Origin of the sequence: Acidihalobacter sp., from assembly GCF_037381185.1 — a bacterium.
Lineage (GTDB): Bacteria > Pseudomonadota > Gammaproteobacteria > DSM-5130 > Acidihalobacteraceae > Acidihalobacter_A.
Genome location: NZ_JARRQY010000037.1, coordinates 1 through 49,236, shown reverse-complemented (window position 1 = coordinate 49,236; position 49,236 = coordinate 1). Strand labels below are relative to the sequence as shown.

Sequence of the window (49,236 nt, the reverse complement as noted above, 5' to 3'; positions counted from 1 at the left end):
GCGTAGAGCATGCCGGTGGAGCCGAAGCTGGGCAGCACGGTCTTGCCGGTGTCCTTCTTGAAGTCGGCGATGATGGCCTTGGCCGGTGCGGTGAAGTTGGCGGCTACCGCGATGTGCAGCGGTCCGGCTGCAAAAGCGGGCAGAGCGGTGGTGGCCGCGAGCCCAGCCAGGAGAACGGAGAGGTGGCGTAATAGTCGTTTGTACATAACGGTAGGTCCTTTCGTGGGTTGAGGGTAGGGTAAATGCTGTTTCAGCGGGTAACGGCGAGAATGACGCTGGAGGCCTTGAAGGCCGCGCAGGCGTCTGCGCCTTCATGCAGGCCGAGGCGTTCGGCGCTTTCGGAGGTGATGACTGCAACTACCGTTTTGCCGCCTTTGAGTTCGATGGCGACCTCGGCGTTGACCGGCCCGGTCTGAAGCCGTGAGACCGCGCCGCAAAGACGGTTGCGGGTGCTCAGACGCAGCGAGTCGTCCGCGCGCGTGACGATGACCGACGGCGCCTTGATCAGGGCGTAAGCCTCGACGCCTTCTTCGAGACCGAGCGTTTCCAGACTGTGATAGGTGATGACGGCGGTGACGCGGTCGTTGCCGCCGATGTCGAGCACGACCTCGGCGTTGACCGGCCCCGGCGTGATGCCGACGACGTGGCCCAGGAAGTGGTTGCGGGCGCTGGTGACCATGTTGAGGTTCCTTATCCATTGCAGGTGCTCGCCAAGCTCGTCCCCGGCCGCTTCGATGCGTTCCAGCATCCGGCGGTATTCCCTTTCGAGAATTCCGAACAGTTCTATCTGCCGCAGGCCGTGGTCGGTGACTTGGCTTCCCCCGCCGTGTTTGCCGCCGGCGCCGCTGACTACCAGCGGGCGGTCGGCGAGGTTGTTCATGGCATCCACGGCGTCCCACGCGGCTTTGTAGCTCATGCCGATGGTGCGGGCGGCGGCGCTGATCGAACCGCTTTCGGCGATGCCTCGCAGCAGGGTGATCCGCCGCGTGCCGAGGAAATCGCTGCCGTCGCGCTCGAGCGTGAGTCTGCCGGTCAGGTGTTTGTCGAGGTTCATGTTCATGGCGGTTCGATATATATACAGGAATATAACGATTCTCGTCGAGCATGACGGACCGGGATGGTCCGCCATACGGTGTTTCGAAACAGCCTCTGCCTCAGGCGTAAGTGGGAGCGAAAGCCTTTTCCGGCTCGGTCACCGGGCCATCCGCACCCCAGTAGGGCGAGAGGCGGCGTAGATTGGCCATGATCGGCGGCACGGCCTCGATCACGCGTTCGATCTCCTCGGCCGTGTTGTAGCGCGACAGCGAGAAACGCACGGTGCCGTGCGCCGCGGTGTACGGAATGCCCATGGCGCGCATCACGTGCGAGGGCTCCAGCGAGCCGGAGGTGCAGGCCGAGCCGCTGGAGGCGGCGATACCGGCCTTGTTCAGCAGCAGCAGGATGGCCTCGCCTTCGATGTATTCGAATGCGATGCTGGCGGTGTTGGGCAGACGGCTGTCGAGGTCGCCGGTGACGAAGGCGTATGGCACCTGCGCCAGAATGCCGTCTTCGAGCCGGTCGCGCAGCGCACGCACGCGGGTGTTCTCTTCGTCCATGTGTTCCATGGCGAGTTCGGCGGCCTTGCCCAGGGCGACGATCGCGGCGGTGTTCTCGGTGCCGGCGCGGCGTCCGCGCTCCTGATGGCCGCCACGCAGCAGCGGGCGGAAGCGCGTGCCGCGGCGCAGGTAGAGCACGCCGACGCCCTTGGGCGCGTGCAGCTTGTGGCCGGACAGCGAGAGCATGTCGATGGCGGTCTCGCGCAGCTTGATCGGCAGCCTGCCGACCGCTTGCACCGCGTCGGTGTGGAACATTACGCCCGCTTCGGCGGCCATCTGCGCCATGCGTTCGACCGGGAAGATCGTGCCGCTTTCGTTGTTGGCCCACATCACCGAGACGATCGCCGTGCGCTCGGACAACAGCGCGCGGTAGGCATCCAGGTTCAGCCGCCCGCGCGAATCGACCTCGAGCCGGTGCACGGTGTAGCCGTCCTTCTCCAACTGCTCGCACAGCGTCAGCACTGCGGGATGCTCGACCACGGTGGTGATGATCTCGCGCCGCTCGGGCTGCGCGCGCAGCGCGGAGAGAATCGCCGTGCTGTCGGATTCGGTGCCGCAGGAGGTGAAGATGATCTCGGAGTCGTGCTCGGCGCCGAGCAGCGCCTGCACCTGCGCGCGCGCCTGTTTGATCGCACGGCCCACGCGGTCGCCGAAGCTGTGCATGGACGACGGGTTGCCGAACTGTTCGGTGAAGAACGGCAGCATCGTGTCCACGACTTGCGGGTCGACCTGGGTGGTCGCGTTGTTGTCGAGATAGATCGGTTCCATGGTTCAGCTCCTCGTCGCGTAGGCCTGGGCGGGCGTGGCCGGCACGACGCGCACGAACTCGCCGAGCACCTCGACCAGACGCTGCTGCACGCCGCCGAGCGTGGCGCCGGCCAGCTGGCAGCCGTTGCAGGCGCCGATCATGCGCACGTAGATGGTCTTGCCGTCGATGTCGACCAGCTCGATGTCGCCGTGATCGGCCTGCAGCTGCGGGCGCAGCTCCTCGATGGTCTTTTCGATCAGGCGTATGCGCTCGAGGTTGGTCATGCCGGCCGGTTTGCCCGGTTTGGCTGCCGCCTTGCCGGCGGGGACGAAGGCCTCGCCGCGCTCGGCCATGACGCGCGTGAGAATGTCCTCGATGCCTTCGTGGCAGGCGCCGCAGCTACCGCCGGCCTTGGTGTAGTTGGTCACTTCCTCGACGCTGGACAGGCGGTTCTCGCGCACCACGTTCTCGATCATCACGGCGTCCACGGCGAAGCACTTGCACACCAGATCGCCTTCCTCGTGGTCGTCCTCCCAGACTTCTCCGCGGTAGTTGGCGACGGCTGCGGCCAGCGCCTCGCGGCCCATCACCGAGCAGTGCATCTTCTCCGGCGGCAGGCCTTCGAGGAAGTCGGCGATGTCCTGGTTGCTGACCTTGAGCGCCTCGTCCAGCGTCAAGCCGCGCACGATCTCGGTCAGTGCGGAGCTGGAGGCGATCGCCGAGCCGCAGCCGAAGGTCTGGAAACCGGCCTCCGTGATGCGCTCGCTGTCGGGATCGACCTTCAGGGTCAGGCGCAGCGCGTCGCCGCAGGAAATCGAGCCGACTTCGCCCACGGCGTTGGCGTCGGCCACGGCGCCGGCGTTGCGCGGGTTATAGAAGTGCTCCTTGACCTTCTCGGAGTATTCCCACATGGCGGTGTCCTCCCGGGCGGGGCCGGTTCAGGCGGAAAAGGAGCTGCCGCAGGCGCAGCTCGACTGGGCGTTGGGGTTCTCGAACTTGAAGCCGGAACCATCGAGGCTGTCGACGAAGTCCACGGTGACGCCTTCGAGCAGCGGGGCGCTCAGCGGGTCGACGTAGACCGACAGGCCGTTGCAGTCGATGACGGCGTCGTCGCTCGCCGGGCTTTCCTCCAGGCGCATGCCGTACTGAAAGCCGGAGCAGCCGCCGCCGGTGATGGTGACGCGCAGCCCGGAGACGGGCTCGCTGCTCGACTTGATGAAGCGCTGCACGGCGCTGATGGCTTGTTCGGTCAGGGTCAGCATGACGTCTTCCTCGAAGCGTGGTAACTGGGTTCGAGAGTGTTTCAAGCAATAGAGGTGCCAAAGCCCGAAATTGCGCTGCAGACCCCGCCAGCGCTGGAGTTCGGGCTATGTTGGCGTGTGTGGCAAACGAGACCACGAAGCGATGCCGTGTGGCGGTTTTGTCGGTTTTGCTACACGGCGATGACCGTGTTCGCGAGGCATGGAATCGCCCCTGGAATGCAGTGTCGACAGGCCTGCCGGGCGATCGGCCGGCGTTTCCCGATCGCTGGTACGGCTTTTGCTGACGCTACAGGCACAAGCCACCGCTCGGCATTCTGGAGCACAAGCCATGCATATCGTCGTCTGTATCAAGCAGGTTCCGGACAGCGCGCAGATCCGCATTCATCCGGTGACCAACACCATCATGCGCCAGGGCGTTCCCGCGATCGTCAACCCTTATGACATGTTCGCGCTGGAAGAAGCGCTGCGTGTGCGCGACCGCCTCGGCGGCGGCAAGGTCACGGTGCTGACCATGGGGCCGCCCACGGCGGAGGCGGCGCTGCGCAAGTCACTGTCGCTCGGCGCCGATGACGCGGTGCTGCTGACCGACCGGCTGTTCGCCGGCTCGGACACGCTGGCGACCTCTTTCGCGCTATCGCAGGCCATCCTGCGTCTGAGCGAGCAGGAGCCGGTGGACATCGTCTTCACCGGCAAGCAGACCATCGACGGCGATACCGCCCAGGTCGGCCCGGGTATCGCTACGCGGTTGAATCTAAATCTGCTCACCTATGTGGCGAAGATCGAAAAGGTCGATCCGGAAGCCGGGAGCATCCGCGTGCACCGGCGCGCGGAAGGCGGCGTGCAGGTGCTCGAAGCGCCCATGCCCTGTCTGATCACCCTGCTCGAAGGCGTCAACACTCTGCGCCACGGTAGCATGCCCGACATGTTCCGCGCCGCGCGTACGCAGATCACGCGCTGGGGGCGCGAGGATGCCGGCATCGACGATCCGACGCGCATCGGCCTCAAGGGCTCGCCGACGGTGGTGACCAAGGTGTTCGCGCCCAAGCCCACTGCGGAGCCGGCAACGCAGCTCGAAGTCGCCGGACGCAGCCCCGCCGACGTCGCCGCAGACCTGGTCGAGCGGCTGTTCGACGACTCCGGCGATCTGGAGCGCTTGCTGCTGCGCCAGGCCGGGTGAACACGGAAGTAATGCGTCACATAACGAGGTAACGCGATGAACGCCAATACAGAAAACGCGCGGCCCAAAGGGCGGCGCTTCCAGCTCGACCCGAAGTTCGAGGCGTACAAGGGCGTCTGGGTCTTCGTCGAGCAGGAGCGCGGCGAGGTGCATCCGGTGTCCTGGGAACTGCTCGGCGAGGGGCGCAAGCTGGCCGACCAGCTCGGCGCCGTGCTCGGCGCGGTGATCCTGGGCGGAGGCGAGGAAGAGGCGCTGGCCGACGCGTTGGAAAAGGCCTGCGAGGAAGCCATCGGCTTCGGCGCGGATCTAGTCTACCTCGCCACTGGCGAAGTGCTCGCTGACTATCGCAACGAAACTTACACCAGCGCGCTGACCGATCTGGTCAACACGCACAAGCCGGAAATACTCATGCTCGGCGCCACCACCCTCGGCCGCGACCTGGCCGGCAGCGTGGCGACCACGCTGGGCACCGGGCTCACCGCGGACTGCACCGAACTCGACATCGACCCCGAGACGCGCAGCCTGATGGCCACGCGCCCGACCTTCGGCGGCAGCCTGCTGTGCACGATTCAGACGCTCAACTACCGCCCGCAGATGGCCACGGTGCGACCGCGCGTGATGGCCATGCCCGCGGTGGACCCGGCCCGCAGCGGCGAGATCGTGCGCAGCGGCTTCGGCATGAGCGAGGACGACGTGCTGGCCAAGGTGCTGGAGTTCATTCCCGACGAGGCTCGCGAGGGCGCGCAGTTGCCCTATGCCGAGATTATCGTCTCGGGCGGGCTGGGCATGGGCAAGCCGGAGAACTTCAAGCTGCTGTTCGATCTGGCCGGAGTGCTCGGCGCCGAGGTCGGCGCCAGCCGGCCGGTGATCCAGGCCGGCTGGGTCGAGGCCGACCGCCAGGTCGGGCAGACCGGCAAGACGGTGCGCCCGCGGCTGTACATCGCCGCTGGCATCTCCGGCGCGGTGCAGCACCGCGTCGGCATGGAGGGCTCCGACGTCATCGTCGCGATCAACAGCGATCCGCAGGCGCCCATTTTCGATTTCGCCACCTACGGCATCGTGGGCGACGCGGTGCAGATCGTGCCCGCGCTGACCGAGGCCTTCCGCAAACGGCTTGCGGTCACTCGCGCGGCGAGCTGACCGGGATCACTGGAGGATCATCGCAATGAGCGAATATTTCGACGCCATCGTGGTCGGCGCCGGTCCGGCGGGCAACGCTGCCGCCTACACGCTGGCCAAGGGCGGCCTGAGCGTGCTGCAGATCGAGCGCGGCGAGACGCCCGGATCGAAGAACGTGCAGGGCGCCATTCTCTACTCCGACGCGCTGGAGCGGATCATTCCCGATTTCCGCGAGGACGCGCCGCTGGAGCGGCCGATTCTGGAGCAGCGCCTGTGGGTGCTGGACGACGCCTCGTACATCGGCAGCACCTACCGCTCCGAGGAGTTCAAGAAGGGGCCGCCCAACCGCTATACCATCATCCGCGCGGAGTTCGACCGCTGGTTCTCCTCCAAGGTGCAGGAGGCCGGTGCGCTGGTCATCTGCGAGACCACGGTCACGCAGCTGCTGCGGGATCCGGCGGGCAAGGTCGTGGGGGTGCGCACCGACCGCACGGACGGCGACATCCATGCCGACGTGGTGGTGCTGGCCGACGGGGTGAACTCGCTGCTGGCGCAGCGCGCCGGCTTTCACGGCGAGCTGCAGCCCAAGGACGTCGCCCTGGCGGTCAAGGAGGTACTGTTCCTGTCGCCGCAGGTCATCGAGGACCGCTTCAACGTGGGCGAGGACGAGGGCGTGGTAATCGAGATGATGGGCAAGATCACCCAGGGCATGATCGGCACCGGCTTCCTCTACACCAATCGCGAATCGCTGACCATCGGTGTGGGCTGCATGGTGTCGAGCTTCAAGGAAGGCGGCATTCCGCCCTATCAGTTGCTCGAGGACATGAAGAACCACCCGGCGATCCGCCCGCTGCTGCGCGACTCGGAGGCCAAGGAGTATGCCGCCCACCTCATCCCCGAGGGCGGCTACAAGTCCGTGCCGCAGCTCTACGGCGACGGCTGGGTGATGGTCGGCGACGCCGCCGGTTTGGTCAACGCGGTGCATCGCGAGGGTTCCAACCTGGCGATGACCAGCGGTCGCCTGGCGGCCGAGACCATCATCGAACTCAAGAGCGAATCCTGTCCCATGGATGCGCGCTACCTGACCGAGTACAAGCGACGCCTGGACGGCAGCTTCGTCATGGCCGACCTGAAGAAGTACAAGGACGTGCCCGACACCCTGCACGCCCGCCCGCAGCTGTTCACCACCTATCCCGAGCTGATGAGCCGCGCGGCCATGCACATGCTGCATGTCGACGGTACGGACAAGAAGTCCAAGCAACGCCAGATCTTCCGCGAGTTCCGCGAGCAGCGGGGCTTGCTGGGAGCCGCTTCCGACGCCTATAAAATGTGGAGGGCGCTGAGATGACGACGACGCAGGTCAAGATCGAGGAAAAGCTGTTCCAGAACCGCTACCGGGTCGACGAAGGGCGACCGCACGTCAGCCTGCGCAAGGCCGAGGTGTGTCGTGACGAGTGCACCGACAAGGTATGCACCCACTGCTGCCCGGCCGGCTGCTACACGCTCGATGCCGACGGCGGCGTGACGCTCACCACCGACGGCTGCCTCGAATGCGGCACCTGCCGGATCATCTGTTCGGATCATCAGAACGTCGAATGGTGGTATCCGCGCGGCGGCTACGGCATTCTGTTCAAGTTCGGGTGAATGCCGTGATGTTTTTGCTGACGGGCTTGGAGAGCGCGCATGACGGGCAAAAAACCGGGTAGCGGGCAGCGCATGCTGAAGAACGGCGCACGGGCGGAGGCGGATCCGCCGCGCCCGGCCGCGGACGAGGCCAGCGCCGTTCCTTCGCTGCTGCCTAGCCTGTTCATGGCCGCGGTCGAGCAGGCGCCGGTGGCGATCTCCATCACCGACGACAGGGCGAACATCCTCTACACCAACGCGGCGTTCACTCGCGTCACCGGCTATCAGCGCAAGGACATCATCGGGCGCAACGAATCGGTGCTGTCGCACAAGGTCACGCCGCGCGCGTTGTATGAAGAGTTGTGGCGCCACCTGAGCGAACGCCAGCCGTGGACAGGCACGCTGCTCAACCGCAGTCGCGACGGCGCCCCTTATCTAGCTGAGGTCACCATCGCGCCGGTGGTCGATGCCGACGGTCGCGCCACGCATTTCATCGGCATGCATCGCGACATCACCGAGATGCATCGTCTGGAGCGCGGACTGCGCGACCACATGGCGCTGGTCGAATCGGTGTTTACCCTGGCGCCGGTCGCCATCGTCCTGATCGACTCTGACGGTGAACTCATCCGCGAGAACGCCGCCTATCTGCGGCTGCGCAGCGAACTCGGCTGCGATCCTGCGGAACGCGTGTTCACCACGCTCGGGCTGTCGCTGACCGGCTGGACAGAAGCCGGCGCGCTGGCACAGTTCAAGGACCGCGAAGTGGGCGTCGGCGGCGAGGAGGGCGGTCGCCCGACGCGCTGGCTGAGCTGTTCCACCACGCGCGTGGACGGTGTCGAGAGCCGGCCCGACGCTTTCTTCGAACCCGAGTCCAAGGGTTACCTGTTGCTGGCGGTCAATGACGTGAGCACCCAGCGCCGGCGCCAGGAGGAACTGCGCATCAGCGCGCTGCGCGCCGTGCTGACCGAACATGAACTCACCGAGGGCGTGCGCGAGACCGTCAACGGTGCGCGCTTCCAGCTCGACGGCCTGATCAGCAGAATCGAGGCCCTGCAGGGCCTGCTCGAACGCCGTGCCCAGCCCGAGGATGCGGGCATCCAGCAGGCGCTGACACTGGCCCGCGAAGCCGGCGAAGAAGCGACGCGACGGTTGTCCGATGCGCTGCCGCCCGAGCATCGCGGTCATCGCTCCACGGTCAATCTGAACGAGCTTCTGCGCGACGTGCTGGCCATGAACACGCCGCTCATGCTGGCTGCGGGCGTGGTCGTCGACTGGCAGCCGGAGCGCTCGCTGCCGCCGTACTGGGGCGATTCCGTCGCGCTGCAGGACCTGTTCAAGCAGCTCGTGGAGAACGCTCTGGACGCGCTGCACGAGGTGCCGTCCGACGCCCGTTCGCTGCTGATCCGCAGTGAGCTGCGCAATGGTGAGATCGAGATCGTGATCGAGGACACGGGGCCGGGCATCGCTCCCGAGCGCCAGTTCAAGGTGTTCGAGCCCTTCTACACCACCAAGGCCGGCAACGGCCGGGCGGGCATGGGGCTGTCCATCGTGCAGAACGTGATTAATGCGCACGACGCGCTGATCTGGATTGATCCCGAGCATACGCCCGGCACTAGTATCCACGTCGTATTTCCCCTCTCGTCGCGCTCGCAGCGACACGCCGCGGATTCATGAGCGCGGGCGGCGACACGGACAACCGCCTGCAGTTGCTGCAAAGCCAGCTGCAGACGCTCTACCGGCTGGGCCTGGTGTTCAGCCGTGCCGAATCCTTGCGCCCGACGCTCGAAGCCGTGCTCGCGATCCTGCATGACGAGGCCGGCCTGCTGCACGGCATGGTGGCTCTGCGCGAGCCCGATGGTGCGGCCCTGTCGGTCTATGCCGTGCATGCCGAGATCGCCGACCGCGAGGCTCTGCGCTACCGTAGCGGCGAGGGCGTGGTCGGCTGGGTGCTGGCGCAGCGCGAGCCGGTGATGGCCGTGCGCCTGTCCGAAGAGCCCCGCTTCCTGGATCGCATGGGCCTGTACGACCGCGAGCGGCCGTTCCTGGCCGTGCCGATCCCCATTGGCGATGCGGTGTCGGGCGTAATTGCGGTACAGCCTTCGACTCCGGCGGTATTGTCCGAGCAGGCCGCTTTCCTGGAGATGATCGCCGACTTCATCGGCAGCAGCGTCCAGCGCGTCTGGGAGGCCGAGCGCGGCCAGCGGGCGCTGCAGGAAGAGCGCGATTCCCTGCGCCGCCAGTTGCGCGGCGAATACGGCTTCGACACGCTGGTCGGCCATGCGCCGGCCATGCGCCGCGTGTTCGAGCAAGTGCGGCAAGTGTCGAAGTGGAACACCACCGTGTTGATTCGCGGCGAATCCGGCACCGGCAAGGAACTGATCGCCAACGCCGTGCATTACAACTCCCCGCGCGCCAGCACCGCGTTCGTCAAACTCAATTGCGCGGCGCTGCCCGACAACCTGCTCGAATCCGAACTGTTCGGTCACGAGAAGGGCGCCTTCACCGGCGCCGTGGCGAGCCGGCGCGGCCGTTTCGAACAGGCCGCCGGCGGCACCATCTTCCTCGACGAGATCGGCGAGATCACCCCTGCCTTCCAGGCCAAGCTGCTGCGCGTGCTGCAGGAAGGCGAGTTCGAACGCCTGGGCGGCACGCGCACGCTGCGCGTCGACGTGCGCGTGATCGCCGCTACCAACCGCAACCTCGAGGATGCGGTGGTCAAGGGCGAGTTCCGCGAGGATCTCTACTACCGCCTCAACGTCATGCCGATTTTCTTGCCGCCGCTGCGCGAACGCCTGGGCGATCTACCCGAACTGACGCGGTTTCTGCTCGATCAGATCGGCCAGCGCCAGGGCCGGACCCTGAGCATCACCGAGGGCGCGTTGCGCGCCCTGGCCGCGCACGACTGGCCGGGTAACGTGCGCGAATTGGAGAACTGCCTGGAACGGGCTGCCGTCATGAGCGAAGAGGGCGTGGTCGACAGCGACTTGGTGACGCTGCCCGGCCTGACCCAGCGCGCCCAGGCCGAAGAGATTGCCGCCCCCCCGCCGGCGGCGGATCTGCACGATCCCGAACTCAGCGAACGCGAACGCGTGGTCGCCGCCCTGGAACAGGCCGGCTGGGTGCAGGCCAAGGCGGCGCGTTTGCTGGGCATGACGCCGCGGCAGATTGCGTATCGGATTCAGACCTTGAAGATACAGGTGCGGCAGATTTGAGGGGGATGTTCGGGGCTGTGTTATGTCATGGTAGCTAGAACTCATGCCCAATCTTTAGGTTGTTAAATTGTTTTGACCCTATAGCGATCAGCAGCCTCGTTTCCCTGTATGGCGGCTCGTTTGCATGGCGATCAACTCAACTGTAACGATGGCTCATTATCCCAGACTCACGATCAGCACAGACGCCTCGGGCGAATAAATCAGCGCTTCCCCAATGGTTTGGGGCTTGTTGCCAGATGAAACAGTTCGACGAACCAGCGTTGAAGGAATTCTATTCGGAACTCTCAAGCGATCATGGCATCTCGGTAAAGAGATTCCTTCAGATCGAGCGCGAATTATTTGGGCGATCTCGATCAGATGGCGATGTTGCAGCTTATCGTCTTGGAAAGGGTGTTTGGAAAAAGTTGCGGGATGAGGTTGTTCCCGTGGCTACCTTTCTGAGGAGCCTTGAACAGGCGCACCCGACGTTTACCATTCACTAGGTAATCAGCAATACGATCCTGTGGAGGCATGGTCCTTCCTCAATAGGACCCTTGGCGAAGCTTCATACCCAGATTGGTGGTTTATTCTTTTCCTAACCGGTGGAGGTTGCATGCGGAAGAAGGCGAATCACCTGAAGAAATGATGAGGCGAGCAGGAGTCATTCAAGAGGGTGAGAACATGGGTAGAGACTTAAGCCAGTGGCGGGTCGGCTGGGGTCGCTACAGTTCCAATCAATTCAAGCAGATATACGAGAAGATTCAGCAAATATCGCAGTGGCGTTAAAGAGGCCAACAAGTGATTTTGCAATTACGGCGACACCTTACTATTTTCGTTATTTTTTGAAGATGCTCGACATGAGCATAAATTGGTGTAATTGGTAAGGTGTCACCGTAATCACGTCCAGGCCCGGGCCGCCGGGCGGGGCGGCCAGTGACCTACAGCTTCGGCGAAGACTGGTCCGGCGACCATTGCCAGAAGGTGGCGCCATAGGCGCTGCCCTCGATGGCGGGCAAGACATCGTCTTTCTTGAAATGGCGACGCGAGTCCGCCTTGGCGGGCGTGAACCACCAGCCGGCACGCGGGCAGGGCTGGCCGGCTTCGACGCTGGGCGGCGTGTCCGGCGCTGTGGCTGACGGCAGGCCGCGGGCGAAGTCGATCAGGTCCTTCGGATAGTACTCGTGGTCGCGGTAGCTGCTGTCGTCGATGTCCCAGAGGTAGGTGACCAGTTCGCCAGCGAACGGAAGGCATCCGGGTGCATCAGGACGCGTTCGGATTCGACGTTCTTGCCGGTGATGGCTTTGACGACGAACTCGAACAGCCCGTCACGGCCGCGGTTCGGGAAGCCGGCGTCTTCGTAGCGGTCGATCCAGCTGACGATGGTATCGACGCCTTCGCGGTAGCCAAGCAGTACTGCCAGGGATATTAGCCAGAAGATCCGAACATAGCCTTCAATGTACGTAAGATCGAGGTACGGAACGTAGTCACCGTCCACGTCCGGGAGAAGTTCGTTCTTGATGGCGTCGTCGTACTCTTCGATGATTTGGGGTATGTCGGCGGCCAGCGCCGGAACGGATACGCCGGCGGTGTATTTGAGGATCAAATATTCAAAATCGTCGCGTGCGATGGCCCGGCGGTGGCTGCTCGCGACCTTAGGTCTCGGGTTCTTGCTTAATGACTCGCGTGCGAGTTTTGGGCCTAAGAGGTAGCCTTCTTCCAAGCCCATAGAGTTACCTGGATCGAGCAGCTGTTGCCGGCGACTTTTCAGTATCGTGTCCTTGTCGAGCATTGCTTAGAACCCCGTGTCGGCCGATGGTGACTGAGTTTCTCCACCGCGGGGTTTGCGTGGCTTCGGCCTGGTCTGATCGATTTTCTTCATGATGTCCGAGCTTCCGATGTCGATGAAGACATAAGTCCGCGCGCCATTTGCCGCGCCCGGTTGACAGACAAACACCCAGCGGGCGTATTCAGCGTCTCTGATTTCGGTCTCCTTGCTTTTCACTTTGGCATCAGTCGTGCCATTCCTTTTCAAGGCTGGTTTCAATCTCCGGGTCCATGGGCCGTCCGATGTGCTTGGCCTCGAGCACCACGAACTTCGGATACGTGGCGGTCTTGGGCTCGCCGGCATAGTCGTAGATGGCCTTGGGCGGTGCGCTGCCCGGGGGCAGGAACAACAGCTTGCCGGGTCTGGGGGTTTGCACGAAGCCGGGGAACGGGGCCGGCAGGTTCATGGGCGCACGCTTCTCGAACAGTCCGTCCAGGCCCGGGCCGCCGGGCGGGGCGGCCAGTGTGGCATAGGCGAGTGCGGCTTCCATAATGCCGTGGGCGTTTTCCTCGCAGTGGCGCCCGTTGCTACAGCTTCGGCGAAGACTGGTCCGGCGACCATTGCCAGAAGATGGCGCCAAAGTCGCTGCCCTCAATGGTCGGGAAAACATCGCCTTTCTTGAAATGGCGACGGGAGTTCGCCTTTGCGGGCGTGAACCACCAGCCGGCACGCGGGCAGGGCTGGCCGGCTTCGACGCTGGGCGGCGTCTTCGGTACGGTGGCCGACGGCAGGCCGCGGGCGAAGTCGATCAGGTCCTTCGGATAGTACTCGTGGTCCCGGTAGCTGCTGTCGTCGATGTCCCAGAGGTAGGTGACCAGGGCAGCTTCGAACGCCCAATAGCCGAAGAAGGACGAACGGCCAGGCGGGTCCTTGTGGAAGCCCCACCAGTAATTGCCCTTCATGGCCTTGTACCAGTTGTCGAGGTAGGTGGCGACGAAGGCGGGCTTTTCGGCGTCGTCCACGACCGTGGCCTTCGCCAGAGAACGGAAGGCGTTCGGGTGCATCAGGACGCGTTCGGATTCGATGTTGTGTCCCGTGGCGGCCTTGACGATGGATTCGAACAGGCCGTCACGGCCACGATTCGGGAAGCCGGCGTCTTCGTAGCGGTCGATCCAACTGACCACGATGGCGGCCCCCTCGCGATAGCCGAGCAGTACCGACAAGGCCATCAGCCACAGGATGCGAACGTAACCTTCGATGTAGGTTAGATCTAGGTAAGGGACGTAGTCGCCGTCTACGTCCGGAAGCACTTCGTTTTGGATCGCTTCATCGAACTCATTGATGATGCGGGTGATGTCGCGAGTCAGTTCGGCGACAGGTACGCCTGCCGTGTATTTTAGGATCAGGTATTCAAAGTCTTTGCGAGCGATAGCACGGCGTTCTCTATTTGCGACTTTTAGGCGTGGATTTTCACTCAAGGAGTCTTTAGCTAATTTTATGCCCAGCAGGTAGCCCTGTTCCTTGCCGACGGAATTACCAGGATCAAGCATTATCTGTCGCCGGATTTTGAGAATGATGTCCTTGTCGAGCATGCTCTAGTACCCCGTATCCGTCGATGGCGCCTGCGTCTGACCGCCGTGCGGCTTACGCACTTTCGGTTTGGTTTGGTCGATTTTCTTCATGATGTCCGAACTGCCAATGTCGATGAACACGAAGGTGCGAGCGCTCTCTGTTGCGCCGGGCTGGCAGACGAAGACCCAGCGAGCAAAACCGGTCTTTCTTATCTCGGATTCTTTACTTTCGATTTTGGCTCCAGACATGCCGTTTTTTTCTAACGCTGGGGCTATTCGGTCTTCAACCCACGCTTCACTCATTTGCCGCCCGCCACAGGTATTCTTCAGCCTATGCCGGGCGCCTCTCTGGAACCCGTCCGGATTGCCCTCCGGGTCCATGGGCCGTCCGATGTGCTTGGCCTCGAGCACCACGAACTTCGGATACGTGGCGGTCTTTGGCTCGCCGGCATAGTCGTAGATGGCCTTGGGCGGTGCGCTGCCCGGGGGCAGGAACAACAGCTTGCCGGGTCTGGGGGTCTGCACGAAGCTGGGGAACGGGGCCGGCAGGTTCATGGGCGCACGCTTCTCGAACAGTCCGTCCAGGCCCGGGCCGCCGGGCGGGGCGGCCAGTGTGGCATAGGCGAGCGCGGTTTCCATAATGCCGTGGGCGTTTTCCTCGCAGTGGCGCCCGTTACGGTTATTGTCCTCCTGCTGGGGCTGGCATTCGGGGTTGGTCGCATTGGTGGTGATTTCGGTCTGTACGTCGGTCCACGGAACCACCAGCGTGTCGTTCTTCTCGGCCTGTTCGAGCCGCATCCGTCGAAGTTCTTCGTCCTCGCCTTCGTTCAGGGGCGAGGAATACAGCATCAGCGAGAGGGCCACGAGCCAGGGCGAGAAGCGAACCGTACCGCCGAGCAAACGCTCCAGAGCACCGGCCGCCGGGGCGGCCTCGGGCAGTGGAGCGGGTGCTACGGCAGGCGGTGCGGTCGGCGTCGGCGTCGGCGATCCGGGATACGGTCCGACAAAGCCCATGAGCGCCTGATTCTTTCGGTGCTGTGCGGTTTCGACCTGATGGGCTTCGGCGCGCAGGATGTCGATCCATTGCGTGACCTCGGCGCGGGCCTTCTTTCTGGCGCCGGCCCAGTCGAACTGCTCGACGTAAGTGCGCGCGGCGCCGTAGCTCAGGCTGTGCATAAAGGCCTGTATCCGGGGCCAGGGCTCGCCGTCGAACAGCAAGGAGACGAAGGTGAACGCTGCGCCGTAGGTGGGCATGAAACCGCCGAAGAAATAGCCCAGGGCCAGGTTCTCGCGGCTCTTGACCTGCGGGGCCCAGAGATAGCCGGTGAAGGCCTGCACTAGCTGTGTGAAATCCTGTTCGTCGTGAAAGCCCTGCACGCGCGAGAGCCACTGTCCGACAATACGTTCGGCGGCCTGTCGCTCGTCGACGACCTCGCCGGTGTAGAAGGAGTGCAGGAAGGTGCGCACGTCTTCGACGGCCTGGCGAACGGCCGCGGCAAGAGCGGTCCGATTCGGCTGACGGGCCGAGCCGGCTGATGGAGTGCTCATGAGCGCACCACCGTGTTCACCAGAGCGAGGCCCGCATCAGCGTCGGAGGCACTGCCCGCATGTGGGTTGTCGGCGTTGCCCTGAGCCGCCCAGGGCCGCGCATCCTCGCCGAGGCTCATGCGGCCGCCTCCGAGCGGCACGCCTTCCAGACGGGCGAAGCCCTGTGCATCCAGCGTGCCGCTGCGTGAAGTGCCGTTCTGGAAAGTGACCTTGAAGGGGGCGCCCTTAATCGCTTCGGTGTCGTCATACTTGGCGATAATCTCAGTGTGACCCCGTATCTCTCCCAACCGGCCGCTCGGCAACGCCTCCAGCGCCGCCGGCTTGCTGGCCGGCCCCATGAATGCATGCGAGGCGCTCTTGACCGTGAAGCTGCCGGGGCAGGACAGGGTGACGCCGCCGCCTTTGAGGCTCACCGTGCACTGACCGGCCTTGAGCACGACGGCCTGCTTGGCCAGCACCTTGAGCTGCCCGCCGGCGGAGGCGAGCGTGACGCTCTTGTCGGCCAGCACCTGCAGCGCGTCGGCGTGGGCCTCGATGCTGAGGGGGCCGTGGTTGGCGATCGTCTTGAGTCCGCCGGCGACGGCGTAGAGGCCCACGCCGTCGCCGGCCGCGGCGCCGAGGGCGGCGCCAGCGGCCAGATGGGCGTCGCGCTGGGCGGTCAGGTGCAGGTGGCGCCCGGCGAAGACCGCGGCGCTCTCGGGCGTGGTGAACGCCAGCCGCTCGGGGCTTTCGATCAGCACGGCCGGTTCGGCGAAGCGTTCCACCGGTGCGCCGCCGTTGCGCTTGGCGCCTGCGGGTTTGGTCGCGCTCTGACCATTGACGGGGCCGGCGTACTTGCCGTCCTGCGCGGGGTCGAGTGCGCGGTGGAGATCGCTCTGCGCGGTGTTCGCATCGAGACCCGTGGCCTTGGCCTGGGCCGCCGCTGTGTCGAGGCGCCGGGCGGTGGCGCCGGCGGCGGCGAGCTGGCCGTTGGCGCCGGCGGCGTCCATCTGAGTGGATTGGCCCTGCGGGCGCGCGCTGGCCGAGAGCAGCAGGCCTTCGCCGGCGCGCACCACGGTCCAGCCGCGGCTGCCCAGCTCGAAGCCCTCGCCGCGGTAGCCGAAGCGCCGGTTGTCCTGCTGAGCGATGAGATAGCCGAGGTCGAGGCGGCTGTCGCTCAGCGTGTGGGACAGACTGTGGCGCAGCTGCCCGCTGGCGTCGTCGAGTACCCAACGGCTGGCGTTGCGGCCGTCGAGGCCTTGCGTCCGTACGCCGCTGAGCGTGCCGGGGTGGTTGGCATCGCTGTTCTCGCCTGCGGCGAACGGCGGTGCGGCGCGGCCGTTGTAGAGCTGACCGACGACGACGGGCTGGTCGATGTCGCCGTGGGTGTATTCGACCAGAACCTCCGATCCGATGCGCGGCACGAAGCTGTGACCGTGGTGCGCGCCGGCAGCGGTTTCGGCCACGCGCACCCAGGTGCCCGAGCGGTCGTCGTCGGGCGCGTGGCCCTGCGGGTTGGCGCTGCTGGCCGCGTCGGCGAGTCCGCCGGGCAGGGGAGCGGTGCCGCGCTGCCAGGGGAATTGCAGGCGGACCTGGTGGTCGCGGGTGCCGGTGAGCGCCTCGCCCGGCACGCCGACCACGACGGCGCTGCTGCCGCCGGGGGCGAGCGGGCGGTCGCGGTGCGCCGGCGCGATCGGGGTGCCGGCCGCGATGGCGTCGAAGTGCTGGCGGTAGCTGCCTGCGCCCAGTTCGGCGTCGGCCTGCGTGCCGTGCAGGTGCGCCAGACCGGTGCCGACGTTGTTGGTGGCCCGGTGGTTGACCGACAGCGGTACGAAGTCCGCAGCGGAGATGTCCGGGTGCTGGGTGAGCGTATAGCGCTTGCCTGCCTCGAGGGTGCGTACCGCACCCTGGCCGTAGAACGTACGAGCGGGCAAACGCAGTGCGTCGAGGTGATGAGCCGCGTATTGCCTGGCCTGGGCCGCGGTGTCGAAACGGGTGCTGCGGTCGGCCTCGAAAACGTCCAGGCCGGGCAGTTCCGGGGCGTTTGCATCGGCTGGCGCCTGCGCGTTGCCGGCTACGCTGAGGACTTGTGCGGGCTCCCAACTGGCGGTCTCGACGCGGTCGGAGGCCCACTGGCGATGCTCGCTGAATCGGGTGACGGCGTCGGTGGTCTCGGTGGCGTCGACGCGGTGGAAGCGCAGCAGTGGGGGGGTGCCCTCGGGTGGCGACTGGCTGGCTTGGGTATCGAAAATGACCAGGGTGTGGCCGGGATCGTCCTGATCGTCCGCCGTGGCGCCTTGATCGTGCTCGAAGCGGAAGGGGTCTTGTCCTGGAAGATGAGTGCGTTGCGGCGCGTGCGCAGGAAGGCCAGGCCGGACTCCATCACCAGGCGGTAGCGGGCCAGTCCGCCGTCGGCTCCGAGCGCGGCGGCGTGGGTGAGGTAGCCGTGCCAGAGCCGTCGGCCGCCGTCGGCGCGGGCCAGCCCCAGGCTTGCCGGCTGGCCTAGCAGCGCTTGCAGGTCTAGGAAGGCGGAGGCGCTGACGCAGTCGAGTTCGAAGCGAAAGTCTTCGTTGACGGCTTCGCGGCCCTGGAACTGCTCGACCAGCAGGCCGTCGGCGGCAGGGGTCTCGAGCGTGATGAAGCGCGTGGTTTGCGAAAGCAGATCAAGCCAGGCGGAGAGGTTTGTTGCTTCCATAAACTGTGACCTCGATGGGTGGTCTTTCGGGCGCAACAGCGCACCGCGCAGTGGTGCTAGTTCTTGAGAATCCGGAAGTCGATGCGGCGGTTGCGCGCGCGCCCGGCGGCGGTGTCGTTGCTGGCGATGGGGTTGTCGGGACCCATGCCGCTGATGGACAGCCGGGCTGCGGGAATGCCTTTGCCGACGAGGTAGTCCTTTACCGCGCTGGCGCGCGCGAGACTCAGTTCGATGTTGGCCTGGCGGTTGCCCACGTTGTCGGTGTTGCCCACGACGTTGATGAAGGGGTCATGGAGTTTCTTGATGGTGGCGGCCATGTCGTCGAGCACGGCGCGACCGGCGGCGGTGAGATTGGCGCTGCCGCTTTCGAATTGCACGGTGCGGTCGGCGAGCGTGTTGTCGAGGATTTTCTGCTTGGACACGCTTATGCGCAGATGTTGCTTGATGCCGTAGTGGGAGTCGAAATCACCCGAGAGCTTGCTCAGGACCTGCTGGCGAACCGCTTCGTTGGGGACTTCACCGCTGATGTCGATGATGTTTCCCTGAATCTTGAGCCAGCCTTTGGATACCTGCTTGAGATCGGGGCCGATCATGCCGGTCACATATCGGCTCCAATTGGCCGGGGCCACGACGCCGCCGACCGACAGGCGATCGACGACGTGGTCGGCGCCGTACAGTTTGCGCAGGTGCGCGAGCACGCTGGCCTTGGTGGCCTGGTCGGGGACGGTGCCGCTGACGGTGACCATGCCGTCAGCGGCGGGGGGCGCTGCATCTGAGGGTTGGGCCAGCGCAGCGGCGCTGCAGAACAACAGCAGGCATGCGAGAGCACCGCCCAAAACACCGCGCTGGGTACTGCGGCCGTGGGAGCACCTCCGCACCGGGGCTTCTGTATCGCCGGCTCCGCCTGCGGCGATGCCCCGAATGGCTGGGGCGCGTCGCGGCTGTAGCGCGACGCCTGTGTCGTGTTTTGAAATGAGGTTTGGAGAAATCCGCATGGAGGTCATGCTCCGAGAAATGTCTCACGAAAGGTGTTACGCGCGGTGCGCAGCGAGAGGCCGTCCTGGCTCGTATAGGCGGAGAGCTTTTTCAGCGTGGGTTCTTCGCGCACGTGGTCCTCGACCCAGTCCGGGTCGTCCAGTGCAATGAAATGCTGCTGCGCGGCGTTCGGATCGAACATCGCCTGCAGGCTCAAACCCTGGACACCGTTGAAACTCACCGCAAGAGCGGGCTGCGGACCCTGGCGCATCATCAGCAGTAGTTCGAAATCGGCGCGGGAGAGAAAACCGGCGATGAGGTCCAGCCAGAGCGTGGATGCCAGATTGCGGTAGAGAGGGTCGCGCGGCAGCGGCAGCATCAGTCCTTTGCCGATGCGCGCGGCGCCGTTGTTCATCACCGGCTGCAGAAGAACGCCGAGCGCCAGCAGAATGCGGCGCGGCGAAACTGATTCTTCGCGCGAGGCAAGCAGTTCGCCCAGGCTTGCCAGGGTCTGCATCTCGAGAAAGTCCTGGAAAGCGGGATTGAGCGTTTCATAGAGCACATTGACGTTGGCCCGGTTCTCCGTCATTTCGGTCAGGGGGGCGGAGGGATCGGAGGCGTCATAGGCCATTTGCGTCTCTCGTTCCAGGCGCGCCCACAGGCGGGAGAACGCCAGTGAACTGCGCGAGAGGAAGGCGAGCGGCTGCGGCACTTCCATCGATACGCCGGCCATGAACGGAAAGCGCCGGCCGGAGGCGTCGGTGCTGGGCAGCAGGTGGCCGGCCACGGCGGCGCGGCTGCGGGAGCCTAGAATGGCGAAGTTGAGCGGCTGGCCCAGATCGTAGAGCTGCTTCCAGGCAACGTCCTTGGACAGCAGCTCCAATCCCTGGCCGGCCCAGCGGTCGAGCATGGCGATGAGGGGTGGGTTGCTGCCCAGCGCCTTGAGAAAGTCGCCACGCCCCGGCAGTTTGCCGAAATAGCTGATGTTGAGTGACAGTTCGCCGTTCATGAGGCGGGCTCCGTGGCTGGGCGGGGAGTAGAGGCGGCGCGAATCTCGCCGACGACGGTGGCGGGAAGGGTGGATCCCTGCAGTCCTTGCTTTTGCGAGCCATCGGCATTGGTCTGGGCACCGCTGATCAGCTTCAGGTGCACCGTGACGCCGATCTTCCCGCGGGTCCAGGTAAGGGTGTAGGTGCCGTCGGCCTTGTTGAGCTTGGCGTCGGCGGCGCGCACCAGCATTCCCAGCGCATTGGCGCCGACGAAATTCTCGACCGTCACGTTGAGTCCGTCATAGGTCACCGCGCTGATCTTGACCGTCGGGTTGCTCTGCGTGCTGTCCCAGACGAAGGACTGCCACTGCGGAGGCGTGTTGCGGTAACGCAGTGTCTGGCCGTTGATGTCGATGGTGTATTCGCTGATGCCGCCGCTGCCTGGTTCGGGCTCGATCTGGAACACCGTGCGGGTGTCGGAACCGGCCGTTTGTCCCAGCGGCGCGACCCATTGGGGAAAGCGGGTCATGAGACGTGGCGAGAGCGTGATGCCCATGTCGGCCCATTGCTTCGCCGTGAGTGTGTTGCCTCGTCGGTTGACCAGCGGGCCGAGCGTGCCGTCGGCAAAGTTCGCAATAGCTCCGGATGGGCCGAAGATCTGTGCGATCTCGCTGTTGGTGGCCTGCACCTGGCTGTTGGTGTCAAAGGGATATTTTTTGGCGAGATCCTTCTTGAACGGAGCGTAGACCTGGGCGGTCCACACCTTGTTGATTTCGGTCTCGGTGGGTTGCACCAGGGCCTTGAAGCTCTGCGTCAGAGGGGCGAGCAGCAGCGGACGCAGGATGCTGCGCTGGCGATGGTCAATGCCGTCGAGCATCTGCTCGTCGACGAGTTGTAGCCCCGACGACAGTTCTGAACCGCTGCCGTTGAGCGTCTTCTGCATGAGCGTGCGTGTGCCGGGGCCTGGATCGCCCTGATTGCTGATCGCATTGAGACGGGTACGCAGCATGGCGAGTGCGGCGAGATAGTCGTGCAGCAGCGTGGGCTTGCCCTTTTGCGCGACGGTCATCAGCTGGGCGACACCGGAGAACGCGCTGCCGACAGGCCCGGTGTGCAGCTTGCCGTCGGGCCACTTGATGCTGGCGGGGTCGATATGCACGCGTGACGGCTGGCGGCGCAGGATGGCGCGCTTGAACCATTCAAAGAAACCGCCGTGGGAGGACTTCAGCCCGGGGGGGATGGGGTTGTCCCAGGAGGTTTGGTAGTAAACCGTTTTGAGCAAGCTGCGCATCGGGGAGGTGTCAGGGTCCCCGAGCGTGTTCATGTCCGCCACTGCGGCGTTGAAGCTGGCGAATCGTACGATGGAAACGTCGCGAAGGAACTGGGTCCAGGCGTCTATGTAACCTTTGTCATAGAGCGCGGTCAGACGTTTTTGTATCTCGGCCGGGCTGTGGGTCTGGCTCAGATCGGTTTTCTGGGACGTCTGCAGTACCCAGTCACTGGTGTTGAGCTGGTTGTGGGCGGCGTCGTGAATGGCCTTTTTGACGTAGCCCTTCCACGCTTCACGAGTGAAGGCGCCGGGTACCTGATAGTTCCCATGCAGCAGTTCGGCGCCGCGCGGGTCGAGTATCGAGGCCACGCTGATCGGTGAAAATCGCGTGGCCGCGCGGGCCTTGATTTCAACGTATACGCGGTTGATCGCGGGCATGCCCAGCATGACCTGGCGTAGTGCCTGGCGGCTGTCGCCAACGAGCACGATCTGGTTGTTGACGGTCGGCCAGTTGGTTTGCTTGTACTGGGAGGCATAGAAGCTCGCTAACTTATCGGCTGTGGCGAGCACCTGGTCGCTGCTCATCATGCCGCGATTGGCTTCGAGCCAGCCGCTCCAGAAACGCTCGATGTGATTGGCCAGGTAAACCGGTTCGACGCGCTGGGCGTTGCCCAGCATCAGATAGGTCTTGAGCGCGTTGTAGGCATCTTCGGTGTTCGTGGGCGAGGGGGCCCGCTCGTCTCCCGGCAATGCCTGGACGGTGCTGCCGGCTTTGCCTTTCGAGGTGGTTTGTCCCAGTTGCTTGCCGTGTGCCACCACCTTTGTGAGATAGCTTTCGAGGTTCTGGGTGACCGGGGCGAGCATCAGTTGGCGCATGCCGTTGAAGTATTCGGCGCGCAGCTGTTTTTCGATGATGTTCCCCTGGTACAGGCCGAGGCCCAGCATCAGCGGATGATCGTGGTTGTATGCGTCGAGCTGTTTCAGCCGGTTCTGCAGGATCTGCAGGGCCTGGAGGCGCGACTGCAGATCGATGCGGCCTTTTTGCAGTTCCACCGCCTTGTGCAGGTCCGCCTGCACCTGCGCGATCAGTTGACGGTTGTTGTAGTAGGACCATCCCCAACTGCCGAGCGCCAGAACCAGAATCAAGGCTGATCCCAGCAACGCGGCATAGCGGGTGCGGGTGCGGTTGCGGCTGGAATACTGCCGTACCAGCTGTCTGTCGGCGAAAATGACCTTGCGGAACAGGTCGAGCAGGAAATAGCCGTTTTCCGATGCCTGTCCGTCAGGCGTTGCCTGCGCTTCGGCCTCGGAAAGTCCGTAGAGTTTTGCGATGCGTTCGGAGGCATGGTGAACCGAAGCGGTTTCCTGTAGTGCGCTGGTGAAGTAGAAGCCGCGGAACACGGGGCGGTACTGAAAAGGGTTGTCCTCGAACAGCGTGGTGATGAACGTACGCAGCGAGGCTTTGATTCCGGTGAACTCCAGGGGCAGGGTGAGCAGACCGGGCGCCATCGCGCTGCCACGGTGAAGCGACATCTGCGACAGGCTCATTTCCTTGAGGCCTTCGCTCAGTTCGTCGAAGTGACGGTCGAACTGGTCGGCCGCATCGATGCTGCCATCGGCCTGGAAGGGCAGCGTGGTGCCCCAGACTCTTTCGCGTTCGTCGTCGTCCAGCGTGTGGAAGAAGTCATTGAAGCCGGCAATCAGGTCGGCCTTGGTGAATATGACGTAGACCGGCGCGATGACCTGGAGCCATTCGGTGAGTTCCTGCACGCGCTGGCGCAGTTTCTTCGCCAGGTCGATGGCGAACTCGGGGCGGTTATCGGTGAGTTCGGCGATGCTGGCGGCGATGATGATGCCGTTGATCGGCGCGCGTGGGCGGTGTTTGCGCAGCAGTTCCAGGAAGCTCAGCCACTCGCTGCGGTTTTCTTCATGCACGGAATAGCGGCCTGCGGTGTCGAGCAGTATGCCTTCGGTGGTGAAATACCAGTCGCAGTTGCGCGTGCCGCCGATGCCCTGGATGATGCTGCCCTGCTGATCGGCGAACGGAAAGCGCAGTCCGGAGTTGACGATGGCGGTGCTCTTGCCGGCGGCCGGGTTGCCGATGATCATGTACCAGGGCAGCTCGTAGAGCGCTTCGGTGCCCTTGGTTTCGCCTAGACGCGAGGTCTTGATCGACTTCACGGCTTCGCGCAGGCGTTGGTGCAGCGCATCGACGTCCGCATTCCTACCGCGCCCCTTGCCCCCGCTGTCGGATGTCTGGAGCAGCGCGTCGCCGAGTTCCTCCGATGAGCGGCGAGCGCGAATGTGATGGATAACTGCCATCACCAGCATCACGATCAGCACGCCCACCAGCGCGATCCCAATCCAGAAAGCCAGTGCCTTTACGATGCTTCCCCCGAGTAGGAAGAGCAGGGCGAGAAGCGCAATGCCGATGACGATCAGCGTGCGTGGCTTGGATAGAAAGTGGCGAAGACGGTTCATCGGGAAGGGGGGCCTCATCATGCCAAGGAAGGTGATGGAGTTGCCGGTTCGGCCGCCGCCGGGATGACTGCGCCCACGGCGCGTATTAGCGGGTCGGCGTGGGAAACGACCATGTGTGGTTGTTGCGAGTCGCCGGTCAGATGGGCGGCGACGGCAACCAGCGCCAGGGCCAGGGAGGTGCCGCATTCGCCATTGCCTACGCCGAGCGCAAGCAATGCGTCGATGGGGTCGCGCTCCGGCAGTACCTGCTCGGCGAGATGCAGAGCTTCGCCGTTGCGGCTTGCACGCAGATCGGTGTCGCTGACGAGTCGTGCCGGGGCGTCGTCATCCAATCCGTATGCAGTCAATGTCTGTTTGATCAGGTCGCGTAGGGTGTCGGCCTGCAGCCGCTGCGGCATGTCCACCGCTTGGCCGCGTTCGGCGACGAACACTTTGCTCAGCCGGGCCAGTTCGGTGAGGCCGTGCGTACCCGGCGCGGCGAGCATGACCGCGGCGGCGCCTTCTCCAGGAAGCACTCCTTCCGGGCGCCGGGCGTTGTAAAGCCGGTTTTGCGTTTCCCAGTTCGTGCACAGCGTTTCGTCCAGGAACGAATCGCTCGCCATGAGCAAATGCGGGGGAGCGGTGAGGCTGGTGTTGCAGGCATGATTGATTTCGTTCAGGCGCTGCCAAATGCAAGCGTTGGCCGCGCATGAGCGCGTCTCCAGCTGGAGCTGGGGGGATGCCCAGCCGTGGGCGGCAAGGCGGTCGGCCAGCCAGTGGTGGGCGACCTTGCGTTCCGCGTCATTCCATCGCATGGGCGGCAGCCATTCGACTTGCAGTAGCGGCGTCTGTGCCTGCGCAGAGGATGCCGTGTCTCGTAGCGCTTCGAAATGCGCTTCCAGCAGCCGGAGTGCCAGCGTTTCGGTTAACCACAGGGTCCGTTTGTACGAAGGGTTCCAGCCCTGCGCGGTATCGGGGAGGCTTGTGTCGACGGCTTCGGTGTCGATGCCTTCGATTTCGGCTGCGAATATCGGCATTCCATGGCTGTCGCGTAGCACAGGATGGGGCATTGGCGGCGGGATGTCCTTGGTAGCTTCGGCCAGTTCCGCTGGTGAGCCGCCGCTTGCGAATAGGGCGTGTACGGCCAGAACCGACAGCGTATGGGCCGAGGAGACGGATTCCTGATCTGCATCGTTGTCGGAATGCGCTGCGTCCTCGCCCGTTTCCTGGGTGTCGCGCTTAGCAGTTTTGAGACCCAGCCTGATCAGGACGAACGCGCCCAGAAGTATCAGAGGAAGAGCAAGCAGATAGAGCGCCGCGTCCGCGCCTGACGGTACATGATTGTTCATGCGCCAATAAGCGATCACAGCGACCCATACCGCGCCGAAGAGCAGTACTGCCAAGGCGAATGATCGCAGCAGAGAGTGTCGTGCCATCAAGGTCTACCAGGTTGCAAATCGTTTCGTTGCCAGAGTCTTCGTTGTCGTTGTCGGGTGGAGTTCCAGTCAGCGGTCTAATCGGCCGTCGTCGTGCCTTGGGAGGCAATCAAGGAGGCGCCACAGGCGGTCTTATCCCCGTGACGGGCGACCGGTTTGCCCAAGACGAGCGTCGTGTTGTCCCCGGTGGCTATCGAGGTAGTGCAATGGCAGTGCGGGCAACTCACCGGATCTCCCACGCGGGCCACCGGTTTGCCTTGAATGGTGACGGTGCTGGCACCGCCTATCACGGTGCCGTTATGGCTGGTCTTGTCCCCGACGACGATGATCGGTTGTGTCATGCCTAGCGTTCCTTACAGGTTGTGTTCGTACGGTCAGTCCCGAGGCGGAGCGTGTTTCGTTGCGAAGGCAGTGCGGTATCCGGACACCGGTTCCCCATCGTCAGACGGCCGTTGCACGCCGCTTCAGGAGTCGAATCACCGGTATGTGTGTTCAGAGGGTCTTTCCCCACGGCCCGCATAGTTGAGAGTTCCTTTCAGACGTCCAATAACACCACATATGATACGGAAATGAAAAAGTGTATCCTAGTCCTGCGTCACGAGAAACCCGATATTTAATATGCTCTTTTATGCGCTTGCATGTGAACCTGGTTTTTGATCCGTGGGCTGATTCGCCACTCGTTCAAATCAGGTGTTTTGTCCGCATCAGCGCATCGCGCAATTAGTGTGAACAGACCATAGGTCGATGCCGCTCGGTTGCGGCCAACGTTGAAAGGAAGTTGCGCTTGGATCCGAAAGATCAAAGATCAAGAACTCCGAGCCTGCTCGCAGGCGACGGTCATTCGAACGGACCGCCCAGTTCGGCTGGACGTCTCCTATCCGAGGTCCGTGCCGCCGCGCCGGCAGACGGTCAGCCCCGGCGTCGTCGAAGCTGGGTCTGGATAGGAGGCCTGGGAGCGGTAGCGCTGTGCGCCGTTGTTGTGTTGTTGCGGTTTGGCGGAGCATTCAGCGGAACCAGGCCTGTTCAAGAATTCCATGCGGATGGTTTACCCCATGCGGGGGCAAGCGCCGCGCCAACGGAGGTGAGCGGCCGAACCCCATCCGATGGATCGACGGGCAATGTCGGTTCGACGAAGCCACAGATCGCACCCAATCCGGAAACGGAGCAGACGCAGGACGGAGCGGCGACATCCAAGTTCGAGGGCAGCGGGCAATCTCACGGCAGCCCCGGTGGGCGTGCGGACGGGGGCTCCGTCTCCTCGGGAGGTCCCGCAGTGATCCTCTCCAGTTCACCCGATGACCAGGCCGCAGTCGATGGCAAGAGTGCGCCTTCAGCCGTTGCCAGAGGCAAGACTGTGTCACCGAGCAAGGATGCAATGGATTTGAGCGTGAAGATCACGCCTCCGGCCGAGCGCAAGCACTCTTCCAGCACATCACGCACCTCGCGAGCTGCGGATTCGGATGTCAGTCTGCTGACGGCGTTGCTTCAGCACGTGGAGATGGACGGTTCAACCGGACGAAGTAGGCAGCAGATTTCCAAGCACCCGAGGACCGCTCCGCAGCGACGCAAGCTCGATGCGGTCGAGGTTCTTATGCAGAAGTGCGCCGCGGCCAATACCGAGAGGGGACTGCGTTGCCGCCAGCGCATCTGCGCGCGCCACCGCGGCGAATCCAAGGCCTGTCCCACGGCTTTGGCGGGGACCAACCGTAAGAAATAGCCTGGTTCTGATTTTCACTTCAGGCATGTTGGGAAGAGGAGGGATCCAGCTCGTCTGCCCCGCTTATCAAGCTCAGGCGCCCGGTTCAGTCAGCCACCGTTTGTTGGTTCGTCCGCGCCTACGTCGAGCAGATCCTCCAGCTGCTCCAAGGCGGGATTGTCCTTCAGCACGGTTCTCAGCCAGACGTGCAGCGGCATATTGCCCCAGCGAGCGGCTTTCTCGGCCAGATAGGCTACCGGGCTGTGCGGCTCCGTACGGCGAAAGAAATCGGCTACGCGCCGCAACTGCACTAACGCTTCCTTGCGTGAAGTGATTTCTCCGATGGCCTGGGGACCCGATGGCTGGGCTGCGGCGAGGGCCGAGGACGCTTCGGGTGGGGACGAGGGCTGTTGCGGCGTCTGCATCTGCTCGGGGCTTACGCCAACGGCCGCGGCCATGCGCAGGGCAGTCGCGGCGACGTCGTTCAGGGTGTCGCGTGCGGCGGTGAAGCTGGGCGCCTCCTGCCCCAGCCGTTGTTCCGCGGCGGCCTCCAAGGAGTCCAGCGAGGCCTGCGCAAGCGGTATCTGTTCGGCCAGTCGCTGATAGAATTCGAATGGCGTGGCCTCACGCGCGGCGTCGATCTGCGCGCTGTCCGGATGATTGTCCGAGCCGTTGCCTTGATGCGCGCGAGCTGCGGCTTCGATCGCGATGGCGTCGTAGCTGCCTTGAGGGGCGCTGGTGAGCGGAATCGTGCGTACCCAGTCCATCGATTGCACGAGCAACCAGTTTAGGCTGCCGATACGTAGTTCCTGATCTTCCTCTTCCGTTCCAGGATGTACGCAGTCCCCGTAACGCTGGAATAGTCCGGCCATGAGCTGGTAGCCGGCGGCGAGGCCGGAGAAGCCTTCCGTACGTGTCAGAGCCTCTGCCATCCATCCCGTCAGGCGCAGATCCTTGCAGCGGGTACTGAGCAGCTCCGAGCATTTTTGGATGACTGCCGTCCAGTCGGCGGTCTTCAGGTCCGTGACCCATTCCCCCTGGTCCAGGGTTGCGTCGTCGCTGCGGCGATCCTCCTGTATGGCATCGAACTCGGGAGAGAACGAGAGGTCCTCGCCGCACGGGGAGACATCTGAAATCGGGGCTAGTAGGGATTCGATATTGGTCATGAACAAGGGTTCCTGGCTGGAAGCAAGGGGCGTATGGGGTGGTCATTCGCTCTGAGGACTGAGGCACGGAACAACCTGCGGGCCGGTAGTCTATTCGCACTGTTTATGCTGGGCGGATCTCTGCGATGCTCTTATTGCCTCACAAAATATCAGCTTAATACGATGCTCTGCTAGTTTGGAGCACCTCATAATGCAATGTTGAGGGTTTTGCCCGTGCTTCAATCATCGGTTCCGTTGTCCACGAACGGTAATGTCGACGTTCCGAACGCCTGACGCGCGGATAGCCGACATGACGTGTATCAAGTCGCGCAAAGGCAGTGCGCGATCACCGGCCAGGATCACGCTCAGATGCTGCGAGTCATGCAGGGAGAGCAGGTATGAAGCCAGATGATCGACCGCGACGCGCCGGCCTTGGAAACTGACCTCGGAGCACTGGTCGGCATTGATGAGGACATTTTTCCGCGGCAGGAACTCTGCGCTTTTGTTGCGCGTGTCCAAGCAACTACGGCTTGAAATTTGTTACGGTTTGCTTATGTCCGGGTTGGGCTCGAAGCCGCAGTTGAAGCGAATCGTCAAACCTACTCTAAAGTCGGGTGATATGTATGCCGATACCAGTGAACGAGTTTCAGGGATTAGAAGCTCAAGGACGTCCGTCGCGCCCGGGACGATCTGCGAGCGAGCCGGTGAAGGCCGGTCCGGCGATGCCGTTGACGTCTAAAATAATCACTAGGAGCGGGCATACCGTCATGAAGTTCATCGAAGCGAGTTTGCGCAATAAGCTGCTTGTCATCACCGGTACCGGAACCACGCTGCTGCTTGCGGCTGCATTGTACGGACTGTGGTCCACCTGGACGGGCTCGCAAGCCTTGAGCACGCTGCTGCAGGGGTTTACGGCCCAGCAGACTGCTGCGGCGCATGCGGCGGTGCAGAAGATCAACACGGGGATCGAAGTCAGTTTGCTGATGATGGGAGGAGCGATAGTTCTGGCGTTCATCTGGTTTCTGTATGTCGTACAGCGCGCTATCATTGCGCCGGCCAAGGCGCTTGTGGGCGATCTTGAGCGTTTGGCCGAAGGCGATTTTTCGGTGCCCGTGCAGGTACGTACGCGGGACGAACTCGGGCGTATTGCAGCAGGTGCGGCACGGGTCCAGGAGCAAGTCGGACAGTTGATTTCCGGTATTCGCCAGGCGGCTACCGAGCTTCATGACGGTATGCAGCAAATGCGCGAGAACGCCGAGCGTACGGATACGGAACTTGTTCAACAGGAGACCGAAACCGAACAGGTGGCGGCGGCAATGAACGAAATGGCCGCGAGCAGCCGTGAAGTGTCAAAACACAGCGAGGAGACTTCCAAAGCCACTGGTTCGGCGCAGGAACTTTCCCGACACGCAGCGCTGGCATCGACCAACGCCATCGGTAGCATTGGCGGCCTTGGCGCGCGCGTGCGGGAGGCGGGAGGGGCGATTCGGCAGGTTGAACAAGAGGCCGATAACATAGGCAAAATTCTGGACGTTGTGGCGCAGATCGCCGGACAGACCAACCTGTTGGCCCTCAATGCGGCCATCGAGGCGGCACGGGCCGGCGAACAGGGGCGGGGCTTCGCCGTCGTCGCCGAGGAGGTTCGTTCATTGGCGACGCGTACGCAATCGTCCACCACGCAGATTCAGGCTCTGATCAGCCAGTTGCAGAGCGGCACGAAGGCAGCGGTTGCAGTGATGGACCGTGTGCGCTCGGAAGCTGAAACGAGCGAGACCGAGGTTGAAAGCGCGGCGATGTCTCTGGCCGAGATTGCCGAGGCCATCAAGCAGATCGACCAGATGAGTGCCCAAATCGCCACGGCTTCACATGAACAAAGCGACGTTGCCAACGAGGTGAGTCGGAGCCTGGTGACGATAACGGACGGATCCCGGCATTCCCGCGACTACGCGGGCAGCACAGCGGAGAGCAGCCGGCGCTTGGAGACCCTGTCTGACGATGTCGCGCGGATGACCCAGCAGTTCCGTCTCTGATCTCCAAGTCCAGGTCTGGGCAGTGATGAAGTGGTGTAAAATGAGTAGGAATAAGCAGACGGAGAGAGCGCTTCGACCTTGCCTGAGCGCGCAATTGGGCGATCTGGTTACGGAGATGGCCCCGGCACGGACAGCTTCCTTCGGGCCCGTTTGACTTATTGGACGATGCGCTGCAGGGGCCACTTTTCGCGGCTCGTCAAGCGCGAAAAACAGTTAAATCCTGTTGGCTGAACCACAGGCTTGCTGCAATCGTCGCCGGGTCAGAGCGACAGGCGTTTGAACACGCGTTCCGGAATCGAGCGGATGATGAGCATGATCCAACGCCAGAACCAGGGCGTGTATAGCGTGTCGCGCTTCTTGTCTACGGCTGTTGCAATGTTTCGGCCGACGCTCTGCGGCGAGGCAACCAGGAAAAGTCCGGGCAGGCCGTAGGTCATGGCCGTGTCGACGAAGCCGGGCTTGACGGTCAACACCTGCACGCCGCAGCTGTTCAGACGGTTGCGCAGCCCCTGGAGGTAGAGGGCAAGTCCTCCCTTGGCCGATCCATACACGTAGTTGCTTTGCCGGCCGCGGTCGCCGGCGACCGAGCCGATGCCAACGATGAAGCCCTCTGCGCGGCTCTCCAATTCCCGGGCAATGCGGTTCAGCAGCAGCGCCGGCGCCGTGAAGTTGATGTGCAGCAGGCGTGCGGCTTCGCCTTCGTCCTCGCGGGTGCGTTCCGCGTTACCCAGGCTGCCGGAAGCCAGTACAACACCGTATAGCGGCCCCACTGACGCTTCGACGCGCTGCAGCAGCGATGCATGACCCTCGGTATCTGCAAGATCGAAAGCCTCCGTTTCCACGGGTTGGCCATAGCGCAGACGCAGGTCGGCCGCGATTCGCCCGAGTTCCGCAGCATCCCTCGCGGTGAGAAACAGGGCGTGGCCGCGACGGGCGAATTCGGCAGCGGTGGCGCGGGCGATGGCCGAGGTCGCGCCGACGATCAGTACGGGCTGCGGTTCATTCATGCGGGATTCCCAGGCGCTGTGCGAGGGCGGAACGGAAGCGGTTGTCAGGATCGATCGAGCGTTTGATCTCGCGCCACTGCGGGTAGCGTGGATACATGCGGCGGAAGTTCTCCGGCGTCAGGCAGGCATCCTTGGCGAGATAGACGCGCCCGCCGTGGTCGAGGGTGACCGCATCGAGTTCGGCGGCGAGTTTTTGCGCCCGCACGCCGGCCACCGGCAGATCCACGGCCAGGGTGTAGCCGGGTTGAGGGAAACTCAGATGCCCGGCCCCGACAGCGCCCATGCGTTTCAGCACCGCGAGGAAGGGTGCCTGACGACGGTTCTGCAGGATGTCGAGCAGGCGCTGCAGGCCGCCGGCGGCAGCGGCTTCAGACAGGATGCACTGATACTGAATGAAGCCGTGCCGGCCGTAGAGCCGATACCAGCGATCCAGGCCGTCCAGCGGATAGAAGAAGCTGCCGAAGTCGGTGACGAAGGGCTCCTGACGATCGGCGTTGATACGGTAGTAGAGCGCGTTGAAGGCGCCGACCGTGAAGCCGTTGAGCAGGCCGCCGGGCAGGTTGAATGGGATGCCCAGGGTACGGCGTGGCGACAGTTCCAGCGGCCGGTAGCGCATTTCCGGGGGCAACTCCTCGGTCAGGGCATGGTGCCCGGCCATGAACACGCCGCGTCCTGCGCCGCTCAGGCAGTCGATCCAGGCCACGGTGTAGTCGTCGTCCTGCTCGGGATCCTGGAACAAGGCCATGAGTTCGTCGAGATCCCGCGCCGGGCGATGCCGGGCCATGATGTATGCGGTTTCGATGCGGCGCAGGCGTAGCGCCACCTCGCCGATCAGGCCGGTCAGCCCCATGCCGCCGGTAGTGGCGTGAAACAGCTCCGCTTCCTGCTGAGGGCCGATGGTGCGGGTGCCGCCGTCTGCCGTGATCAGTTCGAGACTATCGACAAAGGCCCCGAAGCTGCCGTCGTGATGGTGGTTTTTGCCGTGCACGTCGCTGGCGAGGCAGCCCCCGAGGCTGACGTGGCGGGTACCCGGCGTGACGGGCGGGAACCAGCCGCGGGGCACGAAATGTTCGATCAGGGCGCCGAGCGTGAGCCCGGCTTCGGCCCGCAGCAGGCCGTTGCTCTCGTCGAACGCCAGCATGCGGTCCAGGCGCTCGGTCGCGACCACCGAGCCCGCGGGATTCAGCGCGGCATCGCCGTAGGCCCGGCCCTGGCCGCGCGCGATGCAACTGCGTTCGGTCGCGCAGGCTTCACTGAGCAACGCGTAGCGTTCCGGGCGGATGGAGCGGGTTTCCAGGCTGGGATACTGCCCCCAGCCGGAGAGCTTTTCGGTACGGCCGGATTGTGTGGAACTCATCTTGGGATGTCCCTTGAGCCGCGTAGCTGTCCACGCACGGCGTTGGTTAGACGCGCGCGGCAGCTGTCTTTAGGTGCTCCAGGGGGAAGACTTACCACAGCGCCCTGGGTGCGGTTATACGCCGTCTTGGGATGCGTTCTGCTCATTTTGTCCCGAAATAACGCTGGGTGAACGGGCATTGCCCGACCGGCAACCAGTGGGGGAAGCGGTAGTAGCTGTTGCGGATCGGCTTCAGGATCTTGGCGTAATACTGCGCGTATTTGAAGCCGTCGCCCAGTATCAGGCTGATCGGCGCGCCCTGCACGTCGACCACGACCTTGCGTACCTTTTCGAAGTAGGGTGCGTAGGCTGTAGCGGGCAGGTCGTTGGTGCTGATGAGCAGGACGTTCTGGCCGTTCCAGTTGCGGAAATCGGTCAGGCTGTCGTCCTCGCGGCCGTGGTCGGAGCCCGTGCCGAACACGGCGAAATGGCGTTGCGTGTGGTATTCCAGGATGCCTGCCGTGGCGTAGCCGCGGGTGGCCAGATGACGGCCGGCGGCGTAGGGCTCAGCGGCTTTCCACACGGCGGCGGTATGGCTTCCCAGTACGACGATGGGGTAGAACTTCGGAGCGATGTGCTTGAGCGCCGGCGTCGGCAGGGCGAGCAGCGTGCCGAGCAGCACGACGTGGGCGGCGGAGAACCAAAACATGAAGCGCAACGCCATTCGCTGGGCTTTAGCTTCGCACAGTGCGCCGTAAAGAACGAATACGAACGGATAAAAGCCCAGCAGCCAGTGCAGGCCGATCTGGTTCTTGAAGGAAAGCAGGCCGAACAGCAATAGTGGGACGCCTGCAAACACGGCGAATCCTCCCACCAGCGGTTCCCGCAGACGCGCGCGAATCTGACCGCGGACACGGTAGAGCCCGAGCAGGATCGGCGGCGTGATCAGGTAGAGCAGCGTCAGCAGGTAGACCGGAGGCCCGTCGACGCGCAGACCGTGGTGCGTCCGGTTGACCAGATTGAACAGGAAGTTGTCCCAGCAGTGTTCGTAGTTCCACCAGATGTTCTGGGCGAACAGGGCGGCGCCGATTGCCGCGACCAGGAGCAAGCCTAGAAAACTGCGCCGCCGGCGGTCGAGCAGCAGCCAGTGCGCGCCCAGGGCTATCGCGATCAGGCCCTCGAAGTATTTCGACAACATGCCCAGCCCGACCGCCAGACCGCTCAGTACGTAGTCTCGCCAGGCCTGGCTGACCAGAGCCTGGTAGTAGGCCCAGCCGGTCAGGAAAATGAACAGAATGACGGGGGTATCGGTAGTGATCAGCACGTTGTACAGATTGACGGGGGCGATCAGGTACAGCGTGCCGGTGAGATAGGCCAGATCGCCCCGATGCGGGCGTAGAATCCGCATCACTGCCCAGCCTATGAAGGTGTTGAGTAGGATGACCGGCATGCGCAGCCACCACTCGGCATGGCCGAAGGGCAACAGTGCGCTCAGCCACCAACCGACCATGGGCGGGTGGTCGTAGTAGCCCATGGCGGGATGCATGCCCCAGACGATGAAATAGGCCTCGTCGCCGGTCATGGGCAGGAAGGTGGCGAACAGAAGCTTTAGAATGAGCGTCGCCGCGAGTGCGGCATAGAACAGGCGGCGCGCCCCGGGCGCGGCCATTCCCTTTGGATCTTCGTTGTCAGCGCCGAATATGCTTGCGTACATCAAACTGCTGCGTCCCTACCAGTGGATCAAAAATCTGTTCGTGTTCACCGGCATTCTGTTTTCCCACCGGTGGGGCGAGGCGGGCTTATGGTATCAGGTCATGCTTGCAGCGGCGGCGTTTTCCTTGGTTTCCAGCGGCATCTATGCACTTAACGATATCGCCGATCGGGAACAAGACCGCGTCCATCCACGCAAGTGCCGACGCCCGGTCGCCAGCGGCGCGATCTCGGTACCGATGGCCTGGATGGTCGGTCTCGGCGTGCTGGCCATCGGCCTCGCGCTGGCGGCCTGGGTGTCGCCGATGGCTTTCGGCCTGATTGCGCTGTACGCCGTGCTCAACGGCGCTTATTCGGTGTCACTCAAGCATGTGGTAGTGCTCGACATTTTCATCATCGCCGCGGGTTTCATGCTGCGCATTCTGGTCGGCACGCTGGGCCTGGACATTCAGCCCTCGCGCTGGCTATTGTTGTGCGGCTTCATGGTGACGCTGTTTCTTGGTGCGGCCAAACGTCGCGCCGAATTGATGGATGCGCCGACCGATGGCGCGGAGCGCCGCAAGGTGCTGGAGCACTATTCACCCGCGTTGCTGGACCTGATCCTGGGTGTGACCGCGACCGCGAGCATCCTGACCTACGGCCTTTATACGATGAGCGCGGATACCATCGCGCTGCAGGGCACGGCGGATCTTATCTACACCCTGCCATTGGTCATCTACGGACTGTTCCGTTATCTCTACCTGCTTTTCGCCAGCGGCAGCGGCGGCGATCCATCAATAGATCTCATCCGCGATCCGCATCTGTTGATCACGCTGCTGCTGTGGTGTGGTGTCACGTTCTGGCTCGTCAGATAGCCCGAAACCCGAGTCGGCACACAAACGGGGCGCGAGCTGCGCAAGTGTGCACTCATGGTGCGCAGTTCCCACGAGTCCATGCGGCGAAAAGGCCTTTAGGTGGGGGAAACCGGAGTTGGCATAGCTTATGCTTTACTTAGATCGGGATCTCATAGTGTCTCTCTGTGATCCTGGTCGACTCCTCCTGCTTAAGGGGCGCTTGATGCGCCCCTCCTTTTTTGGGGCTCTCGCCCTGATTCTCCATCCCATGGAATATCACGTCAGCTTGGCACGGCATCTGCCTGAAACCCGGCATACGGCAGTGATGGGGGCAGGTATGGGCGATCTGAGTTATCTCAGCATCATCGAGCGTTTTCACGAGCACCGTGGCGTCATCCGCGAACTGCTCGCCTCGATCGCGGCCGGCGTGTCGGATGCGCCGTTGCTGGATGACGAGGATGCGCTGGCGCGGGCATATGCCATGCTGCGCAATCTGTATCCCTTCGTAGAGCGTCTCTATGCGCTTGATGCGCAGGGCCGGCGGATCAACGTCGGGGCCAGAGGCGGCGGCCGTCTGGCCGTACGCAGCGATTGCAGCCAGCGGCCGTTCTACCTGCAGGCGCGAACGGATGGCGGCCTAGTGGTCACCGAACCCTATGTGTCCAGTGCCAGTCGCGGCTTGTGTCTGTCTGCCGGTATCGCGATCCAGGTCGATGGCGAGTTGCGCGGCTACATCGTGTTCGACGCCGGGCTCGGGCGCATCGTGGAATTTCTCATGGGCGATACCTTGCGGCGCAGATTCCAGGGAAGCTTCCGGATGATCTACTCACTGATCGTCGCCGGGCTGATGGCGGTGGTGGGGGTGCTGTTGTTCAGCAGCGGGCAGGAGTTCTATGCGTTGTTCCGCGGTGGCTTGGGTACGGATCTGCATCTGCGGCCGTTCGGCATCATCATCTTCCTGACGCTCGGGTTGGCGGTTTTCGATCTGGCCAAAACGATCCTCGAGGAGGAGGTTCTGATGCACAAGGACGTCTACCGGCACAGCGCTACGCGCCGCACCATCACACGGTTCATGTCGGCGATTCTGATTGCGGTATCGATCGAAGCCCTGCTGTTGCTGTTCAAAGCTGCCTTGGGGGAGGGGGGCGAATTCGTTTCGGCGGTATGGATGCTGTTAGCGGCAGTGGCGTTACTGGCGGGGCTGGGCGTCTACGTTTATCTAGGCGCACGGGCCGAGGCCGTGCTGCTAGGCGCCCAGCGCAGACGCGCCGGCTGAACGTCTTCCCTGGGTGCGAATCGCGAATCCTCTTTCGCACCCGGGAGCGGCATTGTCCCGAGCAGTTTCAGCGGTCGCCAAACCCGTTACAATCCCCGCACATTCACTATAAATGTACGGGAGTTGCCATGGGTCCGGGTCCGGTCATGCTCGATCTGGAAGGTCTCGAGTTATCCGCCGTCGAGCGCGAAATGCTGCGTCACCCGCAGACCGGCGGCGTTATCCTGTTCAGCCGCAACTACGAGTCCGTCGAGCAGCTCGCTGCGCTGGTCGATTCGATCCATGCGGTGCGCGATCCTCATTTGCTGGTGGCGGTGGATCACGAGGGCGGACGGGTACAGCGCTTTCGCGAGGGCTTCAGCCGTCTACCGCCCGCGGCGGCGATCGGCAGAGCCTACGATGCCGATCGTCAGCGTGGGCGTGAACTGGCCGAGCAGGCCGGCTGGCTGATGGCGGCGGAACTGCGCGCCGTCGGCCTGGATTTCAGTTTCGCGCCGGTGTTGGATCTCGCTCACGGCGTGAGCGGCGTGATCGGCGACCGCGCATTCCACCGCGATCCGCGGGCTGTCGTCACGCTTGCGCAGGGCTATATCCGCGGCATGCGAGAAGCCGGCATGGCGGCCGTGGGCAAACATTTCCCCGGACATGGCGGCGTACGCGAGGATTCCCACCTGACCCTGCCCGAGGACACGAGGAGCCTGGAGCAGATCCTGGCTGCGGACACCGTGCCCTTTGCCCAACTGGCCGCGGACAGTCTCGCCGGCATCATGCCGGCGCACGTGCGTTACGCCGAGGTCGACGAGCTTCCGGCCGGTTTCTCGCGCTACTGGCTGCAAACGGTGCTGCGCGAGCGCCTGGGCTTTCAGGGCGCGATCTTCAGCGACGATCTGAGCATGGCCGGGGCCGAACTCATCGGCGACTATCCGGCGCGTGCGCGAGCCGCGCTGGAGGCGGGCTGCGACATGGTCCTGGTGTGCAACCATCCGCAGGGTGCGGCGGCGGTGCTCGACGCGCTTGCCGGGCGCGACGATGCCGTGTCGCGGGTACGGTTGGCCAGGTTCCACGGCCGCGGCGCAGGTATGGCACCAGCCTCCTTGCGCCGGCACGAGCGCTGGCGCAAGGCCCGCCTTGCGCTCGACGCGCTGGGCAAGATGGCGGAACCGGAATTCAACGTTTGAAGTAAAACAAGCAAGTTGGGGAGGATTGGAGGGTGATGGACGTTTCCGCATACGGACGCGCGGTGCTCGATTTCATGCAGCGCTATGACATGACCGGCTGGGTGGTGCAGGTGTTCCTGATCGTACTGGCCGTGGTCGTCGCCAATTTCGTGCTGGGGCGTGTGCTGGCGCGGCTGTTGTCGCGTGCCGGGCGTACGCAGAACATCTGGGACGATGCGCTGGTCGAAGCGGCGGGCAGACCGATGCATCTGTTGGTCTGGGTGGTTGGCGTGGGATTTGCCGGCGACGTCATCCTGCGCGATACCCAGGCAGCGTTGTTCGCCGCAGTGCCGCCTCTGCGCACGGTGGGCGTGATCTCTGCGCTGGTCTGGTTCCTGGTGCGCCTGGTGGTGAAGCTGGAGGAGGCGCTCATCGTTCGCCGCCAGGAACGCGGCCAGCCGGTGGACCGCACCACCGTCAAGGCGCTCGGCCGGCTGTTGCGCGCCTCGGTACTGATTACCGGCGTGTTGGTCGGTCTGCAGAGCCTCGGTTTCAGCATCTCCGGCGTGCTTGCTTTCGGCGGCATAGGGGGCCTGGCAGTCGGTTTCGCCGCCAAGGATATTCTCGCCAACTTCTTTGGCGGATTGATGATTTACCTCGACCGGCCATTCGCGGTCGGCGACTGGATCAATTCGCCCGACCGCGACATCGAGGGCACTGTGGAGGACATCGGCTGGCGCCTCACACGCATCCGCGGTTTCGACAAGCGGCCAATATACGTGCCCAATTCACTGTTCGCCAGCATGGCAGTGGTCAATCCGTCGCGCATGAGCCACCGGCGTATCTATGAGACCGTCGGTATCCGCTATGACGACATAGCGGTCATGGAGCCGGTCGTGCGCGACGTCGAAACCATGTTGCGCGGCAATCCGGAGATCGACACGGATCAGACCCTGATGGTGAACTTCAATGCCTTCAACAGTTCGTCCGTGGATTTCTTCGTGTACTGCTTCACGCGCACCACCGACTGGGCGCGCTACCACGTCGTCAAACAGGCGGTGCTGCTGCGGATAGCGGAAATCGTCGCGGCCCACGGCGCCGAGATCGCCTTTCCGACACGTACGCTGCACATGGTGCAGGAAAGTGCGGAGCCGCCGCAGGCGATGGAGGCCGTGCGATGAGCGGTCGTCGCCCCAGAATCGGCTTGGCGCTGGGTGGTGGCGCGGCCCGAGGGTGGGCGCACATCGGCGTACTGCGCGTGCTGCGGGAGCTGGGGATCAATCCGGACATTGTCTGCGGCACCTCCATCGGTGCGCTGGTCGGAGCGGCTTGGGTGACCGGCGAATTCGACAATTTCGCCGCTTGGGTGGAGCGTTTGACGCGCCGCCAGGTCTTCACCCTGCTGGACCTGCGCTTCGCCGGAGGACTGATTGCCGGACAGAATCTGCTCAAGGCGCTGGAAGAGTTCATTCCGAATCGTGACATCGGTGACTGCGACACCATCTACGGCGCAGTCGCCACGGATTTGGCCAATGGCAATGAGGTGTGGTTGCGGGAAGGCTCCATTCTCACCGCTACGCGCGCCTCGATTGCGCTCCCCGGGCTGTTCTCCCCCCACAACCACGACGGCCGCTGGCTGGTGGACGGGGGCTTGGTCAATCCGGTGCCGGTGTCGCTGTGTCGCGCGTTCGGGGCGGACGTGGTCATCGCGGTCGATCTCAATGCGGATCTGCTCGAACGCCACAAGATCGACGCTCCCGCGAGCCACGAAATCGACGACGAGCATTCTCTTGCCGGTAACGGGGAGGAGAAGCTGCTCGACCGGCTGTCGCAGTGGGTTGGTCCTTGGCTGGGTAATGGCGGCGAGCAGGTGCCGTCGATACTCGAGGTGCTGGGGCGTAGCATCAACATCATGATGGCCCGCATCACGCGCAGCCGAATGGCAGGCGACCCGCCCGATATTTTGTTGGCGCCGCGCCTGGCGCACATCGGGCTCATGGACTTCCACCGCGGGGGCGAAGCCATCGGGGTAGGTGAAGCTACGGCACGCGACTCCACGGATCTGCTGACCGGGTTGTGTCGTCCGGAGCGCGAAAAAGGACGGGAGCGGCGGTGACTGGCAATGGCCAATGTGCATGCCTATAATGCCGCCTCCCGCAACGATGTTCATAACTATGGAGTATCACCAATGGCTGACAAGCTTTTGATCGTGATGGTGAATACCGATCCCGCCAATCCGTCCGAGTTGGGCGCGCCGTTCTTCCAGGCGACCGTGGCGGCGGCGATGGAATACGAGGTCGAAGTGATCCTGACCGCGCGTGCCGGCGAGCTGGCCAAGAAGGGCGTGGCTGAAAATCTCTACGTGCAGGAAGGAAGCGGCAAGTCCGTTTACGACTTCATGAAGGATGCGGTCGAAGCCGGTGCTACTTTCAAGGTGTGTACGCCTACCCTGGATCTGTGGGGCGACGACCTAATACCCGAAATCGAAGAAACTGTCGGCGGCGCCTACGTGATCAGCGAGGCGATGGACGACGACACCGTTACCTTCACTTACTAAGGATTCAGTTCATGGGCGAGACTGCGCCCGATAAAGGACATGTATCGCCCGTGACCACGTCTCCGCTAGATGCGACGCGCGTTCTCAACGACGCAGAGTGTCTATACGCAGCCAGTGAAGTCGAACAAGCGCTCGACTCACTGGCCGCCTCCATTTCCCGCGAACTCGGCAATCAGAATCCTCTGCTGCTGGTCGTCATGACCGGCGGTTTCATCTTCGCCGGCCAGTTGCTTACCCGCCTGGATTTTCCGCTGCAGGTCGACTATCTGCACGCAACACGCTATCGCAGTGGCACCAGCGGTCACGACGTGCAGTGGCTTGCCCGACCCAAGTCGTCACTCGAGGGCAGGCATGTGCTGGTGCTCGACGATATCCTCGACGAGGGCCATACTCTGGCCGCCGTACTCGAGGACTGCCGTCGTGCAGGTGCCGAGTCGGTGCGCTGCGCCGTGCTGGTCGAGAAGCATCACGATCGCAAGTTCGAGGGCATCCATGCAGACTTCGTCGGACTGGGCGTGGAGGATAAGTACGTGTTTGGTTACGGGCTGGACTACCACGAGTACCTGCGCAACGTTCCCGGCATCTATGCCGTGCGCGACGCGGAATGATGCGCATAGGCCGGCCTGAATCTGCCGGGACTTCGTTCGATGTCTGATCTGGCCATCATCGGCGGTACCGGGCTGGCCCGTCTCAATTCGCTTGAGATCATTCGCCGTGAGGTGGTGCACACGCCTTACGGCGAACCCTCGGGGCCGATCACCCATGGCCGTCTGTTCGGACACGAGGTGGCTTTTATCCCCCGTCACGGTCCAACCCACAATATCCCGCCTCATCGTGTGAACTATCGCGCGAACCTGTGGGCGCTGCGCCACATTGGCGTGACGCGCATCGTTGCCGTCGCCGCCGTTGGCGGGATCACGCCGGCCATGGAGCCCAGCCGCATCGCGATACCCGACCAGATCATCGATTACACCTGGTCGCGTGCGCATACCTTCTTCGAACAGGATATCGAGCACGTCACGCACATCGATTTCACCGAACCCTACTGTGGCCAACTGCGCAAACAGCTTATCGCGGCGGCCCGTCAGGCAGGCCTGGATGCAGTCGAGCGGGGCACTTACGCGGCGACCCAGGGACCTCGCTTGGAAACGGCGGCGGAAATCGACCGCCTGGAGCGCGACGGTTGCGATTTCGTCGGCATGACGGGTATGCCGGAAGCGGCTTTGGCCCGAGAGCTTGATTTGTGTTACGCGGCCTGTGCGGTGATGGCCAACTGGGCGGCGGGGCGCGGCGGCAAGCAGACTATCACCATGGCCGAGATCAGCGCCAACCTCGAAGAAGGCATGGCCCGCGTCAAGCAGATGCTGGAAGCCTTGATTCCTTCGCTTTAGCCGAAGTCGCCCGGCTGCCAGCGGTCTACCTCCAGGTCTTCGTCCAGCTGCCAGCGGCCGATGTGGTCCGGCAGCTCGCAGTCGTGCGTCAGGCGCTCGACGAACACCGCTCGCGGAATCTCGCGCGCACCCAGTGAAACCAGATGCTGGGTGGTCTGTTGGCAGTCGATCATTCGGAAATCCCAGCGCTGTAACTGGCAGGCGAGGGTCGTCAAACCGATCTTTGATGCATCGGGCCGCAAGCTAAACATCGACTCGCCGAAAAACACCTGTCCCAATGCCAGACCGTAGAGCCCGCCGACCAGCTCGCCTTCGCTGCCCCATACCTCGACGGAATGTGCCCGGCCCATGCTGTGCAGAGCGGTGTAGGCCTTCAGCATGTCCGGTGTGATCCAGGTGCCGGGTTGCCCTTGGCGCGGCAGCGCGCAGGCACGCATGACGTTCTCGAAAGCCTCATCCACGGTCACGTGCAACCGCGCATTGCGCAGGCGCTTGCGCAGGCTGCGATGCAGGCGGAACTCGCGGATGAACAGGACAGCACGAGGGTCGGGCGACCACCACAGGATAGGCTGTTCTTCCTCGTACCACGGAAAGATGCCCTGTCGGTAAGCGCTCAGAAGACGCAGCGGGTGCAGATCGCCGCCCACGGCGAGTAGACCGTTGGGTTCGCGCAAGGCCTGCTCGACGGGCGGAAAGGGTTGTTCCGGATACTGCGGATCGAGCCAGGGTAGGGCGGTCATGAGTGCGCTCAGCGGCGGTCCAGATCGGTTCTGAACGGACTGTGGGCGTGGAGTTCGGCGCATTGCGCTCGCATCATCTGTTCCTCGCGCCGGGAGAACGTCTCCAGGTGCGGACGCATGTCTTCGTTCGCGATCCAGTGCGCGGACCAGGTCGGCGTCGGTAGAAAACCGCGGCTGATCTTGTGTTCACCCTGTGCGCCGGGCTCGAACGACTTCAGGCCTTGCTCGATGCAGTAATCGATGCCCTGGTAGTAACAGGTCTCGAAGTGAAGGCTGTGGAACGCCTCGTCGCGGCAGCCCCAGTAGCGTCCGTACAGCGTTTCGTCGCTGCGGAAGTTGACGGCGCCGGCGACCCATTCGCCGCCGTGTTCGGCCATCACCAGCACGAAGCGCCGGCCCAGGCCGGCGGCAACGCGGTGAAAGAACTCCCGGCTCAGTGTCGGCAGCCCCATGTGGCGCTCGAAGGTGTCGAGGTAGAAGCGGTGGAATGCGTCGATGTCCTCCGCGCTCGCCTCGTCGCCGTGCAGCGTGTGGAGGCTTACGCCGTCCTCGGTGACGCGACGCCGTTCGCGGCGCAGCTTCTTGCGCTTGTGGGAGCTGAAGTCGGCGAGGAAGGCGTCGAAGTCCGCGTAGTCGTGGTTGCGCCAGTGGTACTGGCAGCCCATGCGCCGCATCAGACCCTGACGCAGCAGGTCGTCGGTTTCCTCCTCGGGCGTGAACAGCCAATGCATGCCGGACATGTCGTTGTTGCGTGCGATGTCGATCGCTTGCCGCACCAGCACATTGCGCAAAGCCTGCGGTTCGGGAGCCTCCGGGGCGAACAGCAGGCGGCGGCCTGTGGCCGGGGTGTAAGGGATGCTGCTGACGATCTTGGGGTAGTAGTCCAATCCCTGGCGTTCATAGGCATCGGCCCACGACCAGTCGAACACGAATTCGCCGTAGGAGTTGGTCTTGACATAGAGCGGCATGGCCGCCAGCGGGCGGTCGTCGGAGCCGTGCACGATCAGATGCCGCGGATGCCAGCCGTAAGGCTCTAGGCATTCGGTGGTTTCCAGCGCGCGCAGGAAGGCATGGCTAAGGAAAGGGTCGCGGTCGCCGCCCAGGCGATCCCAGTCGGCGGCTACGATTTCCCCCAGTCCTTCGTGCAGACGCAGTTCCAGGCTCATGCGCCGGAGACGGCCTCAGGCCTTCTGCTCGGCCGCCAGGCGGTCCAGATAGCGCTCCGCGTCGAGTGCGGCCATGCAACCGGTGCCGGCCGAGGTGATCGCCTGACGGTAGACATGGTCCATCACGTCACCGGCGGCGAATACGCCGGGTACGCTGGTCGCCGTGGCGTCGCCGTCCAGGCCGCTCTTGACCGTGATGTAGCCGCCGTGCATGTCGAGCTGGTTCTCGAAGATCTGCGTGTTCGGCTTGTGCCCGATAGCGATGAACACGCCGCTGACATCGACTTCCTGGGTGCTGTCGTCCTGCGTGCTGCGAACCCGCAGGCCGGTGACGCCGCTGGCGTCGCCCAACACTTCGTCAAGAGTGTGGTTCCACAGCAATCGTACGTTTCCGCTGTTTGCTTTTTCGAGCAGCTGGTTCTGCAGGATCTTTTCAGCACGCAGACTGTCGCGGCGGTGGATGAGAGTCACTTCCGAGGCGATGTTGGAAAGGTAGAGGGCTTCTTCGACGGCGGTATTGCCGCCACCGACCACGGCAACCTTCTGGTTGCGGTAGAAAAAGCCGTCGCAGGTCGCGCAGGCTGACACGCCCTTGCCACGGAAGGTCTCCTCGGAAGGCAGACCGAGGTACATGGCCGAAGCTCCGGTGGCTATGATCAGCGCATCGCAGGTGTAGGTCCCGGAGTCGCCGATCAGGGTGAACGGACGTGCGTCCAGACGCACAGTATGGATCTGATCGAAAATCATCTCGGTACCGAAACGCTCGGCATGCTTGCGCATGCGCTCCATCAGTTCCGGCCCCTGCACGCCGGCCTCGTCGCCGGGCCAGTTGTCGACTTCCGTGGTGGTCATGAGCTGGCCGCCCTGTTCGATACCGGTAATGATGACCGGATTGAGATTGGCGCGGGCGCCATAGACGGCTGCGGAGTAGCCGGCGGGGCCGGAGCCGAGGATGAGGAGACGGCAGTGCTTGGGATCGCTCATGTATAATCCTTGCGTTCTTTAGGGTGTGGCGTCTGCTTGGCAGTTGCGCTCGATCGACTGCTTAAAGATGGGGGCGGCGGGGCGCCTTTCAATTACCGCAATGTTACGGCAAAGTGCCGCTTCTCGGCAAAAGCGCGCAGTGTCGCGATGTTGATTGCCATCAGGTATAATCCCTTGAAATATCAAGGTCGTATTTCCTTTATTTCACGTTATTTGTGATTCTGACTTTGGCGGAAACAAGCACCAAGCGTGGATGGTTCAAGTCGCTCAACGTTGGCCGCGGACGCGGTTTGCGCGAGGGCGCGTTGTTGCTGTTTTTGGCCGCGGGTCTGTACCTACTGCTGGCGCTGGTCAGTTACCATCGCGGCGACCCCGGCTGGTCGCAGACCGGATTGGGCCGCCCGGTAGCCAATCTGGGCGGACGGGCCGGCGCCTGGTTCGCCGATTTCTTCCTTTATCTGTTCGGCTATCTGGCCTACCTGGCGCCGCTTATGGTGGGCTACAGCGGCTATCTGGTGTTTCGCGGGCGTGCGGCTGACGGCGAGTTCGATCCGGCCGAGTTCGCCCTGCGCTGGGTGGGCTTCGCGGTCACCGTGGCGGCCGGCTGCGGTCTGGCCACTCTTCATTTCCAGTCCAGCTATCTGCCGCTCAATGCCGGTGGCATTCTTGGCGCTCTGGTCGGCAGCGAGTTGACCCGTGTGGCAGGGACTCTGGGCACTACGCTCATGCTGCTGGGTTTGTTCCTGGCGGGCATTACGTTATCGACCGGCCTGTCGTGGCTGGCGCTGATGGATCTGATCGGACGTTTCACTCTAGGCGTGGGGCGCTGGATCAGCCGAACACTGCTGAGCTGGCGCGAGCGGCGCGCGGCCGTGCAGGCGCGCACCGCACGGGAAACCTCCTTCAAGGAAAAGACCGCCAAGCGTGCGGCCAAACCCAAGCCCAAGATCGAACCCAAGATCGTGCCGCCGCAGACCAGCGATCGGGTCGAACGCGAACGCCAGATTCAGCTGTTCGAGGCGCCTACGGTGGCCGGTTTGCCGCCATTGTCGCTACTCGATCCGGCCAAGCAGAGCCAGGGTGCCTATTCCGAAGAGGCGCTGGCAGCGATGTCCAAGTTGGTCGAACTCAAGCTGGCCGATTTCGGCATCGAGGTCGAGGTGGTCGCCGTTCATCCTGGCCCGGTGATCACGAGATTCGAACTGCAGCCGGCGCCCGGCATCAAGGTCAGCCGCATCACCAATCTGGCTAAGGATCTGGCGCGGGCGCTTTCGGTGGTCAGCGTGCGTATCGTCGAGGTGATTCCGGGCAAGTCCGTCATCGGTTTGGAGATCCCCAACGAAAATCGCGAGGTGGTGGCGCTGAGCGAGATTCTGCGCTCCAAGGCCTACGACGAATCGAAATCGGCGCTGACCCTGGCTTTGGGCAAGGACATCGGGGGTGCGCCCGTGGTCGCGGATCTGGCGCGCATGCCCCATCTGCTGGTTGCCGGCACTACCGGTTCGGGTAAATCCGTGGCGGTCAACGCGATGTTGCTTAGCCTGCTGTACAAGGCAGTGCCGCAGGACGTGCGTCTAATCCTCATCGACCCAAAGATGCTTGAGCTGAGCGTCTACGAGGGCATTCCGCATCTGCTCACGCCGGTCGTCACGGACATGAAGGACGCCGCCAATGCGCTGCGCTGGTGCGTGGCGGAGATGGAGCGGCGCTACAAGTTGATGTCCAAGCTGGGTGTGCGCAATCTCGCCGGATTCAACCGCAAGCTGCGAGAAACGGCCGAGCAGGGTGAAACGATTCCCGATCCGCTGTTCAAACCTGAGGAACACGTGGCCGAGGAAGGCCCCCCGGCCTTGGAGCCGCTGCCTTTCATCGTCGTCGTGGTCGACGAGTTTGCCGACATGATGATGGTAGTCGGCAAGAAGGTCGAAGAGTTAATCGCCCGTCTGGCGCAGAAGGCGCGTGCGGCCGGTATCCACCTGGTGTTGGCCACCCAGCGCCCGTCCGTCGATGTCATCACCGGTCTGATCAAGGCCAACATTCCCACGCGTATCGCCTTCCAGGTGTCCTCGCGGGTCGATTCGCGCACCATTCTCGATCAGCAGGGCGCCGAGCAACTGCTCGGTTACGGCGACATGCTTTACTTGCCGCCCGGCCGCGCCCTGCCGGATCGCGTGCACGGTGCTTTCGTCGGCGACCATGAGGTGCACCGTGTGGTCGAAGAGTTGAAGAAGCTCGGCGCGCCGGACTATATCGACGAGATCGTCAACGAACCGTTGCCGGGAGAGGGCATTCCCGGACTGGATGCCGGTGGCGACGAGCGAGAGACCGATCCACTGTACGACGAGGCGGTGGCGATCGTGACCGAATCGCGCAAGGCCTCCATCTCCTACGTGCAGCGCCGTCTCAAGATCGGCTACAACCGGGCGGCGCGCATGGTCGAGGACATGGAAGCCGCAGGCATCGTCAGCCAGGTGCAGTCGAACGGCAACCGCGAGGTGCTGGCGCCGGCACCGCCCGAAATGTGATAGTGGCGCCCGCCACGCCCTGGAGGATTCTGATGCCACGCCTGTTCATAGCCTTGTGTCTGCTCGTACTCAGCGCCAGCGTCCATGCCGATGCGGTGGCTGACCTCAAGAGTTTCTTTCAGACCACCAATACGTTGAGCGGCAGTTTCACGCAGCAGGTCTACGAAACCGACAGGCCGCGTATCAGCCAGTCCAGTGGCAGTTTCGAACTGGCCCGCCCCGGCCGTTTCCGCTGGTCCTACCTCAAGCCGCATCAGCAGATTCTGGTCTCCAACGGACAGAAGCTGTGGATCTACGAAAAGGATCTGGCGCAGGTCACGGTGCGCGCCGTCGGCAAGGCACTGGGCCGCGCACCTATCACGCTGCTCGGCGGCAGCGTTCCGTTGACCGAGAGCTACACACTGAGCGACGACGGCAGCCGGAACGGACTGAATTGGGTCAAGCTCGTACCCAAGGACCTCAAGAACAGCCAGTTCGAGCGTGTCCTGCTGGGTCTGAAGGGGTCCTCGGTGCAGCAGATGGTGATGTTCGACCAGTTCGGACACCGCACCGTGATCACCTTTGAGGGCACCAAGCGCAATATTAGCCTGCCGGCCAAGGACTTCACCTTCGTGCCGCCCAAGGGAGTCGATGTCGTCGACATGCTGTGATGGCGGACCTGTTCGCAGACGAGACCTCCGATGAGTTCCGCCCGCTTGCGGACCGCATGCGGCCGCAGAGACTGGAGCAGGTCATCGGCCAGCGCCATCTGCTGGGCGCAGGCAAGCCGCTGTGGCGCGCCATTGCCGAAGGTCATCTGCACTCGATGGTGCTGTGGGGGCCGCCCGGCACCGGCAAGACCACGCTTTCGCGGCTCATGGCCAATCAGGGCGGGGCGCAGTTTCTTACCCTCTCGGCCGTACTCGCCGGTGTCAAGGACATTCGCGAGGCGGTAGCCAAGGCCCGCGAGGCGCGCGAGCGCGAACATTGCCCCACCGTGCTGTTCGTCGACGAGGTGCACCGCTTCAACAAGGCGCAGCAGGACGCCTTCCTGCCGCATGTCGAGGACGGCACGTTGTTCTTCGTTGGCGCGACCACCGAGAACCCGTCCTTCGAACTGAACAATGCTTTGCTGTCCCGCGTGCGTACCTACGTGCTCAAGTCGCTGGAGCCGGAAGAGGTGCAGGCGGTGCTTCGCCAGGCGCTGGAGGATGCCGAGCGTGGGCTGGGCGGGCAGGGGGTGGAATTGCCCGGAAAGTCCGCGGAGCTGCTGGTCGCCGCTGCCGACGGCGATGCACGGCGTGCGCTCAATCTGCTGGAACTGGCGGCCGATCTGGCACAGCCGCAAGCCGAGGGCCGTCGCGTGCTCGACGAGGACGTGGTGCGTGAAGTGGCCAGCCAGTCCCTGCGACGCTTCGACAAGGGCGGTGAATACTTTTACGATCAGATCTCCGCGCTGCACAAATCCATGCGCGGCTCCAATCCGGATGCGGCGCTGTATTGGATGTGCCGCATGCTCGACGGTGGTTGCGAGCCCCTGTATATCGCCCGTCGCATGGTGCGCTTTGCCAGCGAGGATATCGGCAACGCCGATCCGCGCGCGCTCGAACTGACGCTCAACGCCTGGGATACCTACGAGCGGCTCGGTTCTCCGGAAGGTGAACTGGCGTTGGCGCATGCCGTCGTTTACATGTCGGCAGTACCGAAGAGCAACGCGGTGTACAAGGCTTTTGGCGCGGCCATGCGCGCGGCGCGCGCCAACGGCACGCTCGAAGTGCCGCTGCACCTGCGCAATGCGCCGACGCGGCTGATGAAGGATCTCGACTACGGCAAGGACTACCGCTATGCGCACGACGAGGCTGACGCCTATGCGGCAGGCGAGCGCTATTTCCCCGAGGGTATGCCCGAGGAGCGGTTCTATACGCCGAGTGAGCGTGGGTTGGAGGCGCGGATCAAGGTACGTTTGGACGAGTTGAGGGCCAGGGATCGCCAGGCGCGGAAAGGTAAGTAGCGCTAGCTGGAAGCGGCATTCTCGGTTTTGATCTCGCACGCTCCAACTTTACGCACTTGCTGGCTCTGGTGGGCTGTTTCGTGCGAGATTTGGATTGATTGGCGATGTGTAAAGCCCACGCATCGTTTTGCATTTGGGGTGCTTTTCGGGCGCGAATCAGCGTTAGGTAGCGCTGGTCTTACGTGAGTGACGCGCCCGAGTACCTTTCTTTGCACGCCCAAAGAAAGGTACGAAAGAAAGGCGCCCGAAAGGCCTTGTCCCTACGGGCAGACCTCGAGCGTACACCCCGT

Annotated in this window: 42 protein-coding genes and 2 pseudogenes; 20 read left to right on the top strand and 24 right to left on the bottom strand. The window is 63.5% G+C overall.

The genetic code is table 11. The features are described from left to right. From P8014_RS13585 to P8014_RS13565, 5 genes and pseudogenes are all read right to left on the bottom strand, one after another. Positions 1-206: pseudogene (locus P8014_RS13585) on the bottom strand (molybdate ABC transporter substrate-binding protein); the annotation flags it as partial. Positions 207-250: 44 nt separating this feature from the next. Beyond that, on the bottom strand, positions 251-1,060 hold the full coding sequence (locus P8014_RS13580; RefSeq protein ID WP_337817864.1) for a TOBE domain-containing protein: 810 nt from the start codon (positions 1,058-1,060) through the stop codon (positions 251-253). 94 nt (positions 1,061-1,154) lie between these two features. Further along, positions 1,155-2,363 (bottom strand): cysteine desulfurase NifS, encoded by a 1,209-nt coding sequence (nifS, locus tag P8014_RS13575; protein ID WP_337817863.1) that lies wholly within the window; start codon positions 2,361-2,363, stop codon positions 1,155-1,157. Between the two features lie 3 nt (positions 2,364-2,366). Next, positions 2,367-3,254 carry a Fe-S cluster assembly protein NifU gene (gene nifU / locus P8014_RS13570; RefSeq protein ID WP_337817862.1) on the bottom strand — a complete coding sequence of 296 codons (888 nt, stop codon included), beginning with the start codon at positions 3,252-3,254 and terminating at the stop codon, positions 2,367-2,369. A 27-nt stretch (positions 3,255-3,281) separates the two neighbouring features. Continuing rightward, positions 3,282-3,605, bottom strand: a complete 324-nt coding sequence (locus P8014_RS13565; RefSeq protein ID WP_337817861.1) for an iron-sulfur cluster assembly accessory protein — start codon at positions 3,603-3,605, stop codon at positions 3,282-3,284. Positions 3,606-3,933: 328 nt separating this feature from the next. Here P8014_RS13565 and P8014_RS13560 point away from each other — a divergent pair, with 328 nt between their 5' ends. The 7 genes from P8014_RS13560 (at position 3,934) to P8014_RS13530 (ending at position 11,218) form a co-directional block, all read left to right on the top strand. Beyond that, complete coding sequence (locus P8014_RS13560; RefSeq protein WP_337817860.1) at positions 3,934-4,782, top strand: electron transfer flavoprotein subunit beta/FixA family protein; 849 nt, start codon at positions 3,934-3,936, stop codon at positions 4,780-4,782. Between the two features lie 36 nt (positions 4,783-4,818). Next, positions 4,819-5,922, top strand: a complete 1,104-nt coding sequence (locus P8014_RS13555) for an electron transfer flavoprotein subunit alpha/FixB family protein (RefSeq protein WP_337817859.1) — start codon at positions 4,819-4,821, stop codon at positions 5,920-5,922. A 25-nt stretch (positions 5,923-5,947) separates the two neighbouring features. After that, positions 5,948-7,249 (top strand): FAD-dependent monooxygenase, encoded by a 1,302-nt coding sequence (locus P8014_RS13550; RefSeq protein ID WP_337817858.1) that lies wholly within the window; start codon positions 5,948-5,950, stop codon positions 7,247-7,249. Beyond that, on the top strand, positions 7,246-7,545 hold the full coding sequence (locus P8014_RS13545) for a ferredoxin family protein (RefSeq protein ID WP_337817857.1): 300 nt from the start codon (positions 7,246-7,248) through the stop codon (positions 7,543-7,545). The genes P8014_RS13550 and P8014_RS13545 overlap by 4 nt, the downstream gene beginning before the upstream one ends. 39 nt (positions 7,546-7,584) lie before the next feature. Then, positions 7,585-9,198 carry a nitrogen fixation negative regulator NifL gene (gene nifL, locus P8014_RS13540; RefSeq protein WP_337817856.1) on the top strand — a complete coding sequence of 538 codons (1,614 nt, stop codon included), beginning with the start codon at positions 7,585-7,587 and terminating at the stop codon, positions 9,196-9,198. Then, a complete protein-coding gene (gene nifA, locus P8014_RS13535) occupies positions 9,195-10,736 on the top strand; it encodes a nif-specific transcriptional activator NifA (RefSeq protein WP_337817855.1) in 1,542 nt (513 codons plus the stop codon). The genes nifL and nifA overlap by 4 nt, the downstream gene beginning before the upstream one ends. A gap of 236 nt (positions 10,737-10,972) precedes the next feature. Then, the gene (locus P8014_RS13530; protein WP_337817854.1) at positions 10,973-11,218 is read left to right on the top strand and encodes a hypothetical protein; all 246 of its coding nucleotides are present in this window, start codon (positions 10,973-10,975) and stop codon (positions 11,216-11,218) included. Positions 11,219-11,874: 656 nt separating this feature from the next. Here P8014_RS13530 and P8014_RS13525 read toward each other — a convergent pair. The 11 genes and pseudogenes from P8014_RS13525 to P8014_RS13475 form a co-directional block, all read right to left on the bottom strand. Next, positions 11,875-12,504 carry a PoNe immunity protein domain-containing protein gene (locus P8014_RS13525; protein WP_337817853.1) on the bottom strand — a complete coding sequence of 210 codons (630 nt, stop codon included), beginning with the start codon at positions 12,502-12,504 and terminating at the stop codon, positions 11,875-11,877. 220 nt (positions 12,505-12,724) lie between these two features. Continuing rightward, on the bottom strand, positions 12,725-13,030 hold the full coding sequence (locus P8014_RS13520; protein ID WP_337817852.1) for a hypothetical protein: 306 nt from the start codon (positions 13,028-13,030) through the stop codon (positions 12,725-12,727). A 37-nt stretch (positions 13,031-13,067) separates the two neighbouring features. Next, positions 13,068-14,072 (bottom strand): PoNe immunity protein domain-containing protein, encoded by a 1,005-nt coding sequence (locus P8014_RS13515; RefSeq protein WP_337817851.1) that lies wholly within the window; start codon positions 14,070-14,072, stop codon positions 13,068-13,070. Between the two features lie 3 nt (positions 14,073-14,075). Then, the gene (locus P8014_RS13510; protein ID WP_337817850.1) at positions 14,076-15,518 is read right to left on the bottom strand and encodes a hypothetical protein; all 1,443 of its coding nucleotides are present in this window, start codon (positions 15,516-15,518) and stop codon (positions 14,076-14,078) included. Positions 15,519-15,595: 77 nt separating this feature from the next. Further along, a complete protein-coding gene (locus P8014_RS13505) occupies positions 15,596-17,836 on the bottom strand; it encodes a type VI secretion system Vgr family protein (RefSeq protein ID WP_337817865.1) in 2,241 nt (746 codons plus the stop codon). A gap of 120 nt (positions 17,837-17,956) precedes the next feature. After that, positions 17,957-18,273 (bottom strand): annotated as a pseudogene (locus tag P8014_RS13500) (contractile injection system protein, VgrG/Pvc8 family); the annotation flags it as partial. Between the two features lie 56 nt (positions 18,274-18,329). Further along, entirely contained in the window at positions 18,330-19,019 is a 690-nt protein-coding gene (locus P8014_RS13495; RefSeq protein WP_337817849.1) for an OmpA family protein, read from the bottom strand. A 254-nt stretch (positions 19,020-19,273) separates the two neighbouring features. Then, the gene (gene tagF / locus P8014_RS13490) at positions 19,274-20,257 is read right to left on the bottom strand and encodes a type VI secretion system-associated protein TagF (protein ID WP_337817848.1); all 984 of its coding nucleotides are present in this window, start codon (positions 20,255-20,257) and stop codon (positions 19,274-19,276) included. Then, the gene (gene tssM, locus P8014_RS13485) at positions 20,254-23,988 is read right to left on the bottom strand and encodes a type VI secretion system membrane subunit TssM (RefSeq protein ID WP_337817847.1); all 3,735 of its coding nucleotides are present in this window, start codon (positions 23,986-23,988) and stop codon (positions 20,254-20,256) included. The genes tagF and tssM overlap by 4 nt, the downstream gene beginning before the upstream one ends. Before the next feature lie 17 nt (positions 23,989-24,005). After that, entirely contained in the window at positions 24,006-25,403 is a 1,398-nt protein-coding gene (locus P8014_RS13480) for a hypothetical protein (protein WP_337817846.1), read from the bottom strand. 77 nt (positions 25,404-25,480) lie between these two features. After that, positions 25,481-25,744 carry a PAAR domain-containing protein gene (locus tag P8014_RS13475; protein WP_337817845.1) on the bottom strand — a complete coding sequence of 88 codons (264 nt, stop codon included), beginning with the start codon at positions 25,742-25,744 and terminating at the stop codon, positions 25,481-25,483. Positions 25,745-26,676: 932 nt separating this feature from the next. On the opposite strand from P8014_RS13475, the gene P8014_RS13470 reads away from it, so the two are divergent. After that, complete coding sequence (locus P8014_RS13470) at positions 26,677-27,120, top strand: hypothetical protein (RefSeq protein ID WP_337817844.1); 444 nt, start codon at positions 26,677-26,679, stop codon at positions 27,118-27,120. Between the two features lie 89 nt (positions 27,121-27,209). Here the strand turns inward: P8014_RS13470 and tssA are convergent, their stop codons facing one another. Continuing rightward, positions 27,210-28,265 (bottom strand): type VI secretion system protein TssA, encoded by a 1,056-nt coding sequence (gene tssA / locus P8014_RS13465; RefSeq protein ID WP_337817843.1) that lies wholly within the window; start codon positions 28,263-28,265, stop codon positions 27,210-27,212. Positions 28,266-28,487: 222 nt separating this feature from the next. Beyond that, the gene (locus P8014_RS13460) at positions 28,488-28,763 is read right to left on the bottom strand and encodes a biopolymer transporter ExbD (RefSeq protein WP_337817842.1); all 276 of its coding nucleotides are present in this window, start codon (positions 28,761-28,763) and stop codon (positions 28,488-28,490) included. 248 nt (positions 28,764-29,011) lie between these two features. On the opposite strand from P8014_RS13460, the gene P8014_RS13455 reads away from it, so the two are divergent. Continuing rightward, positions 29,012-30,274 (top strand): methyl-accepting chemotaxis protein, encoded by a 1,263-nt coding sequence (locus tag P8014_RS13455; protein WP_337817841.1) that lies wholly within the window; start codon positions 29,012-29,014, stop codon positions 30,272-30,274. A gap of 260 nt (positions 30,275-30,534) precedes the next feature. On the opposite strand, the gene P8014_RS13450 is transcribed toward P8014_RS13455, so the two are convergent. From P8014_RS13450 to P8014_RS13440, 3 genes are all read right to left on the bottom strand, one after another. Continuing rightward, a complete protein-coding gene (locus P8014_RS13450; protein ID WP_337817840.1) occupies positions 30,535-31,281 on the bottom strand; it encodes an SDR family oxidoreductase in 747 nt (248 codons plus the stop codon). After that, positions 31,274-32,638 (bottom strand): FAD-binding oxidoreductase, encoded by a 1,365-nt coding sequence (locus P8014_RS13445; protein ID WP_337817839.1) that lies wholly within the window; start codon positions 32,636-32,638, stop codon positions 31,274-31,276. The genes P8014_RS13450 and P8014_RS13445 overlap by 8 nt, the downstream gene beginning before the upstream one ends. 142 nt (positions 32,639-32,780) lie before the next feature. After that, positions 32,781-34,286, bottom strand: coding sequence for a glycosyltransferase family 39 protein (locus tag P8014_RS13440; protein WP_337817838.1), 1,506 nt, complete (start codon positions 34,284-34,286; stop codon positions 32,781-32,783). Positions 34,287-34,317: 31 nt separating this feature from the next. On the opposite strand from P8014_RS13440, the gene P8014_RS13435 reads away from it, so the two are divergent. The 8 genes from P8014_RS13435 to P8014_RS13400 all read left to right on the top strand — a co-directional run bounded on the left by P8014_RS13435 (position 34,318) and on the right by P8014_RS13400 (position 41,541). Further along, positions 34,318-35,181: a decaprenyl-phosphate phosphoribosyltransferase gene (locus tag P8014_RS13435; protein ID WP_337817837.1), complete on the top strand. Its 864-nt coding sequence runs from the start codon at positions 34,318-34,320 to the stop codon at positions 35,179-35,181. 202 nt (positions 35,182-35,383) lie between these two features. Continuing rightward, positions 35,384-36,436, top strand: coding sequence for a PDC sensor domain-containing protein (locus P8014_RS13430; RefSeq protein ID WP_337817836.1), 1,053 nt, complete (start codon positions 35,384-35,386; stop codon positions 36,434-36,436). 128 nt (positions 36,437-36,564) lie between these two features. Continuing rightward, the gene (gene nagZ, locus P8014_RS13425) at positions 36,565-37,614 is read left to right on the top strand and encodes a beta-N-acetylhexosaminidase (protein WP_337817835.1); all 1,050 of its coding nucleotides are present in this window, start codon (positions 36,565-36,567) and stop codon (positions 37,612-37,614) included. A gap of 35 nt (positions 37,615-37,649) precedes the next feature. After that, a complete protein-coding gene (locus tag P8014_RS13420; RefSeq protein WP_337817834.1) occupies positions 37,650-38,774 on the top strand; it encodes a mechanosensitive ion channel family protein in 1,125 nt (374 codons plus the stop codon). Next, entirely contained in the window at positions 38,771-39,709 is a 939-nt protein-coding gene (gene rssA / locus P8014_RS13415; RefSeq protein ID WP_337817833.1) for a patatin-like phospholipase RssA, read from the top strand. The genes P8014_RS13420 and rssA overlap by 4 nt, the downstream gene beginning before the upstream one ends. 72 nt (positions 39,710-39,781) lie before the next feature. Further along, positions 39,782-40,150, top strand: a complete 369-nt coding sequence (locus tag P8014_RS13410) for a DsrE family protein (RefSeq protein ID WP_337817832.1) — start codon at positions 39,782-39,784, stop codon at positions 40,148-40,150. Positions 40,151-40,161: 11 nt separating this feature from the next. Continuing rightward, positions 40,162-40,758 (top strand): hypoxanthine-guanine phosphoribosyltransferase, encoded by a 597-nt coding sequence (locus tag P8014_RS13405; protein WP_337817831.1) that lies wholly within the window; start codon positions 40,162-40,164, stop codon positions 40,756-40,758. 39 nt (positions 40,759-40,797) lie between these two features. After that, complete coding sequence (locus P8014_RS13400) at positions 40,798-41,541, top strand: S-methyl-5'-thioinosine phosphorylase (RefSeq protein WP_337817830.1); 744 nt, start codon at positions 40,798-40,800, stop codon at positions 41,539-41,541. Here P8014_RS13400 and aat read toward each other — a convergent pair. Genes aat through trxB form a run of 3 tightly spaced genes read right to left on the bottom strand, consistent with a single transcriptional unit; the run spans position 41,538 to position 44,431 of the window. Continuing rightward, the gene (gene aat, locus P8014_RS13395) at positions 41,538-42,281 is read right to left on the bottom strand and encodes a leucyl/phenylalanyl-tRNA--protein transferase (RefSeq protein WP_337817829.1); all 744 of its coding nucleotides are present in this window, start codon (positions 42,279-42,281) and stop codon (positions 41,538-41,540) included. The genes P8014_RS13400 and aat overlap by 4 nt on opposite strands. A gap of 8 nt (positions 42,282-42,289) precedes the next feature. Continuing rightward, the gene (locus P8014_RS13390; RefSeq protein WP_337817828.1) at positions 42,290-43,447 is read right to left on the bottom strand and encodes a GNAT family N-acetyltransferase; all 1,158 of its coding nucleotides are present in this window, start codon (positions 43,445-43,447) and stop codon (positions 42,290-42,292) included. A gap of 15 nt (positions 43,448-43,462) precedes the next feature. Continuing rightward, positions 43,463-44,431 carry a thioredoxin-disulfide reductase gene (gene trxB / locus P8014_RS13385; RefSeq protein ID WP_337817827.1) on the bottom strand — a complete coding sequence of 323 codons (969 nt, stop codon included), beginning with the start codon at positions 44,429-44,431 and terminating at the stop codon, positions 43,463-43,465. Positions 44,432-44,658: 227 nt separating this feature from the next. Between trxB and P8014_RS13380 the strand changes: the two genes are divergently transcribed. Genes P8014_RS13380 through P8014_RS13370 form a run of 3 tightly spaced genes read left to right on the top strand, consistent with a single transcriptional unit; the run spans position 44,659 to position 48,946 of the window. After that, the gene (locus P8014_RS13380) at positions 44,659-46,956 is read left to right on the top strand and encodes a DNA translocase FtsK 4TM domain-containing protein (RefSeq protein ID WP_337817826.1); all 2,298 of its coding nucleotides are present in this window, start codon (positions 44,659-44,661) and stop codon (positions 46,954-46,956) included. Positions 46,957-46,988: 32 nt separating this feature from the next. Next, positions 46,989-47,606 carry an outer membrane lipoprotein chaperone LolA gene (gene lolA / locus P8014_RS13375; protein ID WP_337817825.1) on the top strand — a complete coding sequence of 206 codons (618 nt, stop codon included), beginning with the start codon at positions 46,989-46,991 and terminating at the stop codon, positions 47,604-47,606. Continuing rightward, positions 47,606-48,946 (top strand): replication-associated recombination protein A, encoded by a 1,341-nt coding sequence (locus tag P8014_RS13370; protein WP_337817824.1) that lies wholly within the window; start codon positions 47,606-47,608, stop codon positions 48,944-48,946. The genes lolA and P8014_RS13370 overlap by 1 nt, the downstream gene beginning before the upstream one ends. Positions 48,947-49,236 lie beyond the last annotated feature (290 nt).

Bases quoted from the DNA above. Each gene is read 5' to 3' on its own strand.
- P8014_RS13580 (WP_337817864.1), bottom strand. From the start codon at position 1,060: ATGAACATGAACCTCGACAAACACCTGACCGGCAGACTCACGCTCGAG.
- nifS (WP_337817863.1), bottom strand. From the start codon at position 2,363: ATGGAACCGATCTATCTCGACAACAACGCGACCACCCAGGTCGACCCG.
- nifU (WP_337817862.1), bottom strand. From the start codon at position 3,254: ATGTGGGAATACTCCGAGAAGGTCAAGGAGCACTTCTATAACCCGCGC.
- P8014_RS13565 (WP_337817861.1), bottom strand. From the start codon at position 3,605: ATGCTGACCCTGACCGAACAAGCCATCAGCGCCGTGCAGCGCTTCATC.
- P8014_RS13560 (WP_337817860.1), top strand. From the start codon at position 3,934: ATGCATATCGTCGTCTGTATCAAGCAGGTTCCGGACAGCGCGCAGATC.
- P8014_RS13555 (WP_337817859.1), top strand. From the start codon at position 4,819: ATGAACGCCAATACAGAAAACGCGCGGCCCAAAGGGCGGCGCTTCCAG.
- P8014_RS13550 (WP_337817858.1), top strand. From the start codon at position 5,948: ATGAGCGAATATTTCGACGCCATCGTGGTCGGCGCCGGTCCGGCGGGC.
- P8014_RS13545 (WP_337817857.1), top strand. From the start codon at position 7,246: ATGACGACGACGCAGGTCAAGATCGAGGAAAAGCTGTTCCAGAACCGC.
- nifL (WP_337817856.1), top strand. From the start codon at position 7,585: ATGACGGGCAAAAAACCGGGTAGCGGGCAGCGCATGCTGAAGAACGGC.
- nifA (WP_337817855.1), top strand. From the start codon at position 9,195: ATGAGCGCGGGCGGCGACACGGACAACCGCCTGCAGTTGCTGCAAAGC.
- P8014_RS13530 (WP_337817854.1), top strand. From the start codon at position 10,973: ATGAAACAGTTCGACGAACCAGCGTTGAAGGAATTCTATTCGGAACTC.
- P8014_RS13525 (WP_337817853.1), bottom strand. From the start codon at position 12,504: ATGCTCGACAAGGACACGATACTGAAAAGTCGCCGGCAACAGCTGCTC.
- P8014_RS13520 (WP_337817852.1), bottom strand. From the start codon at position 13,030: ATGGAAGCCGCACTCGCCTATGCCACACTGGCCGCCCCGCCCGGCGGC.
- P8014_RS13515 (WP_337817851.1), bottom strand. From the start codon at position 14,072: ATGCTCGACAAGGACATCATTCTCAAAATCCGGCGACAGATAATGCTT.
- P8014_RS13495 (WP_337817849.1), bottom strand. From the start codon at position 19,019: ATGGTCACCGTCAGCGGCACCGTCCCCGACCAGGCCACCAAGGCCAGC.
- tagF (WP_337817848.1), bottom strand. From the start codon at position 20,257: ATGAACGGCGAACTGTCACTCAACATCAGCTATTTCGGCAAACTGCCG.
- tssM (WP_337817847.1), bottom strand. From the start codon at position 23,988: ATGAACCGTCTTCGCCACTTTCTATCCAAGCCACGCACGCTGATCGTC.
- P8014_RS13480 (WP_337817846.1), bottom strand. From the start codon at position 25,403: ATGGCACGACACTCTCTGCTGCGATCATTCGCCTTGGCAGTACTGCTC.
- P8014_RS13475 (WP_337817845.1), bottom strand. From the start codon at position 25,744: ATGACACAACCGATCATCGTCGTCGGGGACAAGACCAGCCATAACGGC.
- tssA (WP_337817843.1), bottom strand. From the start codon at position 28,265: ATGACCAATATCGAATCCCTACTAGCCCCGATTTCAGATGTCTCCCCG.
- P8014_RS13455 (WP_337817841.1), top strand. From the start codon at position 29,012: ATGAAGTTCATCGAAGCGAGTTTGCGCAATAAGCTGCTTGTCATCACC.
- P8014_RS13450 (WP_337817840.1), bottom strand. From the start codon at position 31,281: ATGAATGAACCGCAGCCCGTACTGATCGTCGGCGCGACCTCGGCCATC.
- P8014_RS13445 (WP_337817839.1), bottom strand. From the start codon at position 32,638: ATGAGTTCCACACAATCCGGCCGTACCGAAAAGCTCTCCGGCTGGGGG.
- P8014_RS13440 (WP_337817838.1), bottom strand. From the start codon at position 34,286: ATGGCCGCGCCCGGGGCGCGCCGCCTGTTCTATGCCGCACTCGCGGCG.
- P8014_RS13435 (WP_337817837.1), top strand. From the start codon at position 34,318: ATGCTTGCGTACATCAAACTGCTGCGTCCCTACCAGTGGATCAAAAAT.
- P8014_RS13430 (WP_337817836.1), top strand. From the start codon at position 35,384: ATGCGCCCCTCCTTTTTTGGGGCTCTCGCCCTGATTCTCCATCCCATG.
- nagZ (WP_337817835.1), top strand. From the start codon at position 36,565: ATGGGTCCGGGTCCGGTCATGCTCGATCTGGAAGGTCTCGAGTTATCC.
- P8014_RS13420 (WP_337817834.1), top strand. From the start codon at position 37,650: ATGGACGTTTCCGCATACGGACGCGCGGTGCTCGATTTCATGCAGCGC.
- rssA (WP_337817833.1), top strand. From the start codon at position 38,771: ATGAGCGGTCGTCGCCCCAGAATCGGCTTGGCGCTGGGTGGTGGCGCG.
- P8014_RS13410 (WP_337817832.1), top strand. From the start codon at position 39,782: ATGGCTGACAAGCTTTTGATCGTGATGGTGAATACCGATCCCGCCAAT.
- P8014_RS13405 (WP_337817831.1), top strand. From the start codon at position 40,162: ATGGGCGAGACTGCGCCCGATAAAGGACATGTATCGCCCGTGACCACG.
- P8014_RS13400 (WP_337817830.1), top strand. From the start codon at position 40,798: ATGTCTGATCTGGCCATCATCGGCGGTACCGGGCTGGCCCGTCTCAAT.
- aat (WP_337817829.1), bottom strand. From the start codon at position 42,281: ATGACCGCCCTACCCTGGCTCGATCCGCAGTATCCGGAACAACCCTTT.
- P8014_RS13390 (WP_337817828.1), bottom strand. From the start codon at position 43,447: ATGAGCCTGGAACTGCGTCTGCACGAAGGACTGGGGGAAATCGTAGCC.
- trxB (WP_337817827.1), bottom strand. From the start codon at position 44,431: ATGAGCGATCCCAAGCACTGCCGTCTCCTCATCCTCGGCTCCGGCCCC.
- lolA (WP_337817825.1), top strand. From the start codon at position 46,989: ATGCCACGCCTGTTCATAGCCTTGTGTCTGCTCGTACTCAGCGCCAGC.
- P8014_RS13370 (WP_337817824.1), top strand. From the start codon at position 47,606: ATGGCGGACCTGTTCGCAGACGAGACCTCCGATGAGTTCCGCCCGCTT.